Source organism: Lysobacter sp., assembly GCF_035655815.1.
Taxonomy (GTDB): Bacteria; Pseudomonadota; Gammaproteobacteria; order Xanthomonadales; family Xanthomonadaceae; genus Lysobacter_J.
Genome location: NZ_DASRTS010000021.1, coordinates 56,473 through 102,931, shown reverse-complemented (window position 1 = coordinate 102,931; position 46,459 = coordinate 56,473). Strand labels below are relative to the sequence as shown.

Genomic DNA, 46,459 nt, shown 5'->3' with positions numbered 1-46,459 from the left:
CGTGCGGTGCCGTGATTGCCCAGCTGGTACGCCGCCAACGCCGCGGGCGCGAAGGCGAAAGGCGTGAACGGCTCCTCCGCCAGCATGCGCAGGAACGCGGCGCGCGCCTTCCCCAGGGTCACGTGCGGCACGTAATGGTCGCCGCTGTGCTCGGGCACGAAGGTTTCGACATAGCGCACCGTGCTGTCGCGGATCGGCGAACCGTCCTCGTTGGGCACGAAGGCCGCGGCCGTGCCGCCCGACACGGCGAACGGAGTGAGCACCTGCAGGCATTCGCGTGCCAGCCGGTCCAGTGCCGCGTCGGGCGAGACCAGCCACGACGCCGTGCCGGTGTCGTCTTCGATCCGCACATGGCACGCCTCAATCCGCAGGCACAGGTTGCGCGGCGCGTGGTCGATGGCGACCCTGGCGAGCGCCTCGTACACCGACGCCAGGTCACCCGGTCGGACATACCGCTGCGCCAGCGTCACGTGCGGTAGGTGGGTATCGTCGAAGGCGAATCCGGCGGGATGGTCCCGCCGCAGCCGAGCATTGGCGGCCCGTGCGCGCTCCAGCAGGGTGGCATCGGGTTCGAGCAGGACGTCGATGGCGATCATCCGGGCATCTCCGGGCGGTGGCGGGCGCCAAAAGTGACCGGGCGCTCAAGAAATGCATCGCACGGCCGATGACACTTGCAACAGAACCGAACGGACCGCACGATCGCGCGCTTCGCATCATCTGTCCATCGGGCACGGACGCCGCCCCTGCGCTTCAGCGCGGCCGGAGACCGGCGCCCTACATGCTCTTTCCCCAACTCTCGCCCACTCGCGGCTTCATGGCCGCCACGGTGATCCTCGTCGCCCTGGGCGTGTATTTCGTCGCCAACGCGATCCAGTTCGCATCCGACTACCGCTGGGTGACCCACACCTACACGGCGTTGGGCCGGCTGGACCGCATCGAGTCGCTCAAGCACCGCGCCGTGGCCGAGTCGCGTGGCTATCTGCTGGCCGGGCGCCAGGAAAGCCGCGACAGCTTCTGGCGCACCAGTGGCGAGCTGCAGCGCGAACTGTCCCTGCTGACCGAACTGATGTCCGACAACCCGCCGCAGCGGCGGCGTGCCGAAGGCCTGCGCGATGCGCTGGAGCAGCGCGTGCAGCTCAGCGCCAACGCGATGCAGGCCTCGCAGTCGGGTTCCTCGCCGCCGACCGACGCGGTCACGGTGACCCTGGTACGCCGTGGCGATGCCGACGTGGCCCAGCGCCTGGAGCAGCTGCGCCAGGAAGAAAACGCGCTGCTGGCCCGGCGCTCGCTGCGCGCCGAACGGTCCGCCTGGCTGGTCCTGCTGGCGGCCGGTATCGGCATTCCCGTGAGCCTGCTGCTGGTGGGCCACACCTACCGCCTTCTGGCGCGCGAGAACCGCGTGCGCAAACAGGCCGAGGCGCAGGCGTCGGCGTCCAACGCGGAACTCAGCGCCACTGTCGCGCAACTGGCGCGGCTGTCCGACAGCATGGCCGCGCTGAGCCACTACGCCGGACTGCTGCAGGGCGCCTCCGACGCGCAGGAGCTCTACGAGATCACCGCCGGCACGTTCCGCCGGCTGCTGCCCGGGCTGTCGGGGTTCCTGTACGTGATCCGCGCCTCACGCGACCACGCCGAAATGGTCGCGCAATGGGGCGGTCCGGTCGCGCCCAACGATTCCGCGCCGGCGCTGCAGGCGTGCTGGTCGGTGCGCAAGCACGCCCCTTACGCGATGGAGGACCTGCGCCATGGCCTGCGCTGCGCCCACATCGGCCGGCCGGCCGGCGCGGACGACGTGCACGGACTGTGCGTTCCATTGAACGCGCACGGCGAAGTGGTGGGCTGGGTGTCGCTGCAGGGAGAGGGCCGCGGCAGGATTCCCGACGAGTCGCTGGCGGTCCGCCTGTGCGAGCAGCTCTCGCTGGCGCTGGCCAACGTGCGCCTGCGCGAGAGCCTGCAGCACCAGGCCGTGCGCGACGGACTCACCGGCCTGTACAACCGCCGCTACCTCGAGGAATCGCAGGCGCGCGAGATCGCGCGTTGCCAGCGTCGCGGGCAGCCGCTGGCGGTGCTGATGATCGACGTGGACCACTTCAAGTCGTTCAACGACCGGCACGGGCACGCCATGGGCGATGCGGCGCTGTCGGCCTTCGCGCGGCTGCTGAAGGCCAAGTGCCGCGCCGAGGACATCGCCTGCCGCTATGGCGGCGAGGAATTCACGCTGATTCTGCCCGAGACCGCGCTGGAGATCGCGCTGGAACGTGCGGAAGACCTCCGCGCCGAAGCCGCGCTGCTGCGCATCGGCGATCCGGCGGGGACGATGCTGGGCATCACGGTGTCGATAGGCATCGCGCTGATGCCGCAGCACGGTGCCGTCGGGCTGGAGCTGATGCGCGCGGGCGACGCCGCGCTGTATCGCGCAAAACACCAGGGGCGCGACCGCGTGGCGGTGGCGCCCCTGCACGAACCGGTTCCGGTGGACTGACGGGCGCGACCGGGCGGCATGCAGCCACCCGGTCGCGTCATCGCGTCAGCGATCCTTCGTGGTCTTCATGGCCTCGTGGCCGGCCTTCATTTCGGCCGCGGTGAGGTTGCCGTCGCCATTGGCGTCCATCTCGCCGAACTTCTTCTGCGCGCCGGCCGAATGCTCGGCCGCCGACAGCGCACCGTCGCCGTTGGTGTCGATCGCGCGGATCTTCTCGGCACTGGACATCTCGCGGCCGCCCTTGGCCTTGTCGCCCTTCATCTTGGCCTTGTGCGCGTCCATCTCCGCCGCGGTGACGCTGCCGTCGCCGTTGGCGTCCATCTCGCCGAACATCTTGGTCGCACCGGCGGTGTGCTCGGCCGCGGAGACCGATCCGTCACCGTTGGTGTCCATCTTCTTCATCTTGTCGTCGGCCATCGCCAGCGCAGGCACCAGCAGCAGCGCGCCGATCGCCGCATGCAACGCGTTCCTCTTCATGGCTACCCTCCACTCGAACAGGTAACGGGAGCCTGCGCGGGAGATCGTTGCGCGTGCGTCAATGCGACGCAGCGCGTTCTTGATGCGGATTGAACGTCAATGCGCGGCACGCGGCTCCTGCGCGCGTCCGTGCACCCGACCGGTCTCGCTGGGGCGATACAGCGTGCCCTGTGGATTCAGCGGCGGTTCGTCCCGCTGCTGGCGATCGGCCTGCATCGCGGCGAAGCGATCGGCCAACCCGGGCACCAGGCGGCTCATGGTGGTGTTGAAGGACGCCATGGCGCCGACCTTCACATCGCGTCCACCTTCCGTCGCCGCCTTCAGGATCGCGTGCGCCACCTGCGCCGGATCGATCATCGGCGTGGGCAGCTTGGGTTCGCGATCCATGTAGTTGCGCGCGTGCTCCGGATACGGTGTATCCACCGCGGTGGGCTGGATCAGCGTGATGCACACCGGCGCCTCGTCCACCTGTTCGACCTCCAGGCGCAGCGCGTCGGTGAAACCCTTCACCGCGTGCTTGCTGGCGCTGTACATGCCCTGCAGCGGAATCACGCCTTCGGACACTTCGCTGCCCACGTTGATCAGCGCGCCACCGCTGGCGCGCAGGTGCGGCAATGCGGCCAAGCTGCCGTTCACCACGCCCCAGAAGTTGACGTCGAACAGGCGCCGGCTGTCTTCCTCATCCACTTCCTCCAGCCGTCCATAGATCGCCACGCCCGCGTTGTTCACCCAGGTGTCGATGCGGCCGAAATCGGAGGCGACCACGCGGGCCACGTTCTCCATCGCGCGCCGGTCGGAGACGTCGGCGACGGCCATCATCGCCCGCCCGCCGGCGGACGAGATCGTATCGACGACGTCGCGCAAGGTCTGTTCGCTGCGCGCCACCGCGACCACGCTCGCGCCTCGTTCGGCCGCTGCCAGCGTGGTTGCGAGCCCGATGCCGCTGCTGGCACCGGTAATCACCATGACCTGTTCCTCGATCGGTCGAAGCCTGCGTGCCATGTCGGTTCTCCTGTAGTTGGGCGGGGCAACGGCACGCCGCCGCCGATCACGGGTGCATTGCACCGTCCAGCCACGCAATCGCCATGCCAGCCTGGCAAGACCGCAGCGCCCGCAAATGCGCGTCCGGCGCTGCCTTGTAGAAGCTGACACCGGCCTCAGCGCAATTCTTTCGCGACGTTTGCAAAGGCTGCGCCTGGCAACGACGCGCCTCGCGCCGTCGCGCCGCGCGAGCACGTGGTGCGCGCATCGACATGCGCGTAACACATGGCACGCGTCTTGCGGCTCAGCCTAGCGGAGGCCGCTTGCCGGACCCTGTCGCGGGGGGCGTGAACCGACGCCCCGTTCCGGCATCGACCTCCGACTTCCCGGCAGACGCGCGTCAGGCGTGCCATGCCGTCCGCAACACGCAGGTCTCCAGGAGAGCGAAGCAATGCCAAACAACAATCCCACCGGAATCAACCAGCACACCAAGCGCGCCGGCGGCTCCAGCAGCAGCGGCTCGCAGAAGAAGAGCGCCTCGGGCGAGTCCTCGCGCAGCCGGGGCGACAACAACCGTCAGCAGCAGGGCGGCAAGAGCGCCGGTTCGAGTCATCGGCGCTGATCCGGACGCGGGCGCGGCCCAGGCAGCCGCGCCCGCATGCTTTCAGGCCGTGCTCATGCGCGCGTCACCCCGGGTGATGCGAAGGCACGAGCGAAGTTGACGCGCACGTCGCGCCGCGCAGGCGATGCTGGCCCGACGCCAACGACGAGGACCATTGCCATGGCCAGCAGGAAGACGCCCGCACGCGGCGGTTCGAGCAAGACGCCAGCCCGCAAGACCACCACGCCAGCCAAGGGCGCAGCGAGCAAGAGCGCTGGCAAGACCGCCAGCAAGAGTGCCAAGACCACCGCCGCGCGTGCGGCGCGACGCAACACCGACAGCGGGCCGGCGTCGCTGGCGGGAGCGGACACCTCCGACCTGATGGTGCAGCAGGGCGTGGACGTGCAGGCCGGGTCGGCCGCGCTGCCGTACAACATCAACAAGCCGTCCGAGTACGGCCGCGACAACGCGCTGGCGCCGCCCGAAGGCGCGCACGTCAAACCGTCCGAACTGGCCTCGGCCAGTACGTTGTCGGAGGCCTCGCAATCGCCCAAGACCGGATCGCGTGCGCCGAGCGGGCGCAACTCCACCATCGCGCCGCTCGATCGCGTGCGCGCGGACTCGCAGGGCCGCGCCATCACCACCAACCAGGGCGTGCCCGTCGCGCAGAACCAGGACTCGCTGAAGGCCGGGCTGCGCGGTCCCGCGCTGCTGAAGGACTTCATCCTGCGCGAAAAGATCACGCACTTCGATCACGAGCGCATTCCCGAACGCATCGTCCACGCGCGCGGCTCCGGCGCGCACGGGTTCTTCGAGTGCTACCGCTCGCTGCGCGACATCACGCGCGCGGCGCCGTTCCAGGAGGACGGCAAGATCACGCCGGTGTTCGTGCGCTTCTCCACGGTGCAGGGCGAACGCGGCTCGAAGGACACCGCGCGCGACGTGCGCGGCTTCGCGGTCAAGTTCTACACCGACGAAGGCAACTGGGACCTGGTCGGCAACAACATGCCGGTGTTCTTCATCCAGGACGCGATGAAGTTCCCGGACCTGGTGCATGCAGTGAAACCCGAACCGCACCACGCCATGCCGCAGGCGGCATCGGCGCACGACACGTTCTGGGATTTCGTGTCGCTGATGCCCGAATCCACGCACATGCTGATGTGGCTGATGAGCGACCGCGCCATCCCGCGCAGCTTCCGGATGATGCAGGGCTTTGGCGTGCACACGTTCCGCTTCGTCAACGAGGCGGGCGAGTCGCGCCTGGTCAAGTTCCACTGGACGCCGCGCCTGGGCACGCATTCGCTGGCGTGGGACGAGGCGGTGAAGATCTCCGGAGCTGACCCGGACTTCCACCGGCGCGACCTGTGGGAGGCGATCGAGGCCGGGGAGTTCCCCGAGTACGAACTTGGCGTGCAGATCTTCACGGACGAGCAGGCCAACAAGTTCAGCTTCGACGTGCTGGACGCCACCAAAATCGTCCCGGAAGAACTGGTCCCCGTGCAGCCCATCGGCCGGATGGTGCTCAACCGCAATCCGGACAACTTCTTCGCCGAGACGGAACAGGTCGCGTTCTGCGCCGCGCACGTGGTGCCCGGCATCGACTTCACCAACGACCCGTTGCTGGCTGGGCGCATCCATTCCTATGTGGACACGCAACTGCTGCGCCTGGGCGGGCCGAACTTCCACGAGATCCCGATCAACGCGCCGGTGGTGGAGGTGCACAACAACCAGCGCGACGGCTTCCATCGCCAGACGATCAACCGCGGCCGTGTCTCGTACGAACCCAACAGCCTTGGCGGCGGTTGTCCGTTCCAGGCCGGCACGGCGGGATTCGTGTCGTTCCCGGAACCGGTACGCGGCGAGGAACTGCGTGGACGGCCGGAGAAGTTCGCCGAGCACTTCAACCAGGCCACGCTCTTCTACGAGAGCCAGAGCGAGTCGGAGAAGCTGCACATCATCGGCGCGTTCCGCTTCGAGCTGAGCAAGGTGACGGTGCCGGCGATCCGCGAACGCATGGTGTCCATGCTGATGAACGTCTCGCGCGAACTGGCCGAAGGCGTGGCGGCCGGCCTGGGCATCAGCGGCGTGGAGCCGATGCCGCGGGCCATCGAACGCGTACCGCGTCCCGAAGTGAAGCAGTCCGCCGCGCTGTCGCTGTTGGCGCATCCGGGCGACGGCAGCATCCGCTCGCGCAAGATCGCGCTGCTGGTCTGCGACGGTATCGACGGCGAATCCATCACCGCCGTGCAGGCCGCGCTGCTGGAAGGCGGTGCGGTGCCGCGGCTGGTCGGTTCGTTCGTCGGCCCGGTGGTCACGATGCAGGGCGAAACGCTGCAGGCCGACGCCTCGCTGGAGAACGAACCGGCGCCGCTGTTCGACGCGCTGGTGCTGCCCGACGGCGAGAAGGCCGTACGCACGCTGGCGCTCAACGGCCGTTCGGCGGAGTTCGTGAAGGACCAGTACCGCCACTGCAAGCCGATCCTGGTGCTCGGCGCCTCGCGCATGCTGCTGGAAGGCGCGGGCGTGTCGCCGGTGATGCCGGACGGCTCACGCGACCCGGGCATCATCACCACCGAACCCGGCGAGGACCCGAGCGACGCCATCGCGGGCTTTGTCGAGGCGCTGGGCCGCCATCGCGTGTGGGAGCGCGAGACCGATCCGCCGATGGTGTGACGCTCATGAGGCGCCCGCGTGCCGGGCGCCTCCGCGTCCCATTACCCGGACATGACGGCGGACACGGGTCGCGATCCCGGCAGGACGGGCACAATCGTGGTCTGGCACGGTGCGCGTGGGGACGCGCGCCGCTGTCCCGCACCGGCCCGCGGCCGGCCCATGCTCACGAGGGGAGAAGTCGATGCGCCGTATTCTGGTTTCCGCCGTCGCGCTGGCCTTGGCCGGTGCCTGCACCCTGTCCGCGGCCGCTCCGGCCGCCACGCCTGCCGCCATGACCGCCACCACGACGACGCAGTTGCCGCGCAACGTGAAGCCCACGCACTACGACGTGGCGATCGTGCCTCACGCGCAGTCGCTGACGTTCGACGGCAAGGTCGGGATCGACCTGGAGGTGCTGGAAGCCACCGACCGCATCGTGCTCAACGCACTGGACATGCAGTTCTCCTCGGCGTCGCTCGTAGGGCAGGGCGGCAGGGGCAAGACGCTGTCGCCGAAGGTGACGGTGGATGCGAAGGCGCAGACCGCGACGTTCGGATTCGACAAGCCGCTGGCGCCCGGACGGTACCGGCTGGCGCTGGACTACACCGGCCGCATCGGCACGCAGGCCAACGGACTGTTCGCCATCGACTACGACACGAAGGCCGGCCGCAAGCGCGCGCTGTTCACGCAGTTCGAGAACTCCGACGCGCGTCGCATGATTCCCTCGTGGGACGAGCCCTCGCACAAGGCAACCTTCACGCTGGAAGCGACGGTGCCCACCGGGCAACTGGCGGTGAGCAACATGCCCGCCACGCAGACGCGCGATCTGGGCAACGGCAGCACCCACGTGCGCTTCGCGCCGTCGCCGAAGATGTCCACCTACCTGCTGTTCTTCAGCCTCGGCGATTTCGAGCGAGCCACCACGCAGGCCGAGGGCGTGGAGGTGGGCGTGGTCACGCAGCGCGGCGCCATCGAGCAGGCGCGCTTCGCGCTGGACTCCTCCGCCGACGTGCTGCGCGAATACAACGACTACTTCGGCACGCCGTATCCGCTGCCCAAGCTGGACAACGTGGCCTCGCCGGGCGGCAGCCAGTTCTTCAGCGCAATGGAGAACTGGGGTGCCATCTTCACTTTCGAGCACACGTTGCTGCTGGACCCCAGCATCTCCACGCAGTCGGACAAGCAGCGTGTGTTCTCGGTCGCCGCGCACGAGATCGCGCACCAGTGGTTCGGCGACCTGGTCACGATGAGCTGGTGGGACGACCTGTGGCTCAACGAGGGCTTCGCCACCTGGATGGCCGCACGCACCACGCAGAAGCTGCATCCGGAATGGAACACGCGACTGGAAATCGTCGGCGGACGCGAGTCCGCAATGAGCCGCGATGCGGTCGCCACCACGCACCCGGTCGTGCAGCACGTGGAAACGGTGGAGCAGGCCAGCCAGGCCTTCGACGCCATCACGTACCAGAAGGGCAGCGCCGTCATCCACATGCTGGAGGGCTACGTCGGCGCCGATGCCTGGCGTACCGGCGTGCGCAACTACATGAAGGCGCACGCGTACGGCAACACGGTGTCGGACGACCTGTGGCGCGAGATCCAGGCGGCGTCGGGCAAGCCGATGCTCGATATCGCGCACGACTTCACGCTGCAGCCGGGCATCCCGATGATCCGCGTGGCCGACGCGAAGTGTGCCGGTGGCCGGACCACGCTCACGCTGACCCAGGGCGAGTTCACCAAGGACCGCCCGGACAAGCAGCCGCTGGCATGGCGCGTGCCGGTGATCGCGCAGTCCGTAGGCGGTGAGCCGGTGCGCACTATCGTCGAAGGCGGACGCGGCACGCTGGACGTGCCCGGTTGCGGCCCGGTGGTGGTCAATGCGGGACAGTCCGGCTATTACCGCACGCTGTACGCGCCGGCACAGTTCGCGGCAATCCGCGACGGATTCGCCAGGCTCGATGCCATCGACCAGTTGGGCGTGATGAACGACGTGTGGTCGCTGGGACTGGCCGGACTGCAGTCGCCGGCGGACTACCTGGACCTGGTGAAGGCCACGCCGCGTGACGCCGACCCGCAGATCTGGGGCGACATCGCCGGCAGCCTGCGCTCGCTGGACGACTACTACGACGGCGACGCGGCGCGCCAGCAGCGCTTCCGTGCCTTCGCCGTCGCGCAACTCGCGCCGGTGCTGGCGCGCATCGGCTGGGACGAGAAGCAGGGCGAGGCGGACCCGGTGAAGATCCTGCGCACCGAGCTCATCGACACGCTGGGCGCGCTGGGCGACCGCAACGTCATCGAGGAGGCGCGCCGCCGCTACGCAGCGCAGCAGCGTGATGCCTCCGCGGTGCCGGGCGCGTTGCGCAAGGCGGTGCTGTCGGTGGTCGCGCGCCACACGGATGCGGCGACGTGGGATGCGCTGCACGCCGCGGCGAAGGCCGAAACCACGCCGCTGGTGAAGGACGAGATGTATTCGCTGCTGTCGTCCGCGCAGGACCCCGCGCTGGCGAAGCGTGCGCTGGAGCTGGCGCTCACCGACGAGCCCGGTGCGACCAACAGCGCCAGCATGATCCGCACCGTCGCCCGTCTGCACCCGGACATGGCGTTCGATTTCGCCGTGGCGCACATCGCCCAGGTGGACACCAAGGTCGATTCGACGTCGCGTGCGAGGTATTACCCGGGACTGGCCAACAACTCGCTCGACGAGGCGATGATCGAAAGGATCCGCGCCTATGCGCAGGCGCACGTCGCCGAAGGATCGCGCCGTGCCGCGGAAACGTCGATGGCGAACATCGCCTATCGCGCCAAGGTGCACCGCGAACGTCTGCCGGCCATCGATGCGTGGCTGGCGAAGCATGGCGGATGAGGGCTGGTTCAAGCCCGGGCAAGATGGAGAGAAGCTCTTGACTGACGGTGCTTGAGCCCAGTCAGTAAGGCATGGAAAGTCCCATGGATTCCCGCGTTCGCGGGGATGAGGAGCGAAGGCGGGCCCGCAAGCAAGGCAGGGTCACGAGCAAGGAAGGTAACGCTTCACCATGCGGCGTTATCGTTGCGTCAGCGCGAACGCAGCATGAGCTGGGCAGCGGACTCGGCGCAAAGAAGAAAGGCCCCGCATGCGGGGCCTTCCGTTGGTGCTCGTTCGTGGCGTGACACGCGTCAGCCGCCGTTGAGCATCGATTTGACCGCGGCCATCATGCTGTGCGCGGTGTAGGGCTTCTGCACGATGGTGCGTTCGCGAAATGCCTCGGGCAACGAGTTGCGCGAATAGGCCGAGGCGAACAGGAACGGCACGCCGTTCTCTTCCAGGTGCTCGGCCAACGGGTACACCGTCTCTCCGTGCAGGTTGATGTCGAGGATAGCGCCGTCGATGGATTCGTTCCGCGCCAGGTGCATCGCATCCTCCAGCCGCGCCGCGGACACCACCCGGTAACCCGCCTCGGTGAGCAGGTCCTTCAGGAGCATCGCGACGAACATCTCGTCCTCGACCATGAGCAGACGCGCGGACATCAATCGACAGCAGCTTCGGGCAACGGGATCGCAATCGTGCAGACTGCACCGGTGACGGGGAAGTCAAGCGAAACGTCGCCGCCCAGTTCATACGCGACTCCCTCGCTGATGAGACGCGAGCCGAAGCCGCGGTGCGTGGGTTCCGTAACGGCAGGACCGCCGTACTCCGACCAGCGCAACTGCAACCAGCGCTGGCCGTCGCGTTCCATCGTCAGCCATTCGACGCCCACGCGACCGGTGGCGTTCGAAAGCGCGCCGTACTTGCCTGCATTGGTCGCCAACTCGTGCAGCGCCAGGCTCAGCGCAAGCGCGGTTTTGGCGTTCAGGTGCAGGTTCTCGCCGACCACGTCCGCCCGGAGCGTGCCGTCGTCGCGATACGGCGCCAACTCGGTCATCACGATGTCGCGCAGGCCCACGCCACGCCAGCTGTCGCGTGCAAGCAGGTCGTGCGTGCTCGACAAGGCCAGCAGGCGCGAGGTGAATGCGTCGCGGAATGCGCCGAGATCCCGCGAATGCGCCAGCGTCTGCAGTGCGATGGCCTGCACGGTCGCCAGCGTGTTCTTGACGCGGTGGTTGAGCTCGCTCAGCAACATGTCCCGATGCTGAGCGGCCAGACGCCGCTGGGTGATGTCCAGCAGTACCGCCGCCGCGCGCAGCGGCCGGCCGTCTTCATCGTGGATGATCGACACGTGGTTGCTCACCCACACCACCACGCCATCCGGTCGCAGGTAGCGCTGTTCGATCTGGAACGGTGTGCCGCGGTCGACCAGCAGCTGGAACTGTTGCTCGTACTCGGCCACGTCGTCGGGCACCAGCAACTGCTCGACGCGCTTGCCGATCAGCGTGTCCGAAGCGCGGCCCACGATGTCGCAGTAACGCGGATTGACGGCCTCCAACCGGCCTTCCAGGTCCAGCTGCGCCATACCCACCGTGGTCTGCTCGATGATGGCCGCAAGGCGTCGCTCGCTCTCCTCCAGTTTCCATGCCGCGTGCTTGCGCTCGCTGATGTCGCGCGCAATGGTGGAGCCGCCCACCACCGCGCCCCCCGGATCGAGTACCGGCGAGCAGCGCAGCGACACGGGCACTTCCGTGCCGTCGTGGCGCAGCCAGGTCATCAGCAGCTCGTCGGCCTTGCTCTGCGCCGAGCAGGCCGCCAGCAGGGACTGCAGCTCCTGATGGGAATCCGTGGGCAGCAACATCGACAGTGACCGGCCCAGTGCACGGACGGCGGGGTAGCCGAACATGCGCTCGGCGCCGGCGTTCCAGCTGGTGATCACGCCGTCCACGCTATGGCCGATGATCGCGTCCTGCGAGGACTCGACGATGGCCGCCAGGCGCCCGCGCTCGTATTCGTGCTGCTGACGTTCGGTGATGTCGATGAAGGTCAGCACCACGCCGTCGATGACGTTGTCGGTGGTGCGGTACGGACGCATGCGCAACAGGTACACGGCGTCGTCGACGCCACCGTGCAGCACCCGTTCGACCATCGCCAGCGTGCGCAGCACCTGCTTCACGTCCTGCTTGAGCTGCGGGTACGGAATGCGCGCGGTGATCTCGGTGATGGGGCGGCCGTGGTCGCCTTCGCGCAGGTGGAACAGGTCGCTGATGGCCGGCGTGAAGCCGCTCACGTGCAGCGAGGAATCCAGGAAAAGCGTGGCGATCTGCGTGCTTTCCAGCAGGTTCTGGAGATCGCTGTTGAGCCGCGCCAGCGCTTCGTTCTTGCTGTTCAGCTCGACGTTGACGGTCTGCAGTTCCTCGTTGATCGACTGCATTTCCTCCTTGGAGGTCTCCAGCTCCTCGTTGGAGGACTGCAGTTCCTCGTTGACCGACTGGTACTCCTCGTTGGCCGACTTCATTTCCTCGTTGGCCGTCTCGAGTTCGTCGATCGCGGTGTGCAGTTGCTCGCGCGTGGTCGCCAGCTCCAGTTCGAGTTCGCGGATGCGGCGCGCCTCGCCGCGTGCGCGACGCCCTGCAGGCGTCGGGTCGGGCGTTGCCTGCGGCACCGTCGCCAGTTCCTTGAAGATCAGCAGGCACAGGCTGGACGCCGCGCGGCGGTCTGCGTTGCCGTCGTCCTGCTCCAGGATGGGTTCGGCGATCAGCCTGACCGGTATGCGCTCGCCGTTGGCGCCATTGAGCTGGCCTTCCTGGATCACGGTGCTGTGGCGCAGCAGCGCCTGCTGCACGGCCGTGCGCGCGGGGCCGCGCAGGCCCTTGTGCAGCAGCGCGAACAGATTGAGGCTGGCCGCGCCCGACGACGGCCCCAGGTAACGCCCGGTATCGCCGGCGAAGCGCAGTACGTCGTGGTTGGCATCGATGACCACGTACGCCGGCGCGTGCTTCTCCAGCATGCGCCGGGCATTGCGGTCGATGGCGTCCTCGACGCCGCCGGTGCGTGGCTGCGGCGTCCGGTTTGCGGTCTCGATACCAGCCAGCCGCTTGGGCGCGGTCATCGGCAGGCTGGCGCGGCCATCGGCGCGACGCGAGTACAGGCGGTGCTTCTTGTCCAGCACCGAGAACAGCGACGTATTGCGGCCCAGGCTCTCCGACGGACCCAACATCAGGATGCCTCCAGGCCGCAATGCGTACTGGAACGTGCGGATCAGGTGTTCCTGCAGGTCCGAGTTCATGTAGATGAGCAGGTTGCGGCACGAGATCAGGTCCAGCCGCGAGAAGGGCGGGTCCTTGATCACGCTGTGCGGCGAGAACACCACCATCTCGCGGATCGGCTTGATGACCACGTAGTGTTCGCCGTCCTGGATGAACCAGCGCTCCAGCCGTTCGGGCGATACGCCGGGCAGCGGCGCGCGGAAACGGCCGCCCCGCGCGGCATTGATCGCGCGGTCGTCGATGTCCGTGGCGAATATCTGCACCTTCGGCCCACCACGCCGCTGGGCGATGGCCTCGGCCAGTGCGATGGCGATGGAATACGCCTCCTCGCCCGTCGCGCAGGCGGGAATCCACACGCGCAGGATGTCGGCGGCGCTCTTGTCGGCAAGCAGTGCGGGAATCGCGCTGGCCTGCAGGGCTTCGAACGCTTCGGGATCGCGGAAGAACTCGGTCACGCCAATCAACAGTTCGCGGAACAGGTTCTCCAGTTCGCGCGGGTTCTGTCGCAGGTATTCGATGTAGGCCTGTACGGTGTCCGTCTGCACCACCTGCATGCGCCGCTGGATGCGGCGGATCAGCGTCTTTTCCTTGTACTGGCTGAAATCGTGGCCGACTTCGGCGCGCAGCAGGCCGCAGATGGTCTGCAGGTGCGCGCTCAGGTCCTGGCGCGTGCCGTCGGGGCCCTTCCTGCTCCGCGAGGCGACCATGTGCTGGTAATGCGCAAGGAGCCTGGCGGGCATGTCCTCCGCGGGCAACACGTGGTCCACCTGGCCGGTCGCCGCCGCGCTGGCGGGCATGCCGCTCAGTGCGACGTGGTCGATCGCCGCCTGGGCCAGTGCCAGGCCGCCGTGCTCCTTGATCGCGCGCAGGCCGCGGGCACCGTCGCTGCCGCTGCCGGACAGAACGACGCACACGGCGTTGTCCCCCTGGTCCTCGGCGAGGGAGATGAAGAACGTGTCGATGGGAAAACGGTACTGGCGCGGCGGCGCCGGCTTGCTCAGCTGCAGCACGCCATCGACGATGGTCAGCGTGGCGTCGGGCGGGATCACGTAGACATGGCCGCCTTCAACCGGCATCCCGTCGACGGCTTCGCTGACGGCCATGGAGGTGTGCCGGCCGAGCAGCTCCGGCAGCATGCTGCTGTGGTCCGGCGAGAGGTGCGAGACGAGCACGAAGGCGATGTCCTGCGTGCCCGTGCGCGGCATGTTGTCGAAGAAGGCCTTGTAGGCTTCCAGCCCGCCTGCCGAGGCACCGATGCCGACAATCAGCGGCGTGGCGACCGCCAGGGTGTCGGCCTCGGCCTGCGCCTCTGTCTGGCCAACGGAGTCTTCCTCGGCCTGGGACTTGGAGGTGCGCTGCTTCCTGGTCATCGGGATGGTCGGCGATGATAAAGGCGCAGTATCGGCTGGCATCGCCGGGTGGGCAAACGCGATGGGTGTCAGGCGAGTTCGCCTTCACCGGTGATCAGGCGTTGCAGTTGCTGTGAATGCCGCGCGATGTGCTCCGCCTCGAATTCCAGCCGCGCGCCTTCGGCCTCCGCCTGCAGCCGGCGATGCGCCTGCGCGGCCGAGCGCAGGAGCTGTTCACGCTCCTGGAGGGCGCGCAAGGCACTCCACAGGGCCGTGTCGGTGCGCGAGGCCTGCGTCTGCAGCAATGAGTTCAGGGTGAAGGCGTGGCCCGTGTGGCAGCGGTAGCGCTGCGGTTTCGTGTCCGACAGTTCCCAGAGCACGCCGCTGCACTCGGGGCACACGATCTTCGAGGGCTTGCCAAGGGCGTCGAGGTTCTGCATGGGGTCCGGTGCCTCCCCGGTGCTGAGTTGGTGTTCGCAGAGCAGATCAGCCGGTATCGACACGGGTCGACCCGCGGGTTGCCCGACCAGCGATTGCAGTGTCTGCGCCAGATTGGCCGAAGGCACCACCGCGTCCACCCCCACGTTGTCGATGGCGCTGCGCGGCATGCTCGGCTCTTCGGCTTCGTCGGGATCCTGCACCACCGCGACGCCGCCGCAGGCCTTGATGGCCTGCAGCCCGGATGTGCCGTCGTCGAGCCGTCCGCTCAGGATCACGCCGATCACGCGGGGGCCCTGCGCGATCGCCGCGGAACGGAACAGTGGATCGATGGCGGGGCGTGCGTGGTTTTCCTTCGCATCGCGCGTCAGCCGTACCGCGCCGTCGACCAGCAACAGGTGCTGATCGGGCGGTGCGACGAACACGGTGCCCGGCTCCAGCAACTGGCCCGCGCGCGGAAACGACGCGGGTAGCCGCCCCCTGCGATTGAGTAGCTCGGGCAGGACGCTCGGCTGCGCCCCGATGTGCTGCACCAGCAGGATGCTGGCGGGGAATCGCGGGGGCAGGGCCGCGACGAGGTCCAGCAGCACCGGCACGCCTCCCGCGGATGAGCCGATGACGATGATGTCCCGCCGGGACGATGTGCCGTGATCCATGCGACCTCCCGCGCGACGCCGACCGGAGTATCGCGGCACGCGCGTAAGCGGATGGTGTGGGCCGCGTGACGCCGCGTCAGGCGGACTGTTCGAGCGTCGCGTTGAGGATCTGCGCCAGTTGCGCGTGATCGATGGGCTTGCGCAGCACGGTGCGCAGCATGTTCGGCGGCAGTGAGTCTTCCTGTACGCGGTCGGCCAGGCCGGTGTACAGCAGCACGGGCAGGTCCGGCGCGATCTTCGCCAGAACCTGCGCGAGCTGCACGCCGGTGATCGAGGGCATCGAATGGTCGGTGATCAGCAGCCGGTAGTGGCTGGGCGCGCCGCGCACCAGGGCGAGTGCCTGTTCCGGCACGGCGGTGAAGTCGGCTTCCAGCCCCCAGCTCGACAGCAGCTCGCACATGAACTCGCCGACGCTGTGCTCGTCGTCGACGATCAGCACGCGCCCCTGCCGCGACGGTGCGGGACGGTCGGATGCGCGTCGCGAAGGTGTCGGCCGCAGCGCGCCGGTACCGCGTGGCAGCAGCACGCGGAAGCACGTGCCCTCGCCGATGGCGGTGTCGACCAGCAGATGGCCACCGTGTTCATGCACGAGGCCATGCACCGTCGCCAGCCCCATGCCGGCGCCCTTGCCGGGCGGCTTGGTGGAAAAGAACGGATCGAAAATCCGCTCCAGCACGGCAGGTTCGATCCCCGGTCCGCTGTCGCGCACGGACAATTCGACGAACTCGCCCTCGATCGGTTGCCGGCACGCGCCGCATTCGCCCGCGTCGATGCGGACCTCGCGAAGTTCCAGTTGCAGTCGCCCTTCACCCTGCATGGCATCGCAGGCGTTCACGCACAGGTTCAGCAGCACCTGTCCCAGCTGCACGGGATCGAACTGCACCGCGCCCGTCTCCGGCGCGACGTGTTGTTCGATGCAGATCTCCGGCGGGATGGTGGGGCGCAGCACCGCCAGGTTCTGCTCGATGCAGGCCGCAGCGTCCACCGCCTGCGCCTGGCCCTTCTGGCCGCGGCTGAACATCAGCATTTGCTGGATCAGGTCGCGTGCGCGCACGCAAGACTGCAAGGCCTGGTCGAGGTAACCCGACAGGCGCGCGTCCTCGCCGCCCGCGGTGCGTTCACTCGCCAAACCGACGTAACCCATGATGCTGGCCAGCAGGTTGTTGAAGTCGTGCGCGATGCCGCCGGTGAGATGCCCCAGCGCTTCCATCTTCTTGGCCTGGAGCAATTGCGCCTCCAGCCGGCGGCGCCGTTGCTCGGCCTGAGTGCGTTCGGTGATGTCGCGCAGGTAGCCGATGAAGACCTTGCCCGACGGACTATCGTCCACGCCGATGGCGAGCTCGGCCGGGAATTCGCTGCCGTCCGCGCGCATGGCAGTGACCTCGAGGCGCTGCTTCAGCACGGGCCCCGGGCCGCCTTCCAGATAGCGTCGCAGGCCGAACAGGTGCCGCTCGCGATAGCGTTGCGGAATGATGGTATCCGCCAGCGAGCGGCCCAGCGCCTCGCGTTCCGTCAGGCCGAAGCAGGCCTCCGCCGCCGGATTGAACTTGACGATCACGCCGTCCTGGTCCATCGCGATGATGCAGTCCAGCGCGGCGTTGACCGTGGCGCGCAGGTGCTGCGCATTGCGACGCGCCGCGTCCTCGGCGTTGCGGCGTTCGGTGATGTCGCGCGAGAAGGCCAGGATGCGCGGCATGCCGCCGATGTTGGCGACCTTCAGGAACACCTCGTCCCAGCGCAGGCTGCCGTCCTTGTTGCGTCGATGCCATTCGAAACCGACCGAACCTTCCCGGCGCGCACGTTCCAGGTGCGCCGCCGCGTCGGCGCCGGTGTAGGGTGGTTCGCCGGAACCGAGCGCATCCATGCTGATGTCCAGCATCTCCTGCTGCGTGTAGCCGAACAGCGCGCAGGCCTTGGGATTCACGTCGACGATGCGGCCGGTCTCGAAGTCGTGCACGAAGATCGCGTCCTCGCTGGCGTCGAAGATCTGACGGTAACTGGCCTGCGAGGCGGCCAGCGCGGCATCGGCGCGCTCTCGTTCGAGTTCAGACGCCGCGCGCACCGCGAAGATCTTCATCACCGACTCGATGAATTCCGGCTGCTCCAGTGGCCGGCGAGAGACGATGGAGATCAGACCCAGCGGCCGCCCCTGCGAGTCGTTGAGCGGATAGCCGGCGTAACTCTCGGCGCCCATCTCGATGAAGTCGTCGTCCAACGGGAACTGCGAGTTCAGCGCGGCCGGGTAGATGCGGAAACCATGGCCGACCACCGTGGCGCACGCCGTGTTGGCCAGCGCGTAGTCGAAGTGTTCGCGCGGCATGCCGTCGGCGATGAACGCCAGCACGTGCATCATCGCCGGATCGTCCGGACGCTTCTCGGCGATGAACGCGACGTCCACGTCCAGGATGGCCGCGAGATAGCGCGAGAGTTCGATGAACAGGTCGCGCCCGTACGCACGCGAGACCGCCAGCGCGGAGGTGCTCAGCGCGGTCTCGATCTGCTTGCGCACGGTGATGTCGGTGGCGATGCCGCACACCGCATACGGCGTACCGTCCATGTCCAGCAGCGGGAACTTGGCCGACAGGAACGTGCGCTGCTCTCCGGCGAACACGCCGCTTTCCTCGAACTCCATCGCGCGGGCCTCCAGCAGTACGCGCATGTCGTTGCGGCGCAGGCTGGCGGCCATCTCCGGTGGAAAGATGTCGCGATCATGGCGGCCGATCAGTTCGTGCGCCTCACGCCCCGTCAGCCGCTCGAACTCACGGTTGACGAACAGGTAGCGACCGCCGCGATCCTTCGCGAACACCGCCGCGGACGTGTTGTCCAGCACCTGCTGCAGGCGCAGCTCGCTGTCGCGCAGCGCCCGCTCGCGCTCGTCGAGCTGCGGTTCGGAAGGAAGGCCGCCGATGTTCATGGCATGGCTCGTGCGTCGGGCGTGGTCCGAGTATAGGAACGCCGGACACGTGCGAAAGCGGCTGTTACACGGCTGAAACAAAAGGGATGGCGGGAAACCATGTGCTGGCGCGGATATACCCATCGGAGTGGGTTTCCGGGACGGATGGCCGGGGTCTTGGATGTCGCACGCGTGCAATCGGTTTCCAGTTGTCATCCCCGCGAAGGCGGGAATCCATGCCTGTACGACATCACGGCTCGGCAAGCCGAACGATCGTCTGCCAAGTGGATTCCCGCCTTCGCGGGAATGACAGGCAAGAAGCGAGAGGAACCGACCACGTCCACTCCCATCTACGGCATGAACATGTAACCCACGCCGCGCACCGTGCGGATCGCGCGCGGATTCTCCGGGTCCGCCTCCACCTTGCGTCGCAGGCGCGCGATGCGGATGTCGATGGAGCGGTCGAATGGCTCCCACTCGCGGTTGCGCGTGAGCGTGAGGATCTGGTCGCGCGAGAGCGCCTTGCCGGCGTGTTCGTACAGCACGCGCAGCAGATCGAATTCCATGTGCGTGACCACCACTTCGCTGCCGTCCGCGTCGAACATGCGGTGCGCATCCAGGTCCAGCGTGCAGCGGCCGAAGGGCACGCGCCGCGCATCGCCGGCAGCGTCGATGCTGGCGGCCGCAGGCTCGGGCCGTGCCTGGATGCGGCGCAGCACACTCTTCACGCGTGCCAGCAGTTCGCGCGGATCGAAGGGCTTGGCCACGTAGTCGTCCGCGCCGATCTCCAGTCCGACGATGCGATCGATCACGTCGCCCGAGCCGGTGACCATGATGATGCCCACGTCGAAACGCTCGCGCAGGTAGCGCGCCAGCGACAAGCCGTCCTCGCCGGGCAGGCGGATGTCGAGCAGCACGATGTCGGGTGCTTCGCGTTCGAGCTCGCGCCGCATCGAGGCACCATCCTCGGCCTGCAGCGCACGGAAGCCGTGCGTGTCGAGCGCCTCGACCAGCATCTCGCGTGTGGGGCGGTCGTCGTCGACCACCAGGACACAGGGGGTGTGCGCCATGGCGTCATCCGTCCTGTCCGGGCCGGCATGGCCCGCAACCGCCGCAGTATCCGCCCGCGTTACCAAGCGATACAAATCCGTCCGCGCGCGAAATCCGACCGATACGCGCGCTGCCTAGATTGGACCCCGAGCCGGCAACGCCGCCGGCGATGCCACGGAGTCCGCCATGAGGCCTTGCCCGCTCGCACTGGACACGCTTTATCTGAACCGGCAGGTGCGGGCGACGTATGAGCGCGTGGCTCGCGCGCCGGCCAGCGGCTTCCACTTCCGCACAGGGGCCGTTTACGCCGTGCAGCAGCTGCGCTACGACGCGGCCGAACTGGCTACGTTGCCGGCAGCGTGCACCGAGCGCTTCTCCGGCGTGGGCAATCCACTGCGCATTGGCACGATTCGTGCCGGGGCCGTGGTGCTGGACCACGCCTGCGGCGCGGGCACCGACCTGCTGCTCGCCGCGCGCGCCATCGGGCCGCGCGGGCGCGCGATAGGCGTGGACCTGACACCGGCCATGCGCACCTGCGCGATACGCGCGGCGGCGCAGGCAGGATTGCTGGATCGCGTGCTGCTGCATGAGGGCACCTTCGAGGACCTGCCGGCGGCGGACGCCAGCGTCGACTACGTGATCTCCAACGGCGTGCTGAACCTGGCACCGGACAAGCCGCGCGTCATGCGCGAGGTGGCGCGGGTGCTGCGCCCCGGCGGCGAGCTGCTGCTGGCCGATGTGGTGCTGGACCGCGAGCTTTCGCCGTCCGCGCGCGCCAATGCCGACCTGTGGGCCAGCTGCATCGGCGGCGCACTGACCGAAACGGCGCTGCTCGAGCTGCTGCGCGAGTGCGGACTGGCCGATGCACGCGTGACCGAGCGGTTCGAGTGCTTCGCCGGCACCGCCATCGAACGCAAGTTTCATCACCGACTGCACTCGTACGGCGCCAACGTGCACGCCGTGCGTCCCAGCGATCCGCCGGCGTAGACCGGCCCACCGCGTCCGTGGCGGACGCATTCACCGGAGGGACGTTCCATGTTCAGGAAATACGTGATCGAACGAAACATCGACGGCATCGGCCGCGAGCCCATCGAAGCGCTGTGCGGCATCGCCCAGCAGTCAAACCGGGTGCTGGACGAACTCGGCACCGGCGTGCAGTGGCTGCATTCGTACGTCGCCAACGACAAGACGTACTGCGTGTACCTGGCGCGCGACGAAGCACTGATCCGCGAACACGCCAGGCGCGCGGGCTTCCCCGCCGATACCGTGATGGAAGTGCAATCGGTACTCGATCCCACCATGGCGCCGGCCTGAGACCGACGCCGTGCCGCACCACCGGAGTGAAGCATGAACGCTGCAAATGCCCTCAAAGCCGTCCCGCGATGGAACGCACAAGTGACGGCCGGCGACAGCGCACGCTATGCGCGCTGCATCCAGGTGTCCAAGCGCGTGCGCTGGGACATCGATGCCGACGTGATCCGTGGCCGCGATTTCGACCACGCGCTCACCTTCCTGCCGCCCGGACTGTCGCTGGTCGACGAGCTCGACTTCCTCGACGACGACGAACGTCGTTTCTTCAGCCAGGTGCAGGGCCGCACCTACGCGTGGATGTTCGGACTGTGCGAACGGTTCATCGGCGCCAAGATGCTGCAGACGTCGGGCCAGCACTGGCTGGGCGACCAGAATGCACTGGAAGCTCTGGTGCGCTTCTCCGACGAGGAGATCAAGCACCAGGAACTGTTCCGGCGCCTGGAGGCGCTGATGGATGCGCGCATGCCGGCCGGCCACGCCAAATCGGCTGAACCCAACGCGGTCGCCCGCGCGGTGCTGGACCGGAGCCACTGGGCCGTGCTGGCGCTGATCTGCCACATCGAGCTGTTCGTGCAGCGGCACTACGAAGAGAGCATCGCGCCGCAGGCCGGCCTGTGCCCGCTGTGGAGGGACGTGTTCCTGTTCCACTTTCGCGAGGAATGCCAGCACGCGATCGTCGACGAACTGGAATGGCGCGCCGAGGACGCGCGCATCGACGAAGCCGCGCGCGACGTGGCCGTGGACGACCTGATCGCGCTGATCGGCGCCGTGGACGACATCCTGCGCGCGCAGGCCGATGCCGATGCGGTGTATTTCGAGAGCGGCTGCACTCGGCCGTTCGGCCAGCGCCAGCACAACCGGATCGTGCACGTGCTGCGTCGCGCCTACCGCTGGCAGTACATCGTCTCTGGCGCGGAGCACCCGCGTTTCCGCAGCCTGCTGGGAAGCATGACCACGCCGGAGCAGCAGCAGCGGATCGCCCAGGCGCTCGAACCCATCGTCTCCGGCTAGTCCGAGTTACCAACCCGAAGCACCACACGGTGGCCGGCGCTGGCCGGCCACCTTCCCCAGGAATTGCCCCATGAAAACCATGTCGTTGATGACCGCTTTGGCCCTGCTGGCCGCAACCCACGCCATCGGCACGCGCACCGCGTCGGCGCGCGAGAACGCAGGCACCACGGCCATCCGCACCCACGACCTGCCGACCGTGCGCGTGTACGCGACGCTGGAAGCCGATGCCGCGCCGGTCGCCAACGCCGCTCCGAGTATGCACGACCTTCCCACCCTGCGCGTTTACGCCGCACCCGAACCAGTCCAGCGTGCGATCGACCGCGCGGTCGCCAGCCGCGCCAGCGCACGCCGCGAATCACTCGGCATCCCGCGTGGTGGCGCACGTCGCGGTACCGCGCCGGAAAGCGCGCCGCGCGCGATGGTCGAGCGCCTCGACCGCTGGGTCGCGCTGGGTTGCGTGATCCGCCAGCGCATCGCGCGGGTGTGGCCGATGCAGCCGTGCGGCGGCGCCGCTTCTGCTGGCGCGATGCGCGGTGGAGGAGCGATGTCGATGTCGCTGGTCGAGCGACGAAGATGAGTAGTGTGTGAGCGACGCGCGTTAGGCGGTCTAACTAGCAACGTGCCATGCCCTTTGCTCATTTGCTCCTTTGCTCTTTGTTCCTTTGCTCCTTTCCCCTTTGCACGTCATCCCGGCGGAAGCCGGGATCCACTTTGCCGTTGCTCTTGCTCGTCATTCCCGTGAAGGCGGGAATCCAGGGACGTTTCACGCTTTGCCAGACTCGACTCGGTCGCGATGCCTCTGGTGGTTGATGCCATCCGGCGGAAGCCGGGATCCATGGCCGTTGCCCTTGCTCGTCATTCCGCGAAGGCGGGGATCCAGGGACTTTTCACGCTTTACCGTTGCCCTGTCAGGAGCAACAGCCAAAGCTTCCGTCCGTCTAAAGCCGGCCGGGTCACTTTTCTTTGCTGACCCAAAGTCCGACTGGATTCCCTTCGGTCAAACGTAACCAAAAGAAACGGTCCTCCCCGACACAGCAATCCTACGACCGGAAAAAGAGTAGGGGCCCCGCAAGTCGGCATCCATACCTCCTTGCTATGCGCCGCACATCCATGTGCGGCGCTCTACGGGTCTAGCAACGTGCTCGTTGTTCAACACCAACAGCAACAGCAGAGCCTTCGGCAACGATCACAGCCGCGAACCGTTGGATTCTGATGAGGAACCTTTGAGAAGCATGGATCACCTGGCCGCTCGCTCAGCGCAACACAAAAAAAGCCCCGCATTCGCGGGGCCTTTTTCATTCCGGTAACAGTGCCTCTTACGCTTCGACCGGTTCGTCGTCCTTGTACGCATCCACCGGGATGCAGGCGCACATGACGTTCTTGTCGCCGTAGACGTTGTCCACGCGCGCGACCGGCGGCCAGTACTTCTGCAGGCGCAGGCTGGGCAGCGGGAAGGCGGCAAGCTCCCGGGGGTAGGCGTGCGTCCACTCGCTAGCCGACACGGCGGTGGCCGTGTGCGGGGCGTGCTTGAGCGGGTTGTCCTCGCGGTCCAGCTTGCCTTCCTCGATCGCGCGGATCTCGTCGCGGATCTGGATCATCGCGTCGACGAAGCGGTCCAACTCGTGCAGCGACTCGGACTCGGTCGGCTCCACCATCAGCGTGCCGGCCACAGGGAAGCTCAGAGTCGGTGCGTGGAAGCCGAAGTCGATCAGGCGCTTGGCTACGTCCTCGGCCGACACGCCGGTCGCATCCTTCAGCGGGCGCAGATCCAGGATGCATTCGTGGGCGACCAGATCGTTGCGGCCGGTGTAGAGCGTCTCGTAGTGCGGCGCCAGGCGCTTGGCGATGTAGTTGGCGTTGAGCAGCGCGACCTGCGTCGCGCGGCGCAGGCCGGCGGCGCCCATCATCGTCACGTACATCCAGCTGATCGGCAGGATGGAGGCCGAACCGAAGCTCGCGGCGCTGACCATGCCGACGTCGCCGGCGCCCACGCCCTGCGTCTTGACGCCATCGCTGCCCAGCGCACGCGGCAGGAACGGGGCCAGGTGCGACTTCACCGCGCACGGGCCGACGCCCGGGCCGCCGCCGCCGTGCGGAATGCAGAAGGTCTTGTGCAGGTTGAGGTGCGAAACGTCCGAGCCCCACTTGCCCGGCTTCGCCACGCCGACCAGGGCGTTCATGTTGGCGCCGTCGGTGTACACCTGTCCGCCATGCTTGTGGATGATCTCGCAGATCTCCACGACCTCTTCCTCGAACACGCCGTGCGTGGAGGGGTAGGTCATCATGATCGCGGCCAGGCGGTCGCTGTACTTCTCGGCTTTGCGACGGATGTCCTCGACGTCGACGTTGCCGTTGCTGTCGGTCTTGGTCACCACGACCTGCATGCCGCACATCTGCGCCGAGGCCGGGTTGGTGCCGTGGGCCGAGTCGGGGATCAGGCAGATGTCGCGATGGGCCTCGCCGCGCGAGTGGTGATACGCGCGGATCGCCAGCAGGCCGGCGTATTCGCCCTGCGCACCCGAATTGGGCTGCAGGCTGACGGCGTCGTAGCCGGTGCATTCCACCAGCATCGCTTCCAGCTCGTCGATCAGCTGCTTGTAGCCCTGCGCCTGCGACGCCGGCGCCAGTGGATGGATGTTGCCGAACTCCGGCCACGTCACCGGGATCATCTCGGCGGTGGCGTTGAGCTTCATGGTGCACGAGCCCAGCGGGATCATCGTGCGGTCCATCGCCAGGTCCTTGTCGGCCAGCGAGCGCATGTAGCGCAGCAGTTCGTGCTCGCTGTGGTGCGTGTTGAACACCGGGTGCGTCAGGTAGGCACTGGTGCGCAGCAGGCCGGCCGGCAGCGCATCGGCGGTGCTGGCGTCCAGCGCGTCCACGTCTACCTTGGCACCGAACAGCGCGGCGATCGCGGCGACGTCCTCGCGCGTGGTGGTTTCATCCAGGCTGATGCCCAGGCTGCGGTCGTCGATGCGGCGCAGGTTGATGCGCGCGGCCTCGGCCTTGGCGTGGATGGCGTTCGCATCGACATCGACGACGTGCAGCGTGTCGAAGAAGTCCGGACCGACCGTGACGCCGGCGCCGCGCAGCGCGGCGGCCAGGATCGCGGCCAGGCGGTGCGTGCGGCGCGCGATGCGCTGCAGCCCGTCCGGACCGTGGTAGACGGCATACATCGACGCCATCACCGCCAGCAGCACCTGCGCGGTGCAGATGTTGGAAGTGGCCTTCTCGCGGCGGATGTGCTGTTCGCGCGTCTGCAGCGTCAGGCGGTACGCCGCCTTGCCTTCGGCATCGATGGACACGCCGATCAGGCGGCCCGGCATCGAGCGCTTGTACGCGTCGCGACAGGCCATGAACGCCGCGTGCGGACCGCCGAAGCCGAACGGCACGCCGAAGCGTTGCGAGTTGCCCACGACGATGTCCGCGCCCCATTCGCCAGGAGCGGCGATCAGCGTCAGCGCGAGCAGGTCGGTGGCGACGGCCACCAGGCCGCCGCGCGCGTGCACGGCGTCGGCCAGCGCGCGGTAGTCGTGCACCTGGCCGAAGGTGTTGGGGTACTGCAGCAGCACGCCGAAGCTGTCGATGCTGGCCGCCTCGCTGTCGTCGGCGACCACCAGTTCGATGTCCAGCGGCTCGGCGCGCGTGCGCAGCACTTCCAGCGTCTGCGGATGTACGCCGGAGGACACGAAGAACGTGTTGGACTTGCTCTTGGCCGAACGCTTGGCCAGCGTCATCGCTTCGGCGGCGGCGGTGCCTTCATCCAGCAGCGATGCGTTGGCGATCTCCATGCCGGTGAGTTCGGCGCACATCGTCTGGAAGTTGATCAGCGCTTCCATGCGGCCCTGCGAGATCTCCGCCTGGTACGGCGTGTAGGCCGTGTACCAGGCCGGGTTCTCGAGGATGTTGCGCAGGATGACGTTGGGCGTGTGCGTGCCGTAATAACCCTGGCCGATGAAGCTGCGGAAGACCTGGTTCTTGTTGGCGATCGCGCGGATCTTGGCGATGGCCTCGACCTCGGTGATCGGCGCGGGCAACGCCAACGGGTTGGGCGACTTGATGGACGCCGGCACGATCGCGTCGGTCATGGCGTCCAGCGAATCGAAGCCGACCACGCCCAGCATCTGCGCGATTTCGGCATCGTTGGGGCCGATGTGGCGTTCGATGAAGGCGTCGTGGTGTTCGAGGGCGCGCAGGGAGGTCTTCTGGCTCATGCAGGGCATCCGAAAGTGGCTGAAAGCCGGGCGTGCGTTGGCCGCACGTGGAGTGCCCCTCTGTCCTTTTGCCTGAGAGTTTGGAAGCGCGGGGGCGGGGGAGGATGACCCCGCTGGCTTCTTGCCCCTTCGGCGCCGGTTCCGTCCCGGTACGACGCGGGCGGTCGGTCTCTCCAGAGTGTGAGCCGACGGCGGTATAGGGGCCTGAGCGATTCCGGGCGTTTGCGCCTTCGGCAGCGGTCCGGGCCCGAAGGCCGTCCGCTTCTCCCACCGTCTGCTTGCGGCGCGATTATACCGGCTCGGCCCGGCGCCTTGCCGGCACGTGACGGCAGTCGCGTCGAGGCTTGTGGGCCGGACTTGCCGCAGCAGACGTTTGGTACGCCGGTCCGTTCAGCTTGCTCCCGGTCGCCGTACCATGGCCGCCCACGCGCAAGGAGCGTTCCGATGGCCCACCCTCCCTTCCAGCTGCTCCAGCTCGACCACGTGGTATTGCGGGTCCGCGACGTCGCGGCGATGGAAGCCTTCTATTGCGGCGTCCTGGGCTGCCATGTGGAACGCCGGCAGGAGGCGATCGGTCTGATCCAGCTGCGCGCCGGGGACTCCCTCATCGACCTGGTGGATGTCGAGGGCAAGCTCGGCCGCATGGGCGGAGCCGCGCCCGGTACCGAGGCGCACAACATGGACCATCTGTGCCTGCGTGCCGAGCCGTTCGATCGCGAAGCCATCGTCGCCCACCTGCAGGCGAACGGCGTTCGCATCGGCGACTTCGGTTCGCGCTACGGAGCCGAAGGCGAGGGCCCGTCGCAGTACCTGTACGACCCGGAAGGCAATCTGGTGGAACTGAAAGGGCCGCCGGACAGCGCCACGGCGCGTGCCCCTGGCGCGACCACCTGAGCCGTTCCGTTGTCTGCTCGTCATCCCTGCGAAGGCGGGGATCGAGCGACTTCGTGCCTTGAGGTCAACGACGCTGGATTTCCGCCTTCGCGGGAATGACGGCACAGTAACGTTCGCTCTTTTGAGAACTCCGGATTCCTTCCTCGATGGCCGCACCCGCAACACCCACGCTCTCCATTTCCGTCCGCCGCCTGGCCCTGCTGCTTGGCGGCCTGGCGATGTTCGGCCCGTTCTCCATCGACACGATCTTCCCGGCGTTTCCGTCCATCGGTGCGCAGTTCGGCGCCGACAAGGTGGCGATGCAGCAGACCATCAGCGTCTACCTGGTGGCGTATGCGCTGATGAGCATCGTGCATGGCCCGCTGTCCGATGCGATCGGGCGGCGCAAGGTCATCCTCGGTGGCTTGTTCGTGTTCGCGATTGCGTCAGCCGGCTGCGCGCTGGCGAAGGACCTGCCGACGCTGCTCGCCTTTCGCGCGCTGCAAGGGCTGTCGTCGGGCGTGGGCCTGATCGTCGGCCGCGCGGTGATCCGCGACGTGCTGCATGGCGACGATGCGCAGCGGCTGATGAGCCAGGTGTCGATGATCTTCGGCGTGGCGCCGGCACTGGCGCCGGTGATCGGCGGGTGGATCCTGGGCTGGAGCCGCTGGCCGGCGATCTTCTGGTTCCTGGTGCTGTTCTCGGTCGTCCTGCTGGTGGGGACCTGGCGCATGCTGCCGGAAACGCATCCGCCCCAGTCGCGCCTGGCGCTTGCGCCCAGGCGGCTGTTGCGCGACTACGTCGCCATCGTCGTCAATCCCCGCTTCCAGCGCCTGTCCGCCGCCAGTGCGTTCAACTTCGCCGCGTTGTGGGTCTACATCGCCTCGGCGCCGGCGTTCGTGCTGGACATCCTCAAGCTCAGCGAGCGCGAGTTCGGCTGGTTCTTCGTGCCGATGATCAGCGGCATGATCCTGGGCGCGTATGTCTCCGGCCGCAGTGCGGGCAAGGTGAAGGGCGAGAAGCTGGTGTCGATCGGCTTCGCGTGTTCGGCGCTCGCGATCGGCCTGAACCTGCTCTACAACCTGCTGGTGGATGTGCCGCAGGTGCCGTGGGCGGTGCTGCCGATGGTGCTCAACGCGTTCGGCATCGCGCTGGTGTTCCCGATCGTGACGCTGGCGATCCTGGACATGTATCCGCGACAGCGCGGCTCGGCCTCGTCGCTGCAGGCTTTCACCAGCCTGGTGCTCAACGCGGTGATCGCCGGCGTGCTGTCGCCGTGGATCAGCGACCGCGCGCTGTGGCTGGTGTGCACGGCGATCGTGTTCCTGGCGCTTGCATACGGCTTCTGGCGCTGGGAAGCGCGCGTGGCGCGCACGCGCCTGGGCGAGGGCACCACCACCGTTCCCGGCGAGTCGATCTGAGTCAGCCTCGCCGGCGCAGCAGGTAGTGCAGCGGCAGGCCCGACAGCACCAGCACCGCACCCCACGCCAGCGCTTCACCGCCGATGCCCAGCAGCGCGTACAGGCTGTACGCCAGCGCGAGCGCGGCGACGATGCGGCTTGCGGTGCCGCTGCCGCGCCATAGCCAGGCCGCGCTGCCGGCGACGTAGGGCAGCAGCGTCGCGGCGGTCGACAGCAGGATCGAGAACGTGAATACCTGCACCAGCGAACGGCTGTAGTTGCTCGCCACCAGCGCGCTGGCGAGCACGCTGCTGATCATCAGGCCGTAGACCGGCGTGCCGCCGCGATCGAGCCTTGCGAACACGGGTGGCAGTACGCCGTCGCGTGCTGCCGCCAGCGGCAGTTGCGCCGACAGCAGCACCCAGCCGTTGAGCGCACCGAAGCACGACACCGCCATCACCAGCGCGAGCAGCGTGCCCGCCGTCGGTCCCCACAGTGCGTTCGCGGCGTCGGCCATCGGCGCCTGCGACGATGCGAGCCGGTCCGCCGGCAACACGCCCAGCACGGCTGTGCAGGCCAGCACCGTGGCGATGCCCGCGACCAGCGTGCCGACGACCGTGGCACGAGGCACCGTGCGTTGCGGGTTCTCGATGGCGCCGGCCGGTACCGTGGCCGATTCCAGCCCCAGCAGGGCCCACAGCGTCAGCGCGACGGTCGCGTGCGCGACCTGCGGCAGGCTCATGTCGGTGGGGTTGAACGGGACGTAGAGACGGCTGTCGACGAACCACAGCGCGACGCCGCCGAACAGCAGCAGCGGCAGCAGCTTCATCGCGGTGGTCAGCAGCTGCACGCGTCCGGCCTCGCGCACGCCGGCCAGGTTGATCGCGCTGCACAGCCACAGCCCGCCCAGCGCACATCCGGCCGCGCGCAGCGGCGTCGCGGTCAGTGCCGGGAACAGCGCGCCGAGACTGCCGGCGAAGGCCACCGCGATGGCGGCCGTCGCGCACCAGATCGAGATCCAGTAACTCCACGCGATCATGAAGCCGGGGAGTTCGCCGAAGGCATTGCGCGCGAACACGTACGGCCCGCCGGTCTGCGGCCAGCGCCGCGCAAGCATCGCGAACGTCACCGCCAGCAGCACTGCGCCCGTCAGCGTGATGCCCCAGCCGACCAGGCTGGCCGCGCCGTAGGGCGCCAGTGCCGCAGGCAGCAGGAACGCACCCGAACCGATGATGTTGCCGACCACCAGCGCGGTTGCCGTCCAGAAGCCCAGCGGGCGCTGCGCCGTCATGGCCGCGCCATCATCCGCGTGCGACCCGCGGCTTCAGCCGGCCGCATCGCGATACACGCTGCGCAGCAGTTCGTGGAAATGATGCACGGCGTTCTCGCGCAGGGGATTGAGCCGTCCGGGTTCGTACGAACCGGAAGCAAGACCGCGCTGCACGTCCTCGCAGATCGTCAGGTCTTCAAGCTGCACCTCGTCGCTGAAGGCGAGGTCGGCGTCGCGCCGTGCGCGTGCGTCGCCGGATTCGTCGAGCGTGTAGTAGAAGTCGAACTCGACGCGGCAGCGGCCCATGCCCCTGGGGATCACGCGATTGGTCTGCAGGCGACCGGGCAGGATGTTGAGCATCGTGTTGGGCCACAGCCAGTAGTACAGCGCATCGCCGTCGCCGTACAGCGCGTCGCCGCTTTCCAGCGGGCTCCACTGGTACGAGTACCACCGCTTCGTCTCGGTGACGTAGCTGCGGTAGTCGAGCAGGCGGTTGAGTCCGGGGTGGATGTGCGGGACGTGATAGCCCTCGAGGTAGTTGTCGACGTAGATCTTCCAGTTGCAGTCGACGTCGTAGCCCACGCGATAGTGATGCCCGTAATGCTCCAGGCCGCGGTTGGCGCCGAGGCGGGCGTCGATGCCCTCGACGAATTCCTCGAACGGGGGAGCGCGGGCTTCGTCCACGGCGGCGAACACGAGTCCTCGCCACACGCGCACCGCCAGTTGCGGCAGGCGTACGCCGGACGGTTCGAAATCCGGCGCGCCGCCCATTTCGGGTGCCGAGCGCAACACGCCTTCCAGGGTGTAGGTCCAGCCGTGGTAGCGGCAGCGCAGCGACTTGGCGGCCAGCCCGTCACAGCCGGCCAGCGGCCCGGCGCGATGGCGGCATACGTTGTGGAAGACGCGGATCGCGCCGTCGGCGCCACGCACCGCGATCACCGGCAGACCGGCGAAGTCGCCGATCACGTGGTCGCCCGCATCGCGCAACTGGCAGACATGGGCGATCAGCTGCCATCCGCGGTCGAAGATCGCGTGCCGGTCCAGCGCAACCATCGCCGGGTCTACGTAGTAGCGCGCGGGCAGCGCCGTGGCGCGGTCGAGCGGCTGCGGTGCCAGATCGGCAAAGGCGTCGGCGCGGTTCATTGCCGCAGCGTACGGCCGCGCCCCGCGTTGGGGAAGCGCCCGGCCTAGCGATCGCCGGCGGCGCGCTGTGCGGCGACGCGCCGGGCGACGTCGGCCAGCATCGCGTCCAAGTCGGCACGGTCGTGCACCGTTCCGCGCTGCACCACCGCGTGGATGCGACGGGTGGCGGCGATGTCGTGCAGCGGGTTGGCGTCCAGCAGCACCACGTCGGCGACCTTGCCCGCCGCCAGCGTGCCGTATTCATCCTCGTGGCCCAGGAAGCGGGCCCCGTTGATGGTGGTGGCCTGCAGCGCCTGCGCGGGCGTGAGCCCGTAATGCACCAGCCAGCCCAGTTCCTGGTGCAGGCCGATGCCGGGGTAGTTGTACGAGTTGAGGAAGCCGGCGTCGGTGCCGGCCAGGATGGTCACGCCTGCCTGCTGCAGCATCGGCAGCACGCTGGCGCTCTTCTCGAAGCGTTCGTGGCGGCGGGCGATAGCCGGCGCATCGTCCTTGGCCGCGCGCTCCACGCGCCAAGTGTAGGTGGCTTGCAGGCCGGGGCCGATGTACTTCAGGTACTCGTCGTCGTGGTGGTCGTCGTGGTCCAGGTAGGTCACCACGCGGCTGCCGTTGATCGTCGGCGTGATCGCCGTGCCATGCCGGGCCAGGTTGCGGTAGGCGGCCATCGCACGGGCGGGATCGAACGTGGCGTTCCATTGCGTCCAGGCATCGCGGCCGGTGATCTCGCCGAGCGCGATTTTTTCCAGCGGCGAGCCGGCCTTGAACGCGTAGTCGAGATGTTCGATCGAATCCAGACCTGCCGCGCTTACTTCTTCCAGCGTCAGGGAATAGGGCACGTGCGCGGAGGTTTTCAGCCCGCGGCGGTCGCCTCCTTCACCGCGGCGAGGAACAACTCCGGCGAGAGCGTGTTGTCGGTGATCTTGACGAAGTCGACCTTCCAGCGCTGCAACTGGTCGAGCGCAGCGTCGAGTTCGGCCTCGGTGCCGATCTCAAGATCCCCCGGCCAGATCGACTTGTAGCCTTCGATCTTCGGGCCGGAAGTGAAGATGCGCGGGCCGGCGAGTTCGCCCTTCGCCACCGCGTCGCGCCACTGGAACACGCTCTGGCTGAGGTCGCCGGCGGCATCGCGTACGGCGGTGATGCCGTGGGCGAGGTAGAGCGGCAGCAGGTTGCGGTTCTCCTCGATCAGCGCCTCGCCGCCGCCGAAATGCACGTGCATGTCCCACAGACCGGAGATGGCGAACTTGCCGCGCGCATCGAGTTCCCGTGCCGCCTCGAAGTCCTTCGCGCGCTTCGCGTCGACGATGGCGACGATGCGGCCGTCGTCGACGGCAATGCTGCGATGCGGCTGCGACGTGCCGGAAACGACGTCGATCACGTTGGCGTCGCGGATGAGCAGATCGACGCGTTCACCGGCTTGCACTGCGGATGTCCACGCAAGCGTGGCCGCAATGGCGATAGGGGTCAGGAGTTTCTTCATGCCCGCACCATAACGCGGCGCGCGTATGAACATGGTGCGCACGCTGGCGGGACAGCCCGCGCGCCGCCGCAAAAAGGAAACGGCCGGCAAAGGCCGGCCGTTTCGCAGCGCGTTGCAGGCGGAATCAGCCCTGCTTGGGCGCTTCCTGCTTCGCGGCGGGCGCTACATCCGCAGCCGAGGCCTGCCAGCCGCAGGTCTTGCCTTCGTTCTGCTGCTTCAGCCACTTCTGCAGCGGGTCGAAGTACTCCAGCACGGCCGAAGCGTCCATCTTCTCGCCGCCGGTCAGCTCCTTCATGGTCTGCTGCCACGGCTGGCTGGCGCCCTTGCTCAGCATGGCCTGGAAGCGCGCACCGGCCTCCTTGTTGCCGTAGAAGCTGCACTCATACAGCGGGCCCTTGTGGCCGGCCGCGTCGCACAGCGCCTTGTAGAACTGGAACTGCAGCACGTGCGAGAGGAAGTAGCGCGTGTACGGCGTGTTGCCCGGCACGTGGTACTTCGCACCCGGATCGAAGAACTCCTCGCCGCGCGGGGCGTTCGGCGCGACGCCCTGGTACTTCGCCTTCAGGTCCCACCACGCCTTGTTGTACTGGTCGGGCTTGATGGAGCCGTCGAACACGCCCCAGCGCCAGCGGTCGATCATCAGGCCGAACGGCAGGAACGACACCTTCGCCAGCGCCATGCGCATCTGCGCGTTGACCAGCGATTCCTCGCTGACCTGCTGGTCGCCGGCCAGGCCGATCGACTGCAGGTACTTGGGCGTCATCGCCAGCACGATGGTGTCGCCGATCGCCTCGTGGAAACCATCGTGCGCGCCCTGCTGGAACAGCGGCGGCAGGTGGTTGTAGGCCATGTAGTAATAGACGTGGCCAAGCTCGTGGTAGATCGTCGTGAAATCTTCCTCGTTCGGCTTGATGCACATCTTGGTGCGCACGTCGCCGGCCATGTTCATGTCCCACGCGCTGGCGTGGCACACCACGTCGCGGTCACGCGGCTTGATGAACTGCGTACGCGCCCAGTAAGTCTCGGGCAGCTTGGCCATGCCCAGCGAGGTGTAGAAGTCCTGCGCGCGCTCGGTCATCAGCTTGGCCGAGGCGAGCCTGGCGTCCTGCTCGATCTGCGCCAGGTCGGCGGGCGAGCGCTTGTCCGGGTTCTTCGCAAGCTGCGCGTCGTGCGTGGCGCGGTACTGCGATTCCAGCGCGCTGGTGATCTCGGGGATGCTGGCGTTCGGGTACGGCGCCAGAATGTCCCACAAGTTGCCCCAGTCCTGCTGCCACATGTTGCCCATCAGGTGCGCGGGCAGCATGTTGCCGGCCACGTGGCCGCGATCGGTGCCGTACTTGGCTTCCAGGCGCGTGCGCGCGTAGCAGTGCAACTGCTCGTACAGCGGCTTGACCTGGCTCCACAGGCGGTCGGTCTCGGCGGCGATCTCCGCAGGCGTCATGTCGTAGCCGGAGCGCCACATCTCGCCGGTATCGGCGAAGCCCATGTCGCGCGCACCTTCGTTGACCAGCTCGACGAAGCGCGTGTAGTCCTTGCGCATCGGCTTGGAGATCGTGTGCCAGCCCTGCCAGGCTTCAAGCTGCTCGTCGTAGTCGCGGCTGTTGCGCAGCACGTCTTCCAGGTCGCCGAGCTGGCGGCACTGCTTGTCGTCGCCTTCGCCCCTGCAGTAGGTGCCGGCGCCGTACATGCCTTCCATGCGCGTGGCGATCTTGGTCAGTTCCTCGAGCTTCGCCGGATCCTTCGGCGGCGGCATCGAGGTGAACAGCTTGAGCAGCTGGATCGAGCGCGCGGTCTGGGGCGACATCTGCTGGCCCTCGAAGCGCTGCGCCTGGTCGATCCAGCTCTTGAGCTGCGCCAGGTAGCGCTCGTTGGCCTTGGCCGACAGCAGCTGGCTGTCGTCGTTGATGTAGGTGGAGGACAGCCACTGCGCGGCCGTCATCTCCGGATACATCTTGCGGTATTCGTCGTTGACCCGGGCGATGAACTGGTCGGCGGTCTCGCCGGCCGGCGCGGTGGTCGGCGCTCCGGTCGTGGTGGGGGTCGGTTCCTTCTTGCAACCGCCCAGGCCGATCACGGCCGCGGTGATGCTGAGCGCGAGCAGTGCGCGTACGGGTTTCATCATGACGTTCTCCGGTGGGACTGCACGCCACGACGCGGCGGCCCCGGAAGGCTAGAGGCCACGCCCGGCCGGCGCAAGGGAAGGTGGTTTGGTGCGCTGCGGCGCGTCTCGCTGGAGGCGACAGCGCACGGGTCACCGGAAGCGCGGCTTTTCCGCTGTCATCCCCGCGAAGGCGGGGATCCATCCGTCAGGCACCCCGGGTCTTCCGGAGAGCGGAAGAGATCGGGTACATGGATTCCCGCCTGCGCGAGAATGACGGCTGGAAATTCGTCGGAACGCCGGATCAGGCCGGCAAAGCCAACGTCCGTGCCCGCGAGTCCGCCAGACCGCGCACGTGCAGCCATTGCCAGGCGCTGTCTGAATCGCCTTCGAAATACGCCTTCGCCGAGCCCAGGCGGAACGTGTAGCCCCAGCCGTCCATGTCGGCCAGCACGCGCTCGCGTCCCACGCCCGGCAGTGCGTCGCCGAGCAGGGCCTGCAGCACGCACACGGCGTCTTCTTCCTCGATGGAGTCGGTGGCGTCGGTATGCACCTGCGCGCGGCGCTCCGGCGGCAACACGATCAGGTGCGCGGCTTCGTGCAGCAGCGAATGCACCGGCGTGTCGCCGCGCGCGTAGACGTTGCTGCCGATCAGCCCAGCCTCGCACTCGCCCCAGTAGCTGCCGGGGATCGCCTCGCCGTCGGCTACGCGATGGAGTTGCAGGCCGTAGCGGGCGAGCAGTGCCGCGGTGGCGTCGAAGTCGATGTCGTCGAGGGTGAGCATTGGGTTTTTCTCCCTCCCCTGCGAAGGCTGGGGAGGGTCGGGGAGGGTTACGTCGGAGCGGAGCGTCAGCGATCTGGCGCTTCAGGTCGACACTTCACCCCCTCCCAACCCCCCTGCATTTGCAGGGAGAAGGAACAGGAGCGGCGCATCACGCCTGCGCCGGCGTCTCCGGCAGGGCGACCGAGATGTCCAGCACCTTGTTGTCGCCTTCGCCGATCAGGTCCACCTTGACCGCATCGGCGTCGACGTTGATGTACTTGCGGATCACCTCAAGCAGTTCGCGCTGCAGCATCGGCAGGTAGTCCGGGCTCGAAGTGCCACGGCCGGCCCGCTCGTGCGCGACGATGATGCGCAGGCGGTCCTTGGCGATGGTGGCGGTCTGCTTCTTGGCGAGCAGGAAATCGAACAGGCCCATCCTCAACCTCCGAAGATCTTGCTGAAGAAGCCCTTCTTCTCCGCAGTGGTGAAACGCATCGGCCGGGTGTCGCCCAGCAGGCGCGCGACGGCGTCGTCATAGGCCTGGGCCGCGTCGGACTCGGTCTCCAGGATGACGGGTTCGCCCTTGTTAGACGCGTTGAGCACGTCGGGCGATTCGGGGATCACGCCGATGGTTTTCAGGCCGAGGATTTCCTCGACGTCGCCGACCGACAGCATCTCGCCGGTTTCCACGCGCTTGGGGCTGTAACGGGTGAGCAGCAGGTGCTCCTTGATGCGCTCGCCGTTCTCGGCGCGGCGCGTCTTCGACGCCAGCAGGCCGAGGATGCGGTCGGAGTCGCGCACCGAGGACACTTCCGGGTTCACCACGACCAGCGCCTGGTCGGCGAAATACATCGCCAGGTAAGCGCCCTTCTCGATGCCGGCCGGCGAGTCGCAGACGATGTAGTCGAAGCCGTCGGCGACCATGTCGTCGAGCACCTTCTGCACGCCTTCCTTCGTCAGCGCATCCTTGTCGCGCGTCTGCGAGGCAGCCAGCACGTACAGGTTCTCGAAACGCTTGTCCTTGATCAGCGCCTGCTTCAGCGACGCCTCGCCGTTGACGACGTTGACGAAGTCGTACACCACGCGGCGTTCGCAGCCCATGATCAGGTCGAGGTTGCGCAGACCGACGTCGAAGTCGATGACGGCGACCTTGTGGCCACGGCGCGCGAGGCCGCAGGCGAGGCTGGCGCTGGTGGTGGTCTTGCCCACGCCGCCCTTGCCCGAGGTGACTACGATGATTTCGGCCAAGTTCAAATCCTCCGGTAATGCGGCCTCAATCCAGGGCCGCGATCTTTAGTTGTTGGTCTTCGAGCCAGACCTGCACGGCCTTGCCGCGCAGCTCCTTGGGAATCTCTTCCATCACTTTGTAGTGGCCCGCAATCGCGACGAGTTCGGCATGGAACTCGCGGCAGAAGATGCGTGCCTGTTCGAAACCTTGCGCGCCTGCGAGCGCACGGCCGCGCAGCGGTCCGTAAATATGCACCGAGCCGTCGGCGATGACTTCCGCGCCGGCGCCCACCGTTGTGAGTACGGTCAGGTCGCGGTTCTCCGCGTAGATCTGCTGGCCCGAACGCACCGGCGTCGACTGGATCATGCCCGGATTGTTGGCCGGGCTCGGAGCGGGCGAGGCTGCGGCTGCTGCCTTCGACGCGCGTGGCGCGGGAGCCGCGGGTGCCGGTTCGGGCTCGCGACGTGGTGGCTCCGGTGCGGTGGGCGCGGCATCGTCACGCTCGTACGAGGCGCGGAACTTCGCCAGCAGCGGCAGCCCAAGCGCTTCGGAGAGGCGCTCGATCTCGGTGGTGCCGTAAGCCAGGGCGACCGGCAGCACGCCGGCTTCGTGCAGGCCCGCGATCAGCGCGCGTGCGGTCGCCTCGTCGGGCGTGCGCGACAGGCCGCCGAAATCGATAACCACCGCGGCGCGCGCGAACAGCTTGGGCGCACGCTGCACGCGGCCGCGCATCTCGTCGACCAGGCGGTCGACGTCGAGGGTGCGAATGCGGAGGTTTGCGATGCCGACCTGACCGATCTTGAGTTCGCCCGCCGGCTCGAAATCCATCGCCGCGCTCACAGGGCGGTTCCCGTCGGGCGCGGGGCCATGGCCGCGCTGGAGGCGGTACGCGGACGGGTGATCCAGGGCGTCTGCGGCAGGGCGTCGCCATAGGTGTCGCGCACCCAGCCGTAGCTGCACAGCGGCTTCATCAGCATGGCGGCGCGAACGCCGGCTTCCTCCATCACGTGCTGGCCGACCTCGTGGAAGCCGAAGCTGCCATGGAAGAGCAGGGCGGGGTCGTTGGTACCTTCCAGGAACACCTCGCATGCCATCTGCGGGTAACGCAGTTCGGCATAGCTCTGCGCGTCGGCGTAGAACGCACGGCCCACACCGCCGCCGCGCCGGCGGCTGGCGACAACGATGCGGTCGATATAGAAGAAGTTCGGGTAGCGCTCGCGAAACCAGCGGAAGTTGCTGCTGTCGTGATCGGTGTGGCTGCCCATGCCGATCAGGAAACCGGCGAGGGCGCCATCGCGCTCGGCGACGCGGAAGTATTCGGCGGTGTCGTAGAAGTGGCGCAGTCTGGCCGCATCCAGCGGCAGGATCGCGGGCCCGGCGGCGTTGTTGAGGGCAAGGACGGAATCCAGCTCGTGCTCTCGCACGTCGCGGACGACGATCGACATTCCAGGCTCCAGTATTTCTCGGACCGGACGCATGGCACGACCGGCCGGCCGATTATCGCATGGCCGTCCGGCCCGGGCGACCCATCACAGTTCGTGTTGCGGCGCCCCGTCCACGGAAAACGCCAGTGGTCCGGCAAGCAGTCTCGCTTCGCCAGCTGGCGCGCCGGCAGGACGGAGCCGGGCGGAAGTTGCGACCAGTGCCTGAGTCATGACTTTCGGACGGCTCGGCAGGCCCTTGATGCGTTTAGCATGCCGGCATGTTGGCCCGCCTCAATCACACCCGACTTCTGCGCTACGCGGGCCTGTTCACCTGGGGCGCGGTGGGCCTGTGGCTGCTCAACGTGTGGCTGGATCCGGCGATCCTGGAGCCCGAAACCGAAGGGCCGGTCGCGCTGCAGGTGCTGCGCTGGCTGGCCGTCTACCTGGCCTTCGGCGCGGTGTACTGGTGGATCACGCGCCAGCTGGGCCAGCGCCGGCCCGGGGTGGTCGACCATCTGCTCCTGCTGATCCTCACCGGCTGCGCGATCGGCGTCAGCTATTTCTCCAGCACTGGCCTGGGCAGCATCCTGCTGATGGTCGTGGCCGGACTGCTGCCCTGGCTGATGCCGGTGCGCTGGGGCCTGGCGTGGCTGGTCGGCGGCAACATCGCGATCATCCCGGTGTTCGTCGAGGCGCTGGACTTCCCGCCGATGGTGGCGGTGTTGCAGTCCATGGGCTACATGGGCTTCTCCAGCCTGGTCTTCGTGACCGCGCTGGTGGCCCGCCAGCAGGCGGAGGCGCGCGAGGAGCAGCGCCGGCTCAACGCCGAACTGCGCGCCACGCGCGCGCTGCTGGGCGAGAGCGTCCGCGTGAACGAACGCACGCGCATCTCGCGCGAACTGCATGACCTGCTCGGCCACCACCTCACCGCGCTGAGCCTCAACCTCGAAGTGGCCGGGCATCTGTCGGAAGGCCGGGTCAAGGAACACGTACAGCAGGCGCACACGCTGGCGCGGCTGCTGCTCACCGACGTGCGCGAGGCGGTCAGCCAGTTGCGCGAAGGCGGTGCGATTGACATGTCGGCCGCGCTGCTGCCGTTGGCCGAAAACGTACCCGCGCTCGACATCCACATGGACATCCAGGCGCCGCTGACGCTGGACGATCCCGAGCGCGCCCACGTGCTGCTGCGTTGCACGCAGGAAATCATCACCAACGCCGTGCGCCATGCGGGCGCGCGCAACCTGTGGATCAACGCCGGACGACGAGAGGACTGCATCGTCGTCAGCGCGCGCGACGATGGGCACGGCGCGGACAACCTGGTCGCCGGCAACGGTCTGCGCGGCATGCGCGAACGACTGCAGCAGCACGGCGGCACTCTTAAAATCGAAACCCGGCCGGGTGAGGGCTTCTGCCTGCACCTGACCCTGCCGGCCTCGGCGGCTGCGGCCGCTGCCTGCGAAGGAGCCATCGCATGATCCGTGTGTTGATAGTCGACGACCAGACCCTGGTCCGGCAGGGCGTGCGCTCCCTGCTGGCCCTGGCCGAAGGCATCGAAGTGGTGGGCGAGGCTGGCGACGGCCGCCAGGCCGTCGAGCTGATCCCGCAGATCCGCCCCGACGTCGTGCTGATGGACATGCGCATGCCGGTGATGTCGGGACTGGAGGCGCTGCAGTCGCTGGCGCGCAGCAACAACCTGCCGCCGACGATCATCCTGACCACCTTCGACGACGACCAGCTGGTGCTGGCCGGCCTCAAGGCGGGCGCCAAGGGATACCTGCTCAAGGACGTTTCGCTGGAGCAACTGGTGAGCGCGATTCAGACGGTGTCGGAAGGCGGCTCGCTGGTACAGCCGGCGGTGACCCAGCGCCTGCTGTCCGGTCTGGAACACATGCGCAACGACTTCGTCAGCCTGGATCGTCCGGATCCGCTGACGGAGCGCGAAACGGAGATCCTGCGCCTGATGGCCGGCGGCTTTTCCAACAAGGAAATCGCCAATTCGCTGGGCGTGGCCGAAGGCACGATCAAGAACCACGTGTCGAACATCCTGTCCAAGCTCGGCGTACGCGACCGCACCCGCGCCGTGTTGAAGGCGTTCGAGCTGCAGTTGGTCTGAGGACAGGATGCCTGGCCCGGCGTAGCGCGCCGGGCGTTCGCGGCAGCGCGAGCCGATGGCTCGCGAGCGGCTGCCGCTCACCCTGTGCAAGCTCGGCGTACGCGACCGCACCCGCGCCGTGCTGAAGGCGTCGAGTTGCAGTTGGTCTGACCGTGACCAAGGCCGCCCATGGCGGCACGCAACGGCTTCGGATGGCCCGGCCCGCCCATCCCTGGACGGGCGTTCGCCGCGACGCAACGGGCGGAGGTTCGGGAAGCCAGGCACTGTGCATCGGGACGCGGCTCCATCCGCTTGGGGAACGCCGGGTAGTTGGGCCAAACGGCGAGTAAAAGCCCGATCCCGGCGGGGCTTCCGGGTAGGCGCATTGCCGAACTTGTCCTTGCGGCGGCGGTCCCAAGGCCCGTGACCGGCAACCCGATCTTTCTTGCAGGGGACGGCTGCCCCGTCCGCGGCTTCCTTGATACGATTGCCGGTCTGTGTCCCGGTCCGACCCGGGTCCCGGCCCTCGGAGAAACCTGAATGACCCGTCTGATCGAGATTTTGATTTCCTTGGCAATTGTTGCCGCGCTGTTCCTCATCGTGGGCATTGCGCTGCCGGCGAGCCGTCACCTTGAACACTCGGTTGAAACCAACCGCAAGCTGACGATCGTGTACGACACCCTCAACAGCATGCGCCGCTTCAAGGATTGGAACATCCTGGTGCTGAAGGACCCGCAGATGCAGCTGAAGCTGTCGGGCCCCGAGTCCGGCGTCGGTTCGCGTCTGGACTACGACTCCAAGGAAAAGGGCCTGCGCCAGGGCAGCTGGGAGATCACCGCCAGCGAACCGGGCAAGCGCGTCGCCTACGCGATTACCGACATCGAGCCGGGCAAGAACAAGCGCACCGAGTTCACCTTCAAGCCGACCGGCCGCGGTGGCCGCAACATCGAGATCACCCAGACCTACGATGTCGATTACGGCTGGAACCTGCTGGGCCGCTATGCCGGTCTGTACGTCAGCAGCAGCGTCGGCGAGGACATGAAGATGAGCCTGGCCCGCCTGACCAACATGCTGGCCGCCGTGCCGAACTACGACTACGCCGAACTGAGCAAGGACGACCCGGCCAAGGCGCCGAAGATCGTCGAGCGCCCGGCTGAGAACCTGCTGGTCGTGACCGCTGCCGTGGAACGCAGCAACGAGAAGGTCATGGGCCAGATCAACAGCAACATGGAGTGGATCAAGAAGGTGATGGCCGCCAACGGCCTGGAAGCCGACGGTCCGGTCCGCATCATCACCAACGAGTTCGGCGCCGAAATGTACTCCTTCGACGTCGCCCAGCCGGTGCGCAAGATCGGCGCGACCGGTCCGGCCACCAAGCTGGACATCAAGGTGGAAGGTCCGGTGACCGCGGTCTTCAACGAGCCGGCGAAGGTCGCGATGGTGCCGGGCTTCAAGGGCCACATGGCCAACCTCGCCAAGGTGCGCGACGCACTGCGTGGCTGGGCGATGACCCGCGGCTACGAGACCGTCGAGCGTCCGTACGAAGCCTGGAAGGCGGGCGTCGCCGCCGGCTTCACCGAGGAAGGCGAGTACGACGTGTTCTGGGCGGTCAAGTAACCGCACCCGCTCACGCTGCAACACGAACGCGCCGCGGATTCCGCGGCGCGTTTTGTTTTGGGCACGCGCAAGGGCTATGGTGACGGCCTCCCCCGCGTCGCCGATCCGTCCATGAGTGTCCACCTGCATCACGCACCGTTGTCCGCACGACTCCTCGGAGCAGGCGGTGCGATCCTCGCCGCAGCGGCGGTTGCGTTGTCTGCCTACGCGGCGCACGTCGCGCAGGGCGTCGACCAGTCGCGCCTGCACAGCGCGGCGTTGTTCGCGTTCGGCCACGGCATCGCGCTGGCGGCGCTGGCGCCGCGTCGGCCGCGCATGCTGCGCACGCTGGCGCTGGTGGTCCTGCTGGTGGGCACGCTGCTGTTCTCCGGCAGCCTGGTGCTGGGTGTGATGGTCGGAATGCCGACGCAGCTGGCACCGGTGGGTGGCATGCTGATGATCGCCGCGTGGCTGGTCTACGCCGTCGAAGCATTGAGGCGCTGACATGCCGCGCCATGCCAGGGGATTCGATACCGAAGCCGCGCACGCGCACCTGTCGCGATGCGACCGCAAGCTGGCGCGGTGGATGAAGAAGATCGGTCCGATCGAGGCCGATCCGCGCTGGCGCAAGCCGTTCGATCCGGTCGATGCGCTGGCCCGCGCGATCCTTTACCAGCAGCTCAGCGGCAAGGCCGCGGCGACGATCGTCGGACGCGTCGAAGCCGCCATCGACAGCAGGCGCTTCCATTGCGACACGCTGGGCCGCATCGACGACGCGACGCTGCGCGCCTGCGGCGTGTCCGGCAACAAGACGCTCGCGCTGCGCGACCTGGCTGCGCGCGAGGCCCGCGGCGAGATCCCTGACCTGCGTCGCATGAGCACGATGGACAACGACGCCATCATCGCCGCTCTGGTGCCGGTGCGTGGGATCGGCCGCTGGACGGTGGAAATGATGCTGATGTTCCGCTTGGGCCGCCCGGACGTCCTGCCGGTCGACGACCTGGGCGTCCGCAAGGGGGCGCAACGGGTCGACGGCCTGGAGACCATGCCCACGCCCAGGGAACTGCTGGCGCTGGGCGAGCGCTGGGGCCCGTATCGGACCTACGCGAGTCTGTACCTGTGGAAGATCGCCGACCTGGCGGTGCAGGCGAAATCACCGACGCCGCGCTCGCAGGAGTAGGTGGCCGCCAGGACCGGCGGCAGTCACCACGCCGGCATGACGAGCGTCGTCACAGACTGGCTCCGCCCACGAGGTCCGTCCCAAATCCCGGAGGAGGTGCACCATGCTGCAGCGTTCCGGTTCGACGAAAGTGCCCGTTCTGATTGCCCTCCTGATGATGCTGACGACAGCCGCGGCATGGGCCGCGCCCTCCAACAAGTGGCGCATCCAGGTCAGCAGCGATGCCGACAGCGACGGCGTGGTGGTGTTCCGCATCGCGCCCACCGACGCACCGCCGGTCGACATCACCGTGCCGATCCCCAAGGACGCCGGCGAGAACCATATCGCGCGGCTGATCCGCGACAGCCTGCGCGCGAAGCTCGGCGACCGCTACAAGGTCGAAGTCGACGACGGTGAGGACGTGCTGGTGAAGAAGCACCACGGCAGCAAGGACTTCGAGCTGGCGATCACCCAGAAGACCGCTGCCGGCGTGCGCATCACGCTCGACCGCGAGTAGCTGTCGGCGCGCTCAGGCCGGCCGATAACACCAATGCCACGGCTCGTAGACGATGCCGTGCGGGTTGTCGCGCGGGTAGCTCATGACGAAGCCGTAACCCTGCGCGTTGTCGCGCAGCCACGCGAATGCGTCGGTCTTTTCGAACGATTCCTCCGCTGGCGGCGCGTCCGGGGCGCCGATGTCGAGTGCGAGGCCGGAGTGGTGCTCGCTGTAGCCCGGTGCGGCGTTGACGGTGAGGATTTCCTCGACCGTGAGACCGCGCGCCAGTTTTCGCTCGAAGATGCCGAGCTGGTAATCGTGGCTGCGATAGCCGGAGATGGCTTCCAGCACCACGTCGTCGCGCAATGCGCCTTCGCGCATGTGTTTCCAGGCGCGTGCGGCATCGACGTGCAGCCAGAGCGGACGGCGATAGCGGTCGAAGCCGGCGAAGGCCAGCCAGTCGGGTTCGGCCACCAGTGGCAGGCCGGTGCGCTGGCCGTAGCCGTCGTCCAGGCCCAGTCCGTGCAGGCGTTCTTCCAGCCGGTCGAGCGGCAGTTCACGCACGTGTTCGATGCCCGCGCGCAGATGGGCCGGCGGTGCTTCGATGGCATCGAGCGCGGCGTCGAGGCCCGGCTCGCGTCGCAGCTGCGGCACCAGCGCCAGCAGCCCTTCCGGAAGGTCCACCGCAAGGTATTGCCCGTCGCGCTTGCGGCGCAGGACGTGCCGGGCTCGCGCCAGTGCGCGCGCGTCGAAGTTGCTGCGCGCGCGCAGCAGCCCGCCGGGCCAGAGCTCGATCGCCGGCGTGTTGATCAGGATTCGGGGCTGGCCGCGCATGGAGGCAGGTTAGCGGGGTGGAGCTGGCGATGCCATGTGGGCTCGATCACGGGGGCGCTACGCGAAACGCCGGTGATCGTAGGAGCCAGCTTGCTGGCGACTCGCTGCTCCCGCATTCGTCGCGAGCAAGCTCGCTCCTACGGACAGGCGGCGCGATCACGCCGGGCGCTTGAGCACCGCGCGCAGATGGTCGAACGGGGTCACCGGCATCACCGACACCAGCTCCCAGCCCTCCGCGCCGAGGCGGTCCAGTTCTTCCTGCAGCCGTTCGCTGACGGCGGGGCCGAGCATGCGCGGCACGATCTCGACCACCTGGTAGGTCCATTGGGTCATGGGGATTCCTCGTCGGAAGGAGTGTTCGGATTGGGCAGGCGGCCGGCCTTGCGCAGGGCGTCGCGCAGCACGTACTCGATCTGCGCGTTGAGGCTGCGCAGTTCGTCGTCGGCCCAGCGCTGCGCGGCCGCCAGGACATCGGCGTTGATGCGCAGCGGATAGGCCTTCTTGTCGTTCACCGGCGGCCCTTCCTGTCGCGGCCGAGCGAGAACAGCAGCACCAGGCCCAGGCCGTTGACGGCCACCACCATCGCGACGATCACGGACAGGCGGCGCGTTTCGTTGTCGCCGGCCCAGAGCAGGCCGCCGGCACCGGCCAGGATGGCCAGGCCGACCAGGCGCATCAGGCGCGCCAGCGGCGGCACGGGGGCGCCGCCGGGGCGCCCACGGCTCATCAGCGCCGCGGCGAAGAATGCCGGTAGGCTGCTCACGGCCAGGATCAGCGGCACCACAAAATCACCCACGCGCGCGACCTCAGTACAGCGTGCCGGCGTTGACGATGGGCTGGGTGGATCGCTCGCCGCACAGCACCACCAGCAGGTTGCTGACCATCTGCGCCTTGCGCTCCTCGTCCAGGTGCACCACGCCGTTCTTCTGCAGCTCGGCCAGCGCCATTTCGACCATGCCCACCGCACCGGCGACGATGCGCGTGCGCGCGGCGATGATCGCATTGGCCTGCTGGCGCTGCAGCATGGCCTGAGCGATTTCCGGCGCGTAGGCCAAGTGGCTGATGCGCGCATCGATCACGCGTACGCCGGCGTCGGCCAGGCGCTCGGCCAGTTCGTCCTGCAGGTGCTGGCTGATCTCGGCCGCATGGCTGCGCAGCGCGAGCTGGCCTTCCTCGTGCTGGTCGTACGGATAGCTGGTCGCCATCGCGCGCAGTGCGGATTCGGACTGGATGTGCACGAAGCTCTCGTAGTCGTCGACGTTGTAGACGGCCTCGGCGCTGTCCACGACCTGCCACACGATGACGGCGGCGATTTCGATGGGACTGCCGTCCAGCTCGTTGACCTTGAGCTTGCCGCTCTCGAAGTTGCGTACTCGCTGGCTGACCTTCTTCTTGGCGTAGAAGGGGTTGTTCCAGCGCAGGCCGTTGTCCTTCACCGTGCCCACGTACTTGCCGAACAGGCTGAGCACGGCGGCCTGGTTGGGTTCGACCATGTACAGGCCGATCAGCGCGAAGAACGACACGATGGCCATGATGGCCGCGCCGGCGAGGCGGCCCAGCGATGGCACTCCGGTCGCCGGATCCTTGGACATGCCGGTGAAGAACAGCCAGGCCGCCAGCAGGATCAGCGCCAGCAGGACCAGGAGCATCGGGATGCCCGGCAGGGAGCGGATCGGGTTCTCTTTCATCGGTGCGCCTCCATTCGTAATGGAGTGAGTGATATCAAATTGATATCAAATAATGCAAGCGCTCCGGAACCTGCTCCGACGAGCGGCATCAGGGCGTGACCCGGTACAGGGGAGCCGGGATGAACTCGCCGGTGGCATACAGGTGGCGGCCGTCGCGGCTCCAGCCGATCGCCTCCGCCTGCGGGAGCCAGGGCAGGGGCTGGAAACGTGGCGCGCGCGAGACGGTCTGGCCCCAGTCTTCGCCATCGAGACGGGCATACAGCAGCAGCCAGCGATAGGTCATCACCGCGAGCGTGCGACCGTCGGGCGAGACATCCGCGGCCGTGACCTGGCTGTCCAGCCTCGCGCGCTGCGGGTTGCGCCGCAGGGCCTCGGCATCCGCCTGCGGCACGCCGGTCAGCTGCCCGACGCGCGTGGCGGTCTGCAGCGCGGTGCCCGGCGGCCGCAGCGGCAGGGTGAACAGCTCCGGCGGCTGGCGCTTCTTGGAGATCAGCAGCACCTCGCCGCGTTCGACGTCCACCGCCACGGCTTCGCAGTCACGCGCTCCGTCCGGCCAGCGGAAGGCGATGGACCATGCCGGGCGCAGGCGTGCGTTCTCGATGCGCGCCGGTTCCTCGACCACGTGCAACTGCAGGCTGCGGCGCAGGCCGCCGTTGTCGCCGGTGTCGGCGATGAGCAGGTACGCGCGGCCGTCGAGT

General features: G+C 67.8%; 41 protein-coding genes and 2 riboswitches (1 of these 43 cut by a window edge). Of the genes, 16 read left to right on the top strand and 25 right to left on the bottom strand.

Going from position 1 to position 46,459, the window contains the following annotated elements:
• The coding region (locus VFE83_RS05445) for a hypothetical protein (RefSeq protein ID WP_324903871.1) at positions 1 to 596 on the bottom strand (596 nt) is incomplete at its 3' end.
• 182 nt (positions 597 to 778) lie between these two features.
• On the opposite strand from VFE83_RS05445, the gene VFE83_RS05440 reads away from it, so the two are divergent.
• Positions 779 to 2,482 carry a GGDEF domain-containing protein gene (locus VFE83_RS05440; protein ID WP_324903870.1) on the top strand — a complete coding sequence of 568 codons (1,704 nt, stop codon included), beginning with the start codon at positions 779 to 781 and terminating at the stop codon, positions 2,480 to 2,482.
• A gap of 45 nt (positions 2,483 to 2,527) precedes the next feature.
• Here VFE83_RS05440 and VFE83_RS05435 read toward each other — a convergent pair whose 3' ends face one another.
• Both VFE83_RS05435 and VFE83_RS05430 read right to left on the bottom strand, forming a co-directional pair.
• The gene (locus tag VFE83_RS05435) at positions 2,528 to 2,959 is read right to left on the bottom strand and encodes a hypothetical protein (RefSeq protein WP_324903869.1); all 432 of its coding nucleotides are present in this window, start codon (positions 2,957 to 2,959) and stop codon (positions 2,528 to 2,530) included.
• A 96-nt stretch (positions 2,960 to 3,055) separates the two neighbouring features.
• The gene (locus VFE83_RS05430; RefSeq protein ID WP_324903868.1) at positions 3,056 to 3,961 is read right to left on the bottom strand and encodes an SDR family oxidoreductase; all 906 of its coding nucleotides are present in this window, start codon (positions 3,959 to 3,961) and stop codon (positions 3,056 to 3,058) included.
• 430 nt (positions 3,962 to 4,391) lie between these two features.
• On the opposite strand from VFE83_RS05430, the gene VFE83_RS05425 reads away from it, so the two are divergent.
• The 3 genes from VFE83_RS05425 to VFE83_RS05415 all read left to right on the top strand — a co-directional run bounded on the left by VFE83_RS05425 (position 4,392) and on the right by VFE83_RS05415 (position 10,053).
• Positions 4,392 to 4,562: a hypothetical protein gene (locus VFE83_RS05425; RefSeq protein ID WP_324903867.1), complete on the top strand. Its 171-nt coding sequence runs from the start codon at positions 4,392 to 4,394 to the stop codon at positions 4,560 to 4,562.
• A gap of 159 nt (positions 4,563 to 4,721) precedes the next feature.
• Positions 4,722 to 7,214, top strand: coding sequence for a catalase (locus VFE83_RS05420; RefSeq protein WP_324903866.1), 2,493 nt, complete (start codon positions 4,722 to 4,724; stop codon positions 7,212 to 7,214).
• 181 nt (positions 7,215 to 7,395) lie between these two features.
• Positions 7,396 to 10,053: a M1 family metallopeptidase gene (locus tag VFE83_RS05415; protein ID WP_324903865.1), complete on the top strand. Its 2,658-nt coding sequence runs from the start codon at positions 7,396 to 7,398 to the stop codon at positions 10,051 to 10,053.
• 290 nt (positions 10,054 to 10,343) lie between these two features.
• On the opposite strand, the gene VFE83_RS05410 is transcribed toward VFE83_RS05415, so the two are convergent.
• The 5 genes from VFE83_RS05410 to VFE83_RS05390 form a co-directional block, all read right to left on the bottom strand.
• Complete coding sequence (locus tag VFE83_RS05410) at positions 10,344 to 10,694, bottom strand: response regulator (RefSeq protein ID WP_324903864.1); 351 nt, start codon at positions 10,692 to 10,694, stop codon at positions 10,344 to 10,346.
• On the bottom strand, positions 10,694 to 14,671 hold the full coding sequence (locus VFE83_RS05405) for a PAS domain S-box protein (RefSeq protein ID WP_324903863.1): 3,978 nt from the start codon (positions 14,669 to 14,671) through the stop codon (positions 10,694 to 10,696). Before VFE83_RS05405 ends, VFE83_RS05410 begins: the two co-directional genes overlap by 1 nt.
• A 68-nt stretch (positions 14,672 to 14,739) precedes the next feature.
• Entirely contained in the window at positions 14,740 to 15,744 is a 1,005-nt protein-coding gene (locus VFE83_RS05400; protein ID WP_324903862.1) for a chemotaxis protein CheB, read from the bottom strand.
• 76 nt (positions 15,745 to 15,820) lie between these two features.
• Positions 15,821 to 18,658, bottom strand: a complete 2,838-nt coding sequence (locus VFE83_RS05395) for a PAS domain S-box protein (protein WP_324903861.1) — start codon at positions 18,656 to 18,658, stop codon at positions 15,821 to 15,823.
• Between the two features lie 329 nt (positions 18,659 to 18,987).
• On the bottom strand, positions 18,988 to 19,707 hold the full coding sequence (locus tag VFE83_RS05390; protein WP_324903860.1) for a response regulator: 720 nt from the start codon (positions 19,705 to 19,707) through the stop codon (positions 18,988 to 18,990).
• 166 nt (positions 19,708 to 19,873) lie between these two features.
• On the opposite strand from VFE83_RS05390, the gene VFE83_RS05385 reads away from it, so the two are divergent.
• From VFE83_RS05385 to VFE83_RS05370, 4 genes are all read left to right on the top strand, one after another.
• Entirely contained in the window at positions 19,874 to 20,674 is an 801-nt protein-coding gene (locus tag VFE83_RS05385) for a methyltransferase domain-containing protein (protein ID WP_324903859.1), read from the top strand.
• A gap of 48 nt (positions 20,675 to 20,722) precedes the next feature.
• The gene (locus tag VFE83_RS05380) at positions 20,723 to 21,001 is read left to right on the top strand and encodes a DUF4242 domain-containing protein (protein WP_324903858.1); all 279 of its coding nucleotides are present in this window, start codon (positions 20,723 to 20,725) and stop codon (positions 20,999 to 21,001) included.
• A gap of 33 nt (positions 21,002 to 21,034) precedes the next feature.
• Complete coding sequence (locus tag VFE83_RS05375; RefSeq protein ID WP_324903857.1) at positions 21,035 to 22,009, top strand: hypothetical protein; 975 nt, start codon at positions 21,035 to 21,037, stop codon at positions 22,007 to 22,009.
• Between the two features lie 70 nt (positions 22,010 to 22,079).
• Entirely contained in the window at positions 22,080 to 22,586 is a 507-nt protein-coding gene (locus VFE83_RS05370) for a hypothetical protein (protein WP_324903856.1), read from the top strand.
• Positions 22,587 to 23,325: 739 nt separating this feature from the next.
• On the opposite strand, the gene gcvP is transcribed toward VFE83_RS05370, so the two are convergent.
• Positions 23,326 to 26,229, bottom strand: coding sequence for an aminomethyl-transferring glycine dehydrogenase (gene gcvP / locus VFE83_RS05365; protein ID WP_324903855.1), 2,904 nt, complete (start codon positions 26,227 to 26,229; stop codon positions 23,326 to 23,328).
• Positions 26,230 to 26,276: 47 nt separating this feature from the next.
• Positions 26,277 to 26,401: riboswitch (glycine riboswitch) on the bottom strand.
• 1 nt (position 26,402) lies between these two features.
• Positions 26,403 to 26,500: riboswitch (glycine riboswitch) on the bottom strand.
• 164 nt (positions 26,501 to 26,664) lie between these two features.
• Between gcvP and VFE83_RS05360 the strand changes: the two genes are divergently transcribed.
• Together VFE83_RS05360 and VFE83_RS05355 are read left to right on the top strand one after the other, a co-directional pair.
• Complete coding sequence (locus tag VFE83_RS05360; protein WP_324903853.1) at positions 26,665 to 27,114, top strand: VOC family protein; 450 nt, start codon at positions 26,665 to 26,667, stop codon at positions 27,112 to 27,114.
• A gap of 146 nt (positions 27,115 to 27,260) precedes the next feature.
• A complete protein-coding gene (locus VFE83_RS05355) occupies positions 27,261 to 28,514 on the top strand; it encodes a multidrug effflux MFS transporter (RefSeq protein WP_324903852.1) in 1,254 nt (417 codons plus the stop codon).
• Between the two features lies 1 nt (position 28,515).
• On the opposite strand, the gene VFE83_RS05350 is transcribed toward VFE83_RS05355, so the two are convergent.
• The 10 genes from VFE83_RS05350 to VFE83_RS05305 all read right to left on the bottom strand — a co-directional run bounded on the left by VFE83_RS05350 (position 28,516) and on the right by VFE83_RS05305 (position 37,917).
• On the bottom strand, positions 28,516 to 29,784 hold the full coding sequence (locus VFE83_RS05350) for an amino acid permease (RefSeq protein WP_324903851.1): 1,269 nt from the start codon (positions 29,782 to 29,784) through the stop codon (positions 28,516 to 28,518).
• Positions 29,785 to 29,817: 33 nt separating this feature from the next.
• A complete protein-coding gene (locus tag VFE83_RS05345; RefSeq protein ID WP_324903850.1) occupies positions 29,818 to 30,906 on the bottom strand; it encodes an aromatic ring-hydroxylating dioxygenase subunit alpha in 1,089 nt (362 codons plus the stop codon).
• A 44-nt stretch (positions 30,907 to 30,950) separates the two neighbouring features.
• Positions 30,951 to 31,739, bottom strand: coding sequence for an amidohydrolase family protein (locus VFE83_RS05340; protein ID WP_324903849.1), 789 nt, complete (start codon positions 31,737 to 31,739; stop codon positions 30,951 to 30,953).
• Positions 31,740 to 31,753: 14 nt separating this feature from the next.
• Entirely contained in the window at positions 31,754 to 32,383 is a 630-nt protein-coding gene (locus tag VFE83_RS05335) for a hypothetical protein (protein ID WP_324903848.1), read from the bottom strand.
• Positions 32,384 to 32,507: 124 nt separating this feature from the next.
• Entirely contained in the window at positions 32,508 to 34,502 is a 1,995-nt protein-coding gene (locus VFE83_RS05330; RefSeq protein ID WP_324903875.1) for a M2 family metallopeptidase, read from the bottom strand.
• A 283-nt stretch (positions 34,503 to 34,785) separates the two neighbouring features.
• Positions 34,786 to 35,265: a hypothetical protein gene (locus tag VFE83_RS05325; RefSeq protein WP_324903847.1), complete on the bottom strand. Its 480-nt coding sequence runs from the start codon at positions 35,263 to 35,265 to the stop codon at positions 34,786 to 34,788.
• A 148-nt stretch (positions 35,266 to 35,413) separates the two neighbouring features.
• Positions 35,414 to 35,680, bottom strand: coding sequence for a cell division topological specificity factor MinE (gene minE, locus VFE83_RS05320; RefSeq protein ID WP_324903846.1), 267 nt, complete (start codon positions 35,678 to 35,680; stop codon positions 35,414 to 35,416).
• 2 nt (positions 35,681 to 35,682) lie between these two features.
• Complete coding sequence (gene minD / locus VFE83_RS05315; protein ID WP_324903845.1) at positions 35,683 to 36,492, bottom strand: septum site-determining protein MinD; 810 nt, start codon at positions 36,490 to 36,492, stop codon at positions 35,683 to 35,685.
• A 25-nt stretch (positions 36,493 to 36,517) separates the two neighbouring features.
• The gene (gene minC, locus VFE83_RS05310; protein WP_324903874.1) at positions 36,518 to 37,300 is read right to left on the bottom strand and encodes a septum site-determining protein MinC; all 783 of its coding nucleotides are present in this window, start codon (positions 37,298 to 37,300) and stop codon (positions 36,518 to 36,520) included.
• Between the two features lie 8 nt (positions 37,301 to 37,308).
• Positions 37,309 to 37,917: a GNAT family N-acetyltransferase gene (locus tag VFE83_RS05305; RefSeq protein WP_324903844.1), complete on the bottom strand. Its 609-nt coding sequence runs from the start codon at positions 37,915 to 37,917 to the stop codon at positions 37,309 to 37,311.
• A 257-nt stretch (positions 37,918 to 38,174) separates the two neighbouring features.
• Here VFE83_RS05305 and VFE83_RS05300 point away from each other — a divergent pair, with 257 nt between their 5' ends.
• The 6 genes from VFE83_RS05300 (at position 38,175) to VFE83_RS05275 (ending at position 43,260) form a co-directional block, all read left to right on the top strand.
• Entirely contained in the window at positions 38,175 to 39,371 is a 1,197-nt protein-coding gene (locus tag VFE83_RS05300; RefSeq protein ID WP_324903843.1) for a sensor histidine kinase, read from the top strand.
• Positions 39,368 to 40,009 (top strand): response regulator transcription factor, encoded by a 642-nt coding sequence (locus VFE83_RS05295; RefSeq protein WP_324903842.1) that lies wholly within the window; start codon positions 39,368 to 39,370, stop codon positions 40,007 to 40,009. Before VFE83_RS05300 ends, VFE83_RS05295 begins: the two co-directional genes overlap by 4 nt.
• A gap of 519 nt (positions 40,010 to 40,528) precedes the next feature.
• Complete coding sequence (locus VFE83_RS05290) at positions 40,529 to 41,605, top strand: SRPBCC family protein (protein ID WP_324903841.1); 1,077 nt, start codon at positions 40,529 to 40,531, stop codon at positions 41,603 to 41,605.
• Between the two features lie 111 nt (positions 41,606 to 41,716).
• Positions 41,717 to 42,088, top strand: coding sequence for a DUF423 domain-containing protein (locus tag VFE83_RS05285; protein WP_324903840.1), 372 nt, complete (start codon positions 41,717 to 41,719; stop codon positions 42,086 to 42,088).
• A gap of 1 nt (position 42,089) precedes the next feature.
• A complete protein-coding gene (locus tag VFE83_RS05280; protein WP_324903839.1) occupies positions 42,090 to 42,764 on the top strand; it encodes a DNA-3-methyladenine glycosylase in 675 nt (224 codons plus the stop codon).
• A 103-nt stretch (positions 42,765 to 42,867) separates the two neighbouring features.
• A complete protein-coding gene (locus VFE83_RS05275; RefSeq protein ID WP_324903838.1) occupies positions 42,868 to 43,260 on the top strand; it encodes a hypothetical protein in 393 nt (130 codons plus the stop codon).
• A 12-nt stretch (positions 43,261 to 43,272) separates the two neighbouring features.
• Here the strand turns inward: VFE83_RS05275 and VFE83_RS05270 are convergent, their stop codons facing one another.
• The 6 genes from VFE83_RS05270 to VFE83_RS05245 all read right to left on the bottom strand — a co-directional run.
• A complete protein-coding gene (locus tag VFE83_RS05270; protein ID WP_324903837.1) occupies positions 43,273 to 44,073 on the bottom strand; it encodes a M15 family metallopeptidase in 801 nt (266 codons plus the stop codon).
• 156 nt (positions 44,074 to 44,229) lie between these two features.
• The gene (locus VFE83_RS05265; protein WP_324903836.1) at positions 44,230 to 44,406 is read right to left on the bottom strand and encodes a DUF4177 domain-containing protein; all 177 of its coding nucleotides are present in this window, start codon (positions 44,404 to 44,406) and stop codon (positions 44,230 to 44,232) included.
• Positions 44,403 to 44,585, bottom strand: a complete 183-nt coding sequence (locus VFE83_RS05260; RefSeq protein ID WP_324903835.1) for an Arc family DNA binding domain-containing protein — start codon at positions 44,583 to 44,585, stop codon at positions 44,403 to 44,405. The genes VFE83_RS05265 and VFE83_RS05260 overlap by 4 nt, the downstream gene beginning before the upstream one ends.
• Positions 44,582 to 44,869, bottom strand: a complete 288-nt coding sequence (locus VFE83_RS05255; protein ID WP_324903834.1) for a hypothetical protein — start codon at positions 44,867 to 44,869, stop codon at positions 44,582 to 44,584. Before VFE83_RS05255 ends, VFE83_RS05260 begins: the two co-directional genes overlap by 4 nt.
• 10 nt (positions 44,870 to 44,879) lie before the next feature.
• The gene (locus VFE83_RS05250; protein ID WP_324903833.1) at positions 44,880 to 45,761 is read right to left on the bottom strand and encodes an SPFH domain-containing protein; all 882 of its coding nucleotides are present in this window, start codon (positions 45,759 to 45,761) and stop codon (positions 44,880 to 44,882) included.
• A gap of 88 nt (positions 45,762 to 45,849) precedes the next feature.
• Positions 45,850 to 46,459: the 3' portion of a hypothetical protein gene (locus VFE83_RS05245; protein WP_324903832.1), read on the bottom strand. 320 nt of this gene lie beyond the right edge of the window; only the last 610 of its 930 coding nucleotides appear in the window; its start codon lies off the right edge, out of view — the gene reads right to left on this strand; it ends in the stop codon at positions 45,850 to 45,852.

Coding starts and splice junctions, on each gene's coding strand:
- VFE83_RS05440 (WP_324903870.1), top strand. CDS start 779: ATGCTCTTTCCCCAACTCTCGCCCACTCGCGGCTTCATGGCCGCCACG.
- VFE83_RS05350 (WP_324903851.1), bottom strand. CDS start 29,784: ATGACGGCGCAGCGCCCGCTGGGCTTCTGGACGGCAACCGCGCTGGTG.
- VFE83_RS05390 (WP_324903860.1), bottom strand. CDS start 19,707: ATGGCGCACACCCCCTGTGTCCTGGTGGTCGACGACGACCGCCCCACA.
- gcvP (WP_324903855.1), bottom strand. CDS start 26,229: ATGCCCTGCATGAGCCAGAAGACCTCCCTGCGCGCCCTCGAACACCAC.
- VFE83_RS05385 (WP_324903859.1), top strand. CDS start 19,874: ATGAGGCCTTGCCCGCTCGCACTGGACACGCTTTATCTGAACCGGCAG.
- VFE83_RS05370 (WP_324903856.1), top strand. CDS start 22,080: ATGAAAACCATGTCGTTGATGACCGCTTTGGCCCTGCTGGCCGCAACC.
- VFE83_RS05395 (WP_324903861.1), bottom strand. CDS start 18,658: ATGAACATCGGCGGCCTTCCTTCCGAACCGCAGCTCGACGAGCGCGAG.
- VFE83_RS05275 (WP_324903838.1), top strand. CDS start 42,868: ATGCTGCAGCGTTCCGGTTCGACGAAAGTGCCCGTTCTGATTGCCCTC.
- VFE83_RS05270 (WP_324903837.1), bottom strand. CDS start 44,073: ATGCGCGGCCAGCCCCGAATCCTGATCAACACGCCGGCGATCGAGCTC.
- VFE83_RS05345 (WP_324903850.1), bottom strand. CDS start 30,906: ATGAACCGCGCCGACGCCTTTGCCGATCTGGCACCGCAGCCGCTCGAC.
- VFE83_RS05285 (WP_324903840.1), top strand. CDS start 41,717: ATGAGTGTCCACCTGCATCACGCACCGTTGTCCGCACGACTCCTCGGA.
- VFE83_RS05420 (WP_324903866.1), top strand. CDS start 4,722: ATGGCCAGCAGGAAGACGCCCGCACGCGGCGGTTCGAGCAAGACGCCA.
- minC (WP_324903874.1), bottom strand. CDS start 37,300: ATGGATTTCGAGCCGGCGGGCGAACTCAAGATCGGTCAGGTCGGCATC.
- VFE83_RS05330 (WP_324903875.1), bottom strand. CDS start 34,502: ATGAAACCCGTACGCGCACTGCTCGCGCTCAGCATCACCGCGGCCGTG.
- VFE83_RS05400 (WP_324903862.1), bottom strand. CDS start 15,744: ATGGATCACGGCACATCGTCCCGGCGGGACATCATCGTCATCGGCTCA.
- VFE83_RS05305 (WP_324903844.1), bottom strand. CDS start 37,917: ATGTCGATCGTCGTCCGCGACGTGCGAGAGCACGAGCTGGATTCCGTC.
- VFE83_RS05355 (WP_324903852.1), top strand. CDS start 27,261: ATGGCCGCACCCGCAACACCCACGCTCTCCATTTCCGTCCGCCGCCTG.
- VFE83_RS05375 (WP_324903857.1), top strand. CDS start 21,035: ATGAACGCTGCAAATGCCCTCAAAGCCGTCCCGCGATGGAACGCACAA.
- VFE83_RS05280 (WP_324903839.1), top strand. CDS start 42,090: ATGCCGCGCCATGCCAGGGGATTCGATACCGAAGCCGCGCACGCGCAC.
- VFE83_RS05325 (WP_324903847.1), bottom strand. CDS start 35,265: ATGCTCACCCTCGACGACATCGACTTCGACGCCACCGCGGCACTGCTC.
- VFE83_RS05250 (WP_324903833.1), bottom strand. CDS start 45,761: ATGAAAGAGAACCCGATCCGCTCCCTGCCGGGCATCCCGATGCTCCTG.
- VFE83_RS05425 (WP_324903867.1), top strand. CDS start 4,392: ATGCCAAACAACAATCCCACCGGAATCAACCAGCACACCAAGCGCGCC.
- VFE83_RS05410 (WP_324903864.1), bottom strand. CDS start 10,694: ATGTCCGCGCGTCTGCTCATGGTCGAGGACGAGATGTTCGTCGCGATG.
- VFE83_RS05380 (WP_324903858.1), top strand. CDS start 20,723: ATGTTCAGGAAATACGTGATCGAACGAAACATCGACGGCATCGGCCGC.
- VFE83_RS05300 (WP_324903843.1), top strand. CDS start 38,175: ATGTTGGCCCGCCTCAATCACACCCGACTTCTGCGCTACGCGGGCCTG.
- VFE83_RS05435 (WP_324903869.1), bottom strand. CDS start 2,959: ATGAAGAGGAACGCGTTGCATGCGGCGATCGGCGCGCTGCTGCTGGTG.
- VFE83_RS05265 (WP_324903836.1), bottom strand. CDS start 44,406: ATGACCCAATGGACCTACCAGGTGGTCGAGATCGTGCCGCGCATGCTC.
- minE (WP_324903846.1), bottom strand. CDS start 35,680: ATGGGCCTGTTCGATTTCCTGCTCGCCAAGAAGCAGACCGCCACCATC.
- VFE83_RS05360 (WP_324903853.1), top strand. CDS start 26,665: ATGGCCCACCCTCCCTTCCAGCTGCTCCAGCTCGACCACGTGGTATTG.
- VFE83_RS05335 (WP_324903848.1), bottom strand. CDS start 32,383: ATGAAGAAACTCCTGACCCCTATCGCCATTGCGGCCACGCTTGCGTGG.
- VFE83_RS05295 (WP_324903842.1), top strand. CDS start 39,368: ATGATCCGTGTGTTGATAGTCGACGACCAGACCCTGGTCCGGCAGGGC.
- VFE83_RS05430 (WP_324903868.1), bottom strand. CDS start 3,961: ATGGCACGCAGGCTTCGACCGATCGAGGAACAGGTCATGGTGATTACC.
- VFE83_RS05415 (WP_324903865.1), top strand. CDS start 7,396: ATGCGCCGTATTCTGGTTTCCGCCGTCGCGCTGGCCTTGGCCGGTGCC.
- VFE83_RS05290 (WP_324903841.1), top strand. CDS start 40,529: ATGACCCGTCTGATCGAGATTTTGATTTCCTTGGCAATTGTTGCCGCG.
- VFE83_RS05405 (WP_324903863.1), bottom strand. CDS start 14,671: ATGACCAGGAAGCAGCGCACCTCCAAGTCCCAGGCCGAGGAAGACTCC.